This is a genomic window from Hymenobacter lucidus (genome assembly GCF_020447265.1).
Taxonomy (GTDB): Bacteria; Bacteroidota; Bacteroidia; order Cytophagales; family Hymenobacteraceae; genus Hymenobacter; species Hymenobacter lucidus.
In genome coordinates this window covers 346030-403700 of record NZ_JAJADR010000004.1, presented here as the reverse complement: position 1 = coordinate 403700, position 57671 = coordinate 346030, and the positions used below count along the sequence as shown (strand labels likewise).

Below are 57671 nucleotides of genomic sequence, written 5' to 3'. Positions count from 1 at the left end.
TATCGACATAGTCACGGCGGGCGTAACCCAGGAAATATTCCGGATTGAGCTGCGCTACGGTATCCGAAATGGTTTCGCGGTGGTACGATACGTCGAGCAGGGTGCGGCGCTGCACGGTATAGCGCCAGCGCAGACCCGCCGTGGCATACTGCCGCTCAATGGGAAAGCCGGTATCATCGCGAAAGTTGATGAGCCGATCCTGCACGGTGGCGTAGTCGAGGGAGTGGCTGCGGTAGTAAGACGCGCCCACGCCGAAGCCCAGCCGCCGCAGCCGACCGTAGCCGGGTGTATCGTAGAAGAGCTCATACTTGCGGTTGAAGCCCAGCTGCAGGTTGCCCCTGATTTCTTCGTTGCGCCCCCGGAAGTTTTTGCGCTCCAGATGTAGGCCGTAGTCAACGCGCTGCCAACGGTCGGGCCGGTCGAGCCAGGAGCGGAAGTTACGGTCGGCCAGCGACAGGATGGGAATAGGAAAGGTGTACCAGCGCTCCTGCACGCTGAAAAGCACCGTCAGCTCGCCGTTGCGGCACACCGCCTCTACCAGCACGTGGTGAAACAGCTGCAAATTGAACATGCGCAGCCGGTTGGCTTCGAGCCGGCGGGCCAATCGGGCCGCTGTGATGGTGTCGCCTTCGCGAAAATCCAGCTCGGCGCGCAGAATCCGCTCCTTTGTAACCTCATTGCCCACAAACAGCAGCGTGGCTACCCGCAGTACCGGGTAGCCGGGGCACTGGGTCTGCATGAGGCTGTCGAGTGGGGCGCGCCGAATGGAGTCGGGTGGGGCAAAGCTAGCAGCAGCAGTGGAGGGCAGCCAGCTCAGCAGCAGAACGAGCAGAGAGGCCAGCACCAGCGGGAGACGTTGAATGAAATTGACGCGGCTGGGCTGGAAAGGTCGCGGGCAAAACAGCCGGAACATCTTGTCACTCACCATTCAACGCGTATCACTCAGCACGGGCTACAGGCTCAGATACTTAAGCAAGCCGTCGAAGCGCTCCTGCTCATTTTCACCGACCTCGCCAGCCCCGCTAAATTGGGCCGTGATGATGTAGCCGAACCGCTCGAGCGTGGCCGTAATGCGGGCCATATTGGCCGTATTGAGCTTCAGCGTCAGGCGAATCTTGTAGGGGTCGTGCTCGTCCTGGGCTACGTGGGCGCTGAGAATCTTGGCGTTGTTCTCTTCCACATAGCGGCTGATCTGGGTTAGGGAATAGTCGCGCTCGGGCATGGAAAGCACCAGAATACTGCCCTGGCCGGCGGCAATGGGCAATTGACCAAAGGCAGCTAGTGTATCACCTACGGTGACGACCCCCAGATACTCGTGCTGGTCGTCGAGCACGGGCACGAGCTGGAGCTTGTTCTGAATGGCCAGCTCCATGATGTTGTAGAAGTGCTGGTCGCGCTGCACATGTACTTCGGCAAAGCCGAAGGGCACGTTGGTCAGGGGCTCGTCGGGGTGCTCGTGGTCGAGTAGGTCGGCTTCGGTAATCAGGCCGCGGTAGAGGCGGTTTTCGAGCACGGGCAGCTGACTAACGTGGAATTCTTCCAGCCACTTGGCCGCCTTGCCGGCTGAGTCCGACACCTTCAGGGGCGGAATCATTTGGTTGAGCAAGTCTTCAGCAATCATCGAATGCATGGGCGGGAAAGAACTGAAAGCCAGAAATAAACTTGGGGCTGGCGACGAACAAGCGCCGACCGGGTGATTTTGTTTCGTGTATCTACGTCAGGGCCGGCTCCAGGGCAGTGCGGCGCAGAAACTGCCGCAGCAGGCGGTTGAACTTCTGCGGGTGCTCCATCATGGGTACGTGGCCGCAGTGGTCGAGGAAATGCAGCTCGGAGCCAGGCAGCAGCCGATGAAACTCGTGGGCTACCACCGGGGGCGTAATCGTGTCGTTGAGGCCCCATACCAGCAGGGCGGGCACCGTGATTTTGGTCAGGTCCTTGCCCAAGTTGTGGCGCTGGGCCGAGCGGGCAATGCTGATAATGCGCAGCACTTTGGTATTGGAGTTGGTCACGTTGAACACCTCATCCACCAGCTCCTTGGTGGCAATGCTGGGGTCGTAGAAGGTGTAGGCCACACGCTCCTGCACGAAGGCGTAGTTGCCGCGCTTCGGAAACGAGCCGCCCATCGAATCCTCGAACAGGCCGCTGCTACCGGTGAGCACCAGGCGGCGCACCATGCCGGGGTTGCGCAGGGTGTAGACCAGCCCAATGTGGCCGCCAAGCGAGTTGCCGAGCAGCGTCAGGGGCTCGGTGAGGTGCATCTGGCGCAGAAAATCCTCGACGTAGTTGACCAGCCCCGGCACGCCGGCCTGGGTCAGGGGCATCTCGTAGATGGGCAGCAGCGGAATCACCACCCGGTAGTCGGTGCTAAACTCCGTAACGACGTCCTGCCAGTTGCTGAGGGCACCAAACAGGCCGTGCAACAGCAGCAGCACCTCTCCGGTGCCTTCCTCCACATACTGAAAACCGTTGTGTTCCTTAATCTGCAATTCCATCTTCTCGGGGTATTTCGAAGCCGGCTCCGGCCGCCTGACCATCCTTTGCAATGATACAACACTTGACCCAATTGCCGAGTAGGGCCAGGCCGTGAGTGGTAAGCAGTGCTTCGGGGTGAAACTGAACGCCATACAACGGTAAGGTACGGTGCCGGAATGCCATCAGTTCGCGGGCGTCGTCGGTGGTGTAGGCCAGGGGCTGGAGCTCGGGTGGTAATGAATTGATAGTCAGTGAATGGTACCGCGTAACGGGCAAAGCATCCGGCAAACCGGCAAACAGTGGGTCAGGCACCACGGGCGCAATCGTGGATACCTTGCCGTGCATGGGCCGGGCGGCCCGCCCGAGCTGACCGCCGAAGAATTCGCCCAGGGCCTGGTGGCCCAGGCACACACCCAGCATGGGCACGCGCCGGTGATACTCCTCGATAACCGCCATCAGACAACCCGCCTGCCGGGGCGTACCGGGGCCGGGCGACAAAACGATGGCGTCGAAGGAGTATTGCCCGATTTTGGCCAGCGGCACGTCGTTGCGGACCACCTGTACGGTAGCACCCAGCTGCTGAAAGTAGTCCAGCAGGTTGAAGGTGAACGAGTCGAAGTTGTCGAGCAGCAACAGATGCATAGCAGCGTACTGAGCAGTTTTTCTACGCAAAGGTTGGCAGCCCGGCAGCTTGTGGCCGCTTTAGCCAAGACACTTTCAACCCGCAACGGCTGGTTTGGTTAGAATACTCCGCGGAGCTTCTCCAGCAGCGTAGCCGCAAAGGGCATGATGAAGCCCACGATTTCCAGCGCAAACGGCGTGGCTTGCTGCACGACAGGCAGCACCTGAGAATCGGCCACGATGGTGGGAGACAGGAGCTTGAGGCCGGCAAAGCCGATACCGTGCAGCAGTAGGCTGATGCCCAGTACCCACTTCAGAGCCCCGGCCGCGCCGCCCAGCAGGTTGTCGAGCAGGCCCAGCGGAGTGAGGTGCACGGCTGTTTTGACCAGGCCGCCCGCCATATGCACGCCCCAGGTAATGAACACGAACACCAGCAGAAACGCCACGATGGGCAACAGCCCAAACGCCTCACCTACGTAGTTGCGCACCAGCGGAATAGCGTCGTTGAGCAAGGCCAGTCCGCCGATAATGCCCAGCACGAAGGCCAGCAGCGAAGCCGCTTCCAGCACCAAACCGCGCCGAAAGCCCTTCACCGCCCCTACCCCCAATGGAATCAGCAGCAGAATATCAAAGCCGGACATACGGTGAAATGGTGAAGTTGTGAAGGGTGAAATTGTAAGTTGGTATTCGATCCGCGCATATAGCGCAACTAGAACAGGCATTCACAACTTCACCATTCACAATTTCACTGCTTAGACATTCGTGTTGTTGAGCAGGTTGCTGACCACCTGGGAGATGACGCGGCCATCGGCCTGGCCGGACAGCTCCCGGGCGGCGGCGCCCATTACTTTGCCCAGGTCGGAAGGGCCGGTGGCGCCTACGCGCTGAATGATGGCCACGATTTTCTCCACCAGGTCGGCTTCGGAGAGCTGCTGGGGCAGGTACTCTTCGATAATAGCCAGCTCGGCCAGCTCGGTTTCTTCCAGGTCGGAGCGGAACTGCTTCTGGTAGGTATCGGCGGCTTCGCGGCGCTGCTTGGCGGCTTTGGTCAGCAGCTTGATTTCGGCATCCTCGGTGAGGGCCGCGCCGTGGGCCCCTTCGGCCGTTTCGGCCAGCAGAATCTGGGACTTGATGCTACGCAGCGTCAGCAGGCGCACTTTGTCCTTGGCCAGCATAGCCTTTTTGATATCCGCGTCGATGGTTTCCTTCAGAGCCATAAGTTTGTAGTAGTAATGTCGGGAATCATCAGGATTCCGACTGGCCGCGTATTTTTGACCCACGCTGGCCGTTTTGGAGTCAGTCTTTCGCCTTCTCTCATGACGAAACTTAGCGTAAACATAAATAAAATCGCCACGCTGCGGAACGCCCGCGGCCACAACCGCCCCGACGTGCTGCAAGTAGCCCGTGACTGTGAGCGGTTTGGCGCGCAGGGAATAACGGTGCACCCCCGCCCCGATGAGCGCCACATCCGCTACCAGGACGTGCGCGACCTGCGCCAGATTGTAACCACCGAGCTGAACGTGGAGGGCAACCCCACCCCGGACTTCATGGATCTGGTGCGCGAGGTGCGGCCCGAGCAGGTGACGCTGGTACCCGACGCGCCCGACGCCATTACCTCCAACGCCGGCTGGGACACGATTACCCACCAGATTTATTTGATTGGCGTGGTTACCGAGCTCAAGTCCATCGGCTGCCGGGTGTCTATCTTCCTCGACCCTGACCCGGCCATGGTGAAGGCCGCCGTGGCCACCGGCACCGACCGGATTGAGCTGTACACCGAAGATTACGCCCGCCTCTACCCCCAGGACCCGGCCCAGGCCATTGCGCCCTACGCCGTAGCAGCCACGCTGGCTCAGCAGCTGGGCCTGGGCCTGAACGCCGGCCACGACCTGGACCTGGAAAACCTGGCTTACCTCCACCAGAACTTACCGGGCCTCGCGGAGGTTAGCATCGGGCACGCGCTGGTGTGCGACGCCCTGTACTACGGGCTCGAAAACACGATTCAGCTGTATAGACGGCAGCTGCGGTGAGATTGAGAAGTTGTGAAGTTGTGAGTTTGTCGTTCGACCGGCGCTAATACGCGCCATCTACGGCAGCAGCCCCACAACTCCCTGTTTCACCATCTCGCTATTTCACAACTTCACCCTTCCTCCCTTGCCCCGTATTCCGCTTCCTGAGTTTCTGGCTGGTCCGGCCGACATTCCTATTCTGGACGTGCGTGCGCCCATCGAGTACGCCCACGGCCACATTCCGGGCGCACTGAACCTGCCGCTGTTTTCGGATGAGGAGCGGGCCCGCATCGGCACGGCCTACAAGCAGGTCAGCCAGGACCGCGCCATTCACATCGGCCTCGACTTTTTCGGGCCCAAGATGAGCCGCCTGGTGAAGCACGCCCAAAAGCTGGCTCCCAATAAGGAAGTGCGGCTGCACTGCTGGCGCGGGGGCATGCGCAGCGGCGCGGTGCACTGGCTGCTGGAGCTGGCGGGTTTTAAGGTGCACCTGCTCGACAAAGGCTACAAGGACTACCGGCGCTGGGCGCTGGCGCAGTTCAGTGAACCCCGGCCCATGCTTATTCTGGGCGGCCTCACGGGCTCGGGCAAAACCGACGTGCTGCACGAGCTGGCTCGGCGCGGCGAAACCATCGTGGACCTCGAAGGCCTGGCTAGCCACAAAGGCTCGTCGTTTGGCGCCATTGGCCTGCCGGCCCAGCCCACGCCCGAGCAGTTTGAGAACAACCTGGCGCTGGCGCTAAGCCAGCTGCCGACGGCCGTGACGCCCTGGCTGGAAGACGAAAGCCTAACCATCGGCCGCCTGACTATTCCCAAGCCGCTGTTTGAGCAGATGCGCCGCGCCCCGCTGGTAGTGCTCGACATTCCGCGGGCGGTGCGCACCCGCAAGCTGGCCGCCGAGTACGGCAAGGAAGACCCGCAGCAGCTTTCTGAGGCTATTCAGCGCATCAGCAAGCGGCTGGGCGGGCTGGCTACCAAAGATGCCCTGGCCGCCATTGAAGCCGGCGACATGGAGCAGATGGTCGATATTGCCCTCTCCTACTACGACAAAACCTACGGCTTCGGGCTCGACAACAAAACCAACAGCCGCGTACTCCGGCTGCCCTCCGACACCTGCGACCCGCTGGTGAATGCCGACCTGGTGCTGGCCGCCGTGCAGCGCGAAAATCTGCTGGCCCTGGCGCAAAACCCTCCGCTGCATGCTGGTGCCTAAACTGCGCGTGGCCCGGCCCACCAACGACCTGCCGGCGCTGCTGCGGTTTTACCGCGACGGACTGGGCTTATCGGTGCTCTACGCCTTCGAAAACCACGACGGGTTTGATGGCGTGATGCTGGGCCATGCGCAGGCTCCCTACCACCTGGAATTCACAGCGCAGGCTGGCCACACAGTAGAGCTGCGGCCAAACCCAGAGCAGCTCCTGGTGTTCTATATTCCCGAGCGGGCCGAATGGCAGCTGGCCGTGGCCCGGATGCAGCAGCACGGCTTTGCTCCCGTAGCCGCTTATAACCCGTACTGGGACCAGCTGGGCCATACCTTTGCCGACCCCGACGGCTACCACATCGTGTTGCAGAACGCCGACTGGCAGTTCTAGCCCTCTTATTTAGCAGCAGCTTTTTTTTGTTCTGATGACTTCCAACGAAACGACTACCGCCGAGCCTATCCGCCTCACCCAGTATAGCCACGGCGCGGGCTGCGGCTGCAAAATCGCGCCCAAGGTGCTCGACCAGATTCTGCACACCAGCATTGCCCAGCCCCAGCACGATAAGCTGTTGGTAGGCAACAGCAGCCGCGACGACGCGGCCGTGTACGACATCGGCGGCGGGCAGGCCATCATCAGCACCACCGACTTCTTCATGCCCATCGTGGACGATGCCTACGACTTCGGGCGCATTGCCTCGGCCAACGCCATTTCCGACGTGTACGCCATGGGTGGGCGGCCCGTTATGGCTATTGCCGTGCTGGGCTGGCCTATTGATAAGCTGGCTCCGGAAGTGGCCCGGCTGGTAATTGAAGGCAGCCGCAGCATCTGCGCCGAGGCGGGCATTCCGCTGGCCGGCGGCCACAGCATCGACTCGCCCGAGCCCATTTTCGGCCTGGCCGTAACCGGCATGCTCGACATCAAAAACCTGAAGCAGAACGACACGGCCACCGCCGGCTGCGAGCTGTACCTGACCAAGCCCCTGGGCGTGGGCATGCTCACCACGGCCCAGAAACGCGGCATTCTGCTACCCGAGCACGAGCAGATTGCGCCCCGCAGCATGATGCAGCTCAACAAAATCGGCTACGAGCTGGGACAGCTAGCTGAAGTGCGCGCCATGACCGACGTGACGGGCTTTGGCCTGCTGGGTCACCTTTCCGAAGTGTGCGAGGGCAGCAACCTGACGGCCGAAATTGAGTTCAGTAAAGTGCCCCTGCTACCCGAAGCCGAGGCCTACCGCCAGCAAAAGGCCATTCCCGGCGGCACGGTGCGCAACTGGGACAGCTACAGCCACAAGGTGGGCGCCATCACCGATGAGCAGCGCCACTGGCTCTGCGACCCCCAGACTTCAGGCGGCCTGCTGGTGTGCGTAGAGCCCGGCGGCCAGGCGGCGGTGCAGGCCGTGTTCGAGCAATACGGGCTGGCGCTGGAGCCATTCGGTACGCTGCGGGCCCACGTAGCCGGAGAGCCCTGGATTGAGGTGCGCTAGGCGGTGAAGCTGTTTCCTTTTCTGCGGCCCCTGCTCGAATTTGCCTTTGCCGTGGGGGCTATTGTGCTGGGGCTGCGCTTCATTACCAGCTTTTTCACCAAGGCCGGCCAGGTGTACCGACCCACGTTTCTGCGGCAGTTCTACCTGTTGTTCTGGCCCCTGCTGTGCATGAGTGTGGGCTTGCCCTTCCTGGTGTCGTTTCTGTACTTGGGCACGCTCTCGGCATATGAGCTGGTGCTGCTGGTGGCAATGGCGGCCGTTATCCTGGGCTTCTCGGTGCCGGCCCTCGTGCTGCACGCCCAGTATTACGCCCGCAACCTGCACACCACGCTGGTATTCGCGCCCAAGCAGAACCTGCTGGAAGTGTACGAGGGCCGGGTGCTGCTGCCCTTCGCCCGCCGCGACCTGGTGCGGGTAGAGTACGTGACGTGCCGCTCGAAGCGCCTGTTCTGGAGCAACTACTGCTTTCTGCGCCTGCACCTAAGCACCGGGGAGGTGCTTACGCTGACCTCGCTGCTCACCAACCTGGCCCCGGTGGCCGAGTTTCTGCGCAATACCAACCTGGAGCACCAGCAGCGCTGGTTCTGCTTTCTGTAAGGCTTGCCCCGGTAGGCGACCACCGAAACCTGCTCCCGAAAAAGTGCTATGTATCAGGCCCTTTGTGGTTGTAATACGCTACTTTTGCGCCTGACACTCCTATTGCCCGAGCCGATGCGGCATCTTTTCCTTTGTTTGCTGCTGCTTGGTGCCCTGGCCCACCCCCTGCGGGCCCAGGATGCGTCGGTAGTGCAGCGCCTGCGCCAACAATTGGTCACGCTGCCCGCCACACCCCGCCGGGTACAGGTGCTCGATTCGCTCAGCTACGCCCTGCATGACATTACCCCGGATACTGCCCGCGCCTACGGCGAGCAGGCGGTGGCCCTGGCCGAACAGCTGCACGACCAGCGCGGCCTGATGCGCAGCCTGGCCACGCTGGGCAGCTGCTACGCCGTGCTGTCGGACGGGGCCCACGCCCTGGAGCTGTATGCCCGCTCCCAGGCCCTGGCCCGGCAGCTCAACGATGCCGACGGGTTGGTGCGCAGCTACACCACTATGGCCGCCGTGCACCACGAGCGGAGCGACACCGTGAGTGCCTGGCGTCACTACCGGCACGCGCTGCAGCTTACCCACCGTAAAGGCTTGCGCCCGTCGACCCTGCTGACCCTGTATGGCAACCTGTCGAGCCTGTTTTTTCATCTGGGGCAAGATGCTAAGGCGTTGTATTACACCGATGTGGCGCTGGCACTGGCCCGCCGCACCGGCAACCGGATGAATGAGTCTATTTATCTGGCCAACCTGGGCACGTATCATTACTATGGCAAACGCTACGATCTGGCCGAAAAGCTGATTCGCCAGTCGTTGGCCATTACCCAGCAAGACCGGCAACCCCGCTACGAAGCCGGCGACCTGGCCCTGCTGAGCATGGTGATGCTGGAAACCAGGCGCCCGGCGGAGGCGGCGCTGCTGGCCCGCCAGTCGCTGCGGCAGGCCCGGCTGGGCCAGAGCAAGGAACGGGTGCTGGATGCCTATAGTATGCTGGCGGAAGTAACGGCCCGCCAACGCCAGTATGAGCAGGCCTACCAGTGGCAGCAGCAGTACGCGGCCCTGAACGACTCGCTCAACAACGGCCGCCGCCTGGCCACCCTCACGGCCCTGCAAAGCCGCTTCGACAGTGAAGACAAGGAGCAGCAGATTCAGCTGCTGACCCAACAGACCGAGCTTCAGACGCTGCGCAACCGGGAGCTGTGGGGTGCCATTGCGGCGCTGGCGCTGGGTTTGGCCGGGTTTGGGTTTCTCTACTGGCAGCTGCGCCGCAGCCGCGCCGCTTTGGCCGCCAACAACCTAGCCTTGCAGGAAACCACCGCCGAGTTGCGCCAGGTAGCCGCCTCCAAAGACCGCCTCTACGCCATTGTGGCCCACGACCTGCGCGGCCCGGTCACCTCGTTTGTGGGCGTGACGGAGCTGATCGGCTTTTACCTGAAGCGCAACGACCAGGAAGGCCTGCAGCGGCTGCCGGCCCTGGTGCGGCAGTCGGCCCAGAGCCTCAACAACCTGCTCGACAACCTGCTGAACTGGGCCGTGAGCCAGACCGGCGAGCTGGCCTTCCGCCCCGAGCGGCTGGATGTGGCCGAGCTGTTCGCCGAAAACCAGCTGCTCTACCATACCACGGCCGAGGCCAAGCAAATTGTCCTCGAAGCCACTCACCCGCCCGGCCTCACCCTCTGGGCCGACCAGAACATGACCCGCACCATTTTGCGCAACCTGGTGGGCAACGCGCTGAAGTTTACGCCCCCTGGCGGCAAGGTCGAATTCTCGGCCGTCAGCGCGGCGGGTGGCATCACGCTGACCGTTACCGACTCGGGGCGGGGCATGCCGGCCAACCTGGTGGCGGAAGTATTGAGCAACAGCCCCGTAACGGCGCCCACAGCCCCCATTGGGCCGCGCACGGGCACGGGCTTGGGGCTGCTGCTGTGCAAGGCCTTCGTGCAGCGGCACGGCGGCACGCTCGATATCCGGAGCGCGCCTGGCGGCGGCACCAGCGTGGTGGTAGCGCTGCCTCACGGCAACTAAGTGGCGCCGCGCCGGTTTTGTAGTTTCCACTTCCGACCTTTGCGCTCTATGCAACTACACTTCCGCGAACTGGGCGCGGGCAACCCGCTCGTTATCCTGCACGGCCTCTTCGGCACTTCCGACAACTGGCAGACCCTGGCTAAGCGCTGGGCCGAAACCCACCGCGTGATTGTGGTGGACCTGCGCAACCACGGCCGCTCACCCCAGACGCCTGAGCACAGCTACGAGCTGATGAGCCAGGACGTGCTGGAGCTTTTCGACCAGCTGCAGCTGCAACACGTGGCGCTGATGGGGCACAGCATGGGCGGCAAAGTGGCTATGCGCTTTGCCCTCGACCATCCCACCCGTCTTGACAAGCTTATTGTGCTCGACATTGCCCCGCGCCTGTCTACGATGGAGCACCAGGACAATATTCTGGCCGGTCTGCACGCCGTGGACCTGGCAAGTATTGAGTCGCGGCAACAGGCCGACGATGCCCTGGCCCAGCACATTCCCCAACTGGGGGTGCGGCAGTTTCTGCTCAAAAACCTGTACCGCCGCGACGACAACTCCTTTGCCTGGCGCCCCAATCTGGCGGCCCTCACCGAGCACATGCCCGCATTAGGTGCCGAAATCAGCAGCCCGACGCCCTTCCTGAAGCCGGCCCTGTTTGTGCGCGGCGGCAAGTCGGACTACGTGAGTACCGAGGACAAACTCTACGCCATTCCGGCCCTGTTTCCCAACAGCCAGGTAGAAACTGTAGTAGATGCCGGCCACTGGCTGCACGCCGAGAAGCCCGACGAAATCTACGCCCTGGTCGAGGCCTTCGTGCAAAGCTAGTTGCTTGTTGCTTGCTTTTAGTTGTCGGTTGCTAGTTGTCAGTTGCTAGCTCGTCCTGATGTCTGCTACTAACAACTGACAACTAAAAACGCACAACTACTGATGAAGGGCACCCTCTACCTTATTCCCACCGTGCTGGCCGACGATACGGCCGCCCTGGTGCTGCCGGCGCAGGTAGCCATGCAAGTGGCAGCGCTGTCGTACTTTCTGGTAGAAAACGCCCGCACGGCCCGGCGCTTCATCAAAACCGTAGCCCCGGCCCAGGTAATCGAGAATCTGCGCATCACGGTCATCGACAAGGACTCGACCGAGGCTCAGATTCAAGAGGCGCTAAAGGTGGTGGTGGCCGGCCAGGACGCGGGGGTTGTTTCGGAAGCCGGCTGCCCCGGCGTGGCCGACCCCGGCGCGGAAGTAGCGCGGCTGGCTCACAAGCTCGGCATCCGGGTGGTACCGCTGGTGGGGCCTTCCTCGCTGCTGCTGGCCCTCATGGGCTCGGGCATGAACGGGCAGAGCTTCGCCTTTCACGGGTATCTGCCCATCGAGCGGGCTCAGCGCATTGCGGCCATTAAAGCCCTGGAAAAGCAGGCCCTGGGCCAGCACCAGACCCAGCTTTTCATCGAGACGCCCTACCGCAACATGCAGATGCTGGAGGATTTGCTCACTCAGCTCAACCCGTCCACCCGCCTCTGCATTGCCGCCAACCTCACCGCTCCCGACGAGCTGGTGCGCACCGACACGGTGGCCAACTGGAAAGGCAAGCTCCCCCAGATTCACAAGCAGCCCGCCGTGTTCCTCATTGGCCGGTAGAATCCAGCGCGGCACTTTTTACTATTCCACTGCTTCTGCCGGGTTAGATCAGGGGTCCTGTTGCCGCCTCCCGCCGGTTTGGTGTAGCTTAGGGCGTTGCCAACACCAACGTTGCGCCCCATAACCGGAAAGAAGCATGAAGTTTTGCTGGCTGATCTTGCTGTTGGTGGCTACCACCGAGTGCTCTGGGCAGGAACGGGTTTCCCCAAAGACCTTCCCAGCCATAGCCCTCACCAACCGGATTGATTTTACCGATCCGCAGTTCAACCAGCCCCGCTTTAGCTGCGGCTTCCTGCTCAGGCACAACGGCGACACGGTGGCCGTTACGGCCAAGCACTTGCTGAAAGTCATACGAACCAAGGAAATGCAAACCGTTTCCCTGGGCAGCAGCATCAAGGCCTGGTCGCTGTTTTCGCTGGACCGCAAGAGCAGCAGCGTCGTTACCGAAGCGCTGCTAAATGAGAACAAAGCCGAGCTGCTCGAAGATAAAGCCACGTATGATGAGGACTGGCTGGTTTTTTCGCTCCGCTCTAATAACTCCGACGTCAAGCCCCTGGTAGCCCGCACTACCCCTCTCATCCCCGGCGAGAAGCTCTACGTCGTGGGCTGGACGCGCCACATGGAAGCAGGTCCGCAGCGGGTGTACGAGTTTAAATACTACAAAACCATCGACCACCGCCTACTGCTCAAAGACGTGCTGGTGCCCGAGCAGTTTGGCGGCCTGAGTGGGGCCCCGCTCGTCGATGAGCAGGGCTTGGTGGTTGGCCTCGTGTCCAACGGTACCGTGGACCCGGCCACGAAAAAGAAGTATTTCTCGCCCTGTGCCCTGGCTGGCCTGCTGACCTTTCTCGACCAGCAGCAGAAAAAATAACTACCGCTTTAGAGTGGTGGACTCGTCGGTTAAAATCAAAAAGCCCTTTCCCGCACAGGCAGGAAAGGGCTTTTTGCGTTGAATGACGCTTGCCACAGAGCTGAGGAAGGTCCTTTCCTCTGCTTCGTCCCTGCTTTATAGGCAGTAAGTTCAGGATGACAGGCGAGAAACAAGCAGTCACTTGAAGAGTTGGTACACGATGAGCGACGACACGTAGGCCAAGCCGGTCATGTAGAGCAGCTGGAGCAGCGGCCATTTCCAGCCTTTGGTTTCGCGGTACACTACGGCCAGGGTACTCATGCACTGCATGGCAAATACGTAGAACACCAGTAGGGAAAAAGCCCGGGCCGGGGTGAAGAACGGCTGCCCGTTGTCGTCCTTCTCGGCGGCCAGCTTCTGCTGCACCGTGCGCATGTCGGCATCCTGGCCCACGCTGTAGATGGTGGAAATGGTACCCACGAATACTTCCCGGGCCGCAAACGAGGTAATGAGCGCAATACCGATTTTCCAGTCGAAGCCCAAAGGGCGAATGGCGGGCTCCAGGGTGCGGCCAAACAAACCCGCGTAGGAGCTTTCCAGCTTTTCGGAGGCAATACGGATGTCAGTGTACTCGGGCGTGTAGCGCTGCTCGGCGGCCGTGGCCCGCACCCGGGCTTCGGCCTGCTCCAGCGCATTGCCGGGGCCGTAGGAGGCCAGCACCCACAATATCACGGAAATAGCCACGATGACCTTACCGGCCTGAAAAACAAAGGCTTTCACTTTCTCCACGATGGTGATGCCCACGTTTTTCCAGCGCGGCCAGCGGTACACCGGAAACTCCATAATGAAGTAGCTCTTGTTTTCGGTGCGCAACAGCAGCTTAAGGGCCAGTGCTGAGAAAATAGCCGCGAAGAAGCCCAGCAGGTACAGCCCCATCAGGGCCACGCCCTGCAGGTTGAAAATACCCAGCACCGGCTCGTCGGGCACCACCAGCGCAATGAGTACCGTGTACACCGGAATCCGGGCCGAGCAGCTCATGAGCGGCGTCACGAAGATGGTGATGATGCGGTCCTTCCAGTTTTCGATGGTGCGGGCGCTCATAATGGCCGGCACGGCGCAGGCCACCCCCGAAATAAGGGGCACCACGCTCTTGCCGTTCAGGCCGAACTTACGCATGATGCGGTCCATCATGAACGTGACGCGGGCCATGTAGCCGGTTTCCTCCAGCACCGCAATAAAAGCGAAGAGCAGGGCAATCTGGGGAATGAAAATCAGCACGCCGCCCAGGCCGGCCAGCACGCCCTCGGTGAGCAGGTTCACCAGCGGCCCGTCGAAGTTGGTTTGCACCAGCTGATTGATCCACGTCACGCCCTGGTCGATGAGCTCCATCGGGTAGCTGGCCCAGGCAAACACGGCCTGGAACATCATAAACAACACGCCGAAGAAAATCAGGTAGCCCCATACTTTGTGGGTCAGCACCTTGTCAATCTTGTTGCTGTAGGGCTCGTTCTTCTCGGTACGCGTTACGGTCACGGTATTCAGCAGAATATCGTTGATGCGGGCATACCGGTCGATGGTTTCCTGAGCCTGCCGGGGCGTAGCCTGGAAGCCGTATTTCTCCACCAGCTCCCCGATGTACGCCTTGTCGTCGGGCGTCAGGAAGCTGATCTGGCGAAACTGGTGCGCGTAGTGCAGCGCCAAGTAGTCGTTGTGCAGGTTGAAGTAGTAGCGAATCTGCCGGATCATGGGCAGCAGGTCGTCGCCGGGCTCGTAGAAGCTGCGCGTCGGCGGCCCCAGCTGCCGCGACATCACGATTTTCAGGGCCGCAATGCCCACGCCGTTCCGCGCGTTCATCGGAATAATGGGCACGCCCAACTCCTGCTGCAGGGCCATAATATCAATCTGGACGCCGTGCTGCGCGGCCACGTCCATCATGTTCAGGGCCAGTACGGCGGGCAGGCCCAGGTCGGCGAGCTGGGTAAAGAGCAGCAGGTTGCGCCGGATATTCGACGCGTCCACCGTCACGACCACGAAATCGGGGTATTGGTCGGATGCCTGGTCGTAGAGCAGGTCGGTAATTACCTTTTCGTCGAGGCTCTTGGGGTAGAGCGAGTAAGTGCCGGGCAGGTCAATGATTTCGGCGCGGTGCTGAGCCGTGAGCTGACTGATGCCGGTTTTGCGGTCTACCGTTACGCCGGGAAAGTTGCCCACCTTCTGGTTGAGGCCCGTCAGCTGGTTGAACAGCGACGACTTGCCCGAGTTGGGGTTGCCGATGAGGGCAATGCGCGTTAGCTCGCGGTGGCTGCGCGGCGGTACGTCGCGCAGGGCTTCCAGCGTGAGGGCCGAAGCCGCCGCCCCGGTGGGGTCCGATATAAGAGTGGCGCGGGCCATGCGGCAGCGACTAGTCCTTCAATAAAATGGTGGCCGCCTCACTCACCCGCAACGACAGCGTGTAGTCTTCGTCGCCAACGACCAGCGTAATGGGGCAGCCCAGCGGGGCCCGGCTGTTGAGCCGCACCTGCGTACCCGGTATACAGCCCATTTCCAGCAGCTTGAGGGCCATTTCGGGGTCTTCGAGGCAGCAAATGGTGCCGCTTTCGCCAAGGCGCAGGTCTTTCACGCTGCGGGGCGCATTGGTCTTGACTTGGGCGGAACGGCTGGACACGGGCGGGTGGTGTTATTTAGATTCTGTTCAAACAAAGGTACTACCCATTTAGGTTTCGGCCAAAATTCAGATAGTTGTACCTTAGCGCGGCGAAAAACCTCTAACTCTTTGATTTAGAATTATTCCGAACTGCAATTGCACGTTTATAAATATTCAGGGAGGTATTGCGTTTCTTCGCCCTTTTCATTGTAGTTTTGACATATAATAATAGTCTGCCTACCTATGCTCCAACGCGTACTTTCCATTTTCGCCTTCGTTCTGTTGCTTCCAGCCCTGGGCTTTGCTCAGGAGAACAAAATCTCGGGCCGTATTGTAGACCAAAAGACCAAAGAGCCGATTCCCTTCGCCTCCATTGGTCTGAAAGAGGAACAAAGCGGTGCTTTGACCAACGAATACGGCTTCTTCCAGATGGCCATGCCCGATAAGGCGCAGGACTCCCTGGTAGTGCTGGCCCTGGGTTACTTCCGCAAAGCCGTACTGGTGAAAAAAGGCGGCAACCTGCAGGACCTTATCATTGAAGTTCCCAAGCGCGTCATCGAGCTGGCCGACGTAAAAGTTGTGGGCGGCAAGGTGAAAGACCTGTCGCTGGGCTCGAAGGGCAACACGCCCGGCGAGGGTATGATTCAGGGCCTGCCCGGCCAGCAATATGCTTTCTTCGTGAAAAACGAGAAAGGCAAAAAGCTCGGCAACGTGCGCTCGGTATCGTTCTACATCGGCGAAAACGGCTTTCCCCGGGAACCGTTCCGTGTGCGGCTCTACAAAGCCGACGGCAACTACAACTCGCCCAACACCGACATCCTGACCGACAACGTAGTAGTGTCGGCCCCGAAAGGCGGCGAGTGGTATACCATCGACCTGAACTCCTACAACATCCCGGCGCCTGAGGAAGGCTTCTTCGTGGCCATGGAATGGATTGTGAGCGGTGACAAGTTCTACACCACCAACTTCATGGAGACCTACACGCCCTACGGCCAGATCATGCGCCCCACCTTCGAATTCAAGGAAAGCCGCACCTGGACCTACTCCATCGGCAAAGGCTGGAGCCTGATTACGCTGGCCAACAACGGCATGCGCTACAATGCCATGATTAAGGCCGAAGTAGACATGATTAAAGACTAATGTGGATTGAATGTGAGAAATGTGTTTGAATGTGCTGATGTGCTAAACACCTGATTTCTCTATCCATTCAACAACAAAAGAGGCTGCTCCTTTTCGGAAGCAGCCTCTTTTTATTTATCGGCAATGTGTCGTAGTGAACTTGGCTGTTGTGGCTCCGAAAAGCCCATTTCAACACATTATCCACATTTCAACACATTCAAGCACATTTACTTGGTGCGGACCGCAATTTCTACGCGGCGGTTTTGCTGGCGACCTTCGGCGGTGGCGTTGGAAGCTACGGGCTGGGTTTCGCCCATCGGCTCTACGCTCACGCGGGAAGCATCGATTTTACCGTTCTGGCTCAGCCAGGTTTTCACGGCGTTAGCGCGCTTTTCGCTCAGCTCCCGGTTGTAGCTTTTGTCGCCGCGCGAGTCGGCGAAGCCCATGATGTAAACCGGACCGGTAGCGTAGCGCTGTCCGATAGAAGCCGAAATCTGCTCCAGGGCTTTGCTAGCCCCAGCTTTGATTTCCGCTTTGTCGGTGTCAAACAGCACCGTTTCTTCGACGCCGTACACGCTGTACTCGTCATTGCCGCGTACCGATACGTCGGCTACGTTTACCTCGGGGTACTTCACGTCGGCCAGCTTGGCTTTGGTCATGTCCCAGCCGCTGCCTACGGCGTCGGTGGCAGTAGCGGCGGCACCTTCTACGGCACCGGCGGCAGTTTCACCATCCCGGTACACAACGGCCGTATCGGCGGTGGCTTCCTGGGGCTGGTCTTTGGTTTCGGGGTTCTTCAGGTTGTCGCAGGCCGTGAGCAAGGCAATGAGGGCCACGACGGAGAGAATATGCTTTTTCATGTGGTTGTGGAGGAAGGGAGTGGAAAGGGAAGTGCCGACGCTTACGCAGAAATACTGTACAGGTTCATTTCCCGGCCTCACCCCACCCTTTACTCCGCAAAAAACACCCGCTTCACCCGCTCACTCACGTTGGTCAGCAGCTCGTAGGGAATGGTGCCGATGCGGGCCGCGGCTTCACGCAGGGGCATTTCTTCCCCAAACACCACGGCTGAGTCGCCGGGCCGGGCGGCGGCAATGTGGGTCACGTCAGCCATGCACATATCCATGCACACGTTGCCAACAATGGGGGCGCGCTGGCCCCGAATTACGACTTCCCCCACCCCGTTGCCGAAGCGCCGGTCGTAGCCATCGGCGTAGCCAATGGCCAGCGTGGCAATGCGCCGCTCGTGTTCCACGGGGCCGCCCCGGCGGCCGTAGCCCACCGTTTGGCCCGGGGCCAGCGTCTTGATTTGCGAAATAGTGGTGCGCAGGCTGCTCACGGGCCGCAAGGCATCGGGCTGCTGGCCGCTGGCTTCCACGCCGTAGAGGCCGATGCCGAGCCGGACCATATCGTAGTGCGCCTCGGGAAAGCGCACGATGCCGGCCGAGTTCAGGGCGTGCTTAATAATGGAGTAGCCCAACGCCGCTTCTACCTGGGGGGCCATGCGCTGAAAAGCGGCCAGCTGCTGGCGCGAGAAGTCGTTGTGCTGCTCTTCGTCGGCGCCGGCCAGGTGGGTAAGCGCGCTGGCAACGCGCAGGTGGGCGGCATTCTGGCGCAGCGTAGCGCACAGTTCGGGCAAGTCTTCCTCGGCAAAGCCCAGGCGGCGCATACCCGTATCGAGCTTGAGGTGGATGGCGGGCATGGCCTGCTCCTGGGCGGCCCGCAGATACTCCTGCAGCCGTTCGAAGGAGTAGATTTCGGGCTCCAGATGGTACTGCCGCAGCTTCTGGAAAGAGTCGGGTGAGGGGTTCATCACCATGATGGGCAGACTGATACCGTGCTGGCGCAGCTCCACGCCTTCGTCGGCGTAGGCCACGGCCAGATAATCGGCCCGGTGGAACTGCAGCAGATTGGCCACCTCGTAGCTGCCGCTGCCGTAGGCAAAGGCCTTGACCATCACCATCAGGCGGGTGCCGGGCTGGAGCCGGGCCCGGTAGAAGTTCAGGTTGTGCACCAGCGCGTCGAGGTTTACTTCCAGCACTGTCCCGTGGATTTTCTGCTGGAAGGCCGCTACAATCCGCTCGAACTCAAAGCGCCGAGCACCCTTTACCAGAATGGTTTCCTGGTGAAACTGCTCGGGCTGGAAGGCGGCCAGAAACGCTTCCGTAGTCGGATAGAATTCAGCTTTGGCAACGCTGAATAGAGCCTGGTGCGCCCCGATTTCGGGCCCGATGCCTACGAGCCGCTCGACGCCGTGGGCGGGCAGCAGGGCCGCCACCCGGGCGTACAGCTCGGCCGCCGGCAAGCCCGATTCGAGCACGTCAGACAGGATAAGGGTGCGGCGGCCGCGCCGGGGCTGGCGGGCCAGCGCGTCGAGGGCCAGGCGCAGGCCGGCCAGGTCGTTATTATAGGTGTCGTCGAGAACGTAGCAGTCGTTGAGGGCCTGCTTCATTTCCAGACGCATGGCCACGGGCTGGAGCCGGTCGAGGCGGCGCTGGATTTCGGGGGCGGGCACCTGCCGCCAAAGCAGCACCGTGAGGCCGTGCAGGGCATTTTCCACCGAAGGCTCGTCGGCGAAGGGCAGCGTGAAGGTGTGTTCCTGCGGCACGGGCCGCTCCAGGGCCACGCGCACCACCGTGCGGCCGGCCGAGGCTTCGAGCACCGATACGGCTACGTGGGTGTCGTAGGCGTGGTGGCGGCTCCAGGTGAAGGTGCGGGCCGGACCGAGCAAGGCCTGCGCCTGAGCATGGATGGCCTCATGGTCGCGGCAGTAGAAAAGCGTATCCACGTCGCCGAACAGCTGCATCTTCTCGGCCACCTTCTCGGCCGGGGACGCAAAGCCTGCGTCGTGAGCCGTGCCCAGATTGGTGAAAATGCCCAGCGTGGGCTGAATAACCCGCGCCAGCCGGACCATTTCGCCGGTTTCGGAAATGCCGGCCTCGAAGATACCCAGCGTGTGCGTGGCATTCAGCTCCCACACGCTTAGGGGCACGCCCACCTGGGAGTTGTAGCTGCGCGGGCTTTTGCAGATCAGCTCATCGGGGCTCAGCAGCTGAGCCAGCCACTCCTTCACGATGGTTTTGCCATTGGAGCCGGTGATGCCGAAAACCGGCAGCCGAAATTGCCGCCGGTGCCGGGCCGCCAACGCCTGCAACGCCGCCAGCGTATTGCCGACCGCCAGAAAGCCGGCATCGGGAAACGCGCCCACGCCGCCCGGAATAGCGGCCGGGTTGTCGACTACGAACAGGCGCACGCCCTGCTGGTAGAGGTCGGGCAGGTAGCGGTGGCCGTCGTGCTGGGTACCGCCGATGGCGAAGAACAACGAGCCGGCGGGCTGGCCCACGCGGCGGCTGTCGAGCAGCAGGTGCTGAATGCGGGCGGCAGCAGGAGCTAGTTGGAGCAGGGTGCCGCCGGTAAGGGCCGGGAGGTCGGAGAAGAGGAGCATGGCAGAAGGAAAACCGGGCAAAGGTAGCAGGGTTTCGGCCTGAGGGGAGCGGGCGGCGGGCTGGTAGAAGTAGCAGGGCCGGCCGGGGCCGCCAGGCTCTTTCGGCGTACCTTTGCGGCTTTCCCGCCCTGCCCTGCTTTTCCTGTTGTGAAAATATCCCGCCACCACCTAGCTGCTCTTACCGCTTTTCTTATCTGGGGCTTCTTTCCCCTGCCACTGCGGATGCTGGCCGGCTATGCCAGCGGACAGATTCTGTTTTTCCGGGTACTGCTCTCCCTGGTACTTCTGCTCATCATCAACCTGACGACGCGACGCGACACGGTGCGGGCCACCTGGCAGCAGTGGCGGCGCGCCGGGCGGGCCGAGCGGCGGCGCGTGACGGTGAGCACCGTAGTAGGCGGGGCGCTGCTGACCAGCAACTGGCTGCTGTTCATTTATGTAGTGAATAAGGTGAGCGTGCAGGCCGGCTCGTTTGCCTACCTTATCTGCCCCATCCTAACGGCGTTACTGGGCTTCGTGGTGCTGGGCGAAAAGCTGCGGCGGAATCAGTGGCTGGCTATTGGGCTGAGTGCCCTGAGCTGCGCGCTGCTGGGCACGGGCGAGTGGCGCACGGTGCTGATGAGCCTGGTGGTGGCCTTCACCTACGCGGCTTACCTCATCACCCAACGCAAGCTGCAGGGCTACGACCGGCTGCTGCTACTCACGGTGCAGCTCACGCTGGCGGCCCTCGTAATTCTGCCCACGGCCCGCCTGCTGGGCGCCGACCCGGCCGCCGGCTTCCACGACGGCCACCTGCTGCTGATGACGGCCGTGCTCAGCGTGGGCTTCACCGTTATTCCCCTGTTCCTGAACCTGTTTGCCCTTAATGCCCTGCCCTCGGGCACAGTAGGCATTCTGATGTACCTGAACCCGATTATCAGCTTTGTGCTGGCCTTCCTGTATTTCGGGGAGCAGGCCAGCGTCAGGCAGTCGGTGGCTTACGGGGTCATACTGCTGTCGGTGGTGCTGTATAACTCCGGCCGGAGCGTACGGCCGCAGCCCGCGTAAGCAGGGGGCAATGACACTTTTATCCTATTTCGCCTTGGCCCCTACTGCTACTCATCGGCTGGCTTGAGCGAACAAAGTCTAGAGGGAGTCTAGAAGCAGTGTAGAGGCACCCTAGCAGCAGCTGCCACTTACCAGCCAGGTATAGTGCTACTTCGCAGCGGCTCGGCTGGGAGTACCGGGCTGGCTGACCGGTGGGGTTTCAGCAGGCCGGCTCTTACCCGCTGGGGGTTCCGCAAATAAAATAAACAGGCTACCTTCGGGCTACCCGACGGCTGTAGGTGCCGGACGGGCCCTTTTCCGACTCTTTTTTCGTCTGATGACTACTGTTTCTTCCCCGGCCGTACCGCTGTGGCGTCGGCTGCTGCCGCACCTGCTGGCCGTTGTATTCTTTCTGGTGCTGGCCGCCGTGTATTTCTCGCCCATCCTGTTTGATGGCAAAACCCTGGCCCAGCACGACGTGGTGCAGTTCAACGGCGGGGCCCACGAGGCCCAGCTCTACCGCGAAGCCACCGGCAAGGAGGCGCTGTGGACCAACTCGATGTTCTCGGGTATGCCGACGTATCTGATCAGCACCCGCTTCCCCGGCGACCTGTCTATCTACCTCCACCAGATTTTCACGCTGCACCTGCCGGCGGTGGTAGCCAACCTATTTCTGGCCCTGGTGTGCGGCTACGTGCTGTTTGTGGCCCTGGGCGTGCGGCCCTTGCTGGCCGCCGTGGGCGCTATTGCCATTGGCTTCACCAGCTACAACCTGATTATTCTGGCCGCCGGCCACAACACCAAGTCGCTGGCGCTGGCCTACGCGCCGCTGGTGCTGGGTGGCCTGCTCGTTACGTTCCGGCGCAACCGGTGGCTGGGCGCGGCGCTGTTTGCGTTGGGCCTCACCATGAACGTGCGCTCCAACCACCTGCAGATTACCTACTACCTGCTCTTGCTGGTAGTAGTCTTCGGCATTGTGGAGCTGGTAGCCGCCCTGCGCGAAAAACGCCTGGCCGACTTCCTGGGCCGCACCGCGCTGCTGGGTGCGGCGGCATTGCTGGCGCTGGGCGTGAGCTTCGGCCGCCTCTACGTAACGGCCGAGTACGGCAAATACTCCATCCGGGGCAAGTCGGAGCTGACGACACCCTCACCGGCCGCGGCCCAGGCCCCGGCCGGCGGTGAGGATGGCGGCGCCGGTTCGGGCCTTGACCGGGACTACGCTTTCGGCTGGAGCTACGGCGTGGGTGAAACCATTACCCTCCTGATTCCCAACTACTACGGCGGGGCCAGCGCGGGCTCGCTCAGCGAAAGCTCGGCCACCGGCAAAGCCCTGGCCGGCCTGGGCGTGCCACCGGTACAGCTGCGCGAGTATCTGCAGCAGCTGCCTTTGTACTGGGGTACGCAGCCCGTTACCAGCGGCCCGGTGTACGTGGGTGCGGTGGTGTGCTTCCTGTTTGTGCTGGGTTTGTTCGTGGCCGACCGCCGCACCCGCACCTGGCTGCTGGTGGGCACCATTTTGTCGATTGTGCTGGCCTGGGGCAAGAACTTCGAGTCGTTCAACTACCTGATGTTTGACTACTTCCCGGGCTACAACAAGTTCCGCTCGGTGAGCATGGCCCTGGTTATTGCCCAGCTGGCTATGCCGCTGCTGGCCGTGTTGGCGCTGGCCCGCGTGCTGCGCGCTCAGCCGGCCGTGACGCCGCTGGCCGGCGCCAGCACCCACCCCACGCTGGCGGCCCTGAGCGGTACTACCCTCGACTCGCCTGAGTCGGCGGAGCTGAAGCGCAAGCTACTGTATGCCACGGGTATTACGGCTGGTATCTGTGTGCTGGCCTACTTAGTAGGCCTTGGTGCTGACTTTGCGGCCCCGGTAGATGCGCAGATGCAGCAGCAGGGATTCCCGCTGGATGCGCTGCGGGCCGACCGGGCCAGCCTGATGCACACCGACGTGCTACGCTCCCTGGTATTTGTGCTGTTGAGCGGCGGCGTGCTATATTTCTACCTCCAGCGTAAGCTCTCCGTAACCACAGCGGCGCTGCTGGTAGGTGCCCTCACGCTGGTCGACCTTTGGAGCGTGGATAAGCGCTACCTCAACGACAAGAACTTCCAAAACGAAACCATTGCCCAGCAGTTTGTAGCTACGCCCGCCGACGAGCAGATTCTGCAGGACAAGGACCTGAGCTACCGGGTACTCAACATCCAGAACCCATTTAACGAGGCCAACACGTCGTATTTCCACAAGAGCGTGGGCGGCTACCACGGGGCCAAGCTGCGCCGCTACCAGGATTTGATTGAGCGCCAGATTTCGGCCAATAACAGCCAGGTGCTGGCCATGCTCAACACGCGCTACCTCATCACCGGCGACCCGAAACAGCCTGTACAGCGCAACCCGGGTGCCTTGGGCAATGCCTGGTTTGTGAGCGAGGTGCAGAAAGTGCAGAATCCCGACCAGGAAATTGCGGCCCTCACCAACCTGAACGTGGCCACCACGGCGGTAGTAGATGCCTCGAAGTTTCCGCTGGCCAAAACCAGCTATAATGCCGCCGGCTCCACCATTGCCCTGACCAGCTACTCGCCCGACGAACTGAAATACCGCACGACGGCTGTGCAGGATGGCTTGGTAGTCTTCTCCGAAATCTATTACCAGGATGGCTGGAACGCCTACCTCGACGGCAAGCTGGTGCCGCACCTGCGCGTGAACTACGTGCTGCGCGCCCTGCCCGTGCCAGCCGGCACCCACACCATCGAGTTTAAGTTCGAGCCTAAGGAATACGCCATCGGCAACACCGTGTCGCTCGTATCGTCGGTGCTGCTGATTCTGGCGTTGCTGGGCACTATTTTCTACGCCGTGAAGCGCAAGCCCGAGCCGGTGGAGGAAGTAAGACTGGCGGCGTAGGGAAGTCCGTCATTGCGAGGACGCAGGACGAAGCCATCCGTCCTCTGCGCAGGTAGTCACACTCTTTACCCAGAAGCCCTTTCTCGTTGTGACGGGAAAGGGCTTTTCACTTCAGAGCACTCAGCACATTTCAGAGGACGGATGGCTTCGTGCCTCGCAATGACACATTTCTATTCCAACCCCATGCTCCTGCAGGAACTCCACGAGCCCATAGCTGCCCAACGCGGGGTGCGCCTGCTGCTGCTGCGCGACGACCTGACCCACCCCGAGCTGCCGGGCAACAAGTGGCGCAAGCTTAAATACAACCTGGCGGAAGCCCGCCGGCAGGGCCACGATACGCTGCTGACCTTTGGCGGGGCGTTTTCCAACCATATAGCCGCCGTAGCCGCCGTGGGCCGCCTGCAAGGCTTCCGCACCATCGGGCTGATTCGGGGCGAGGAAACCTTACCGCTGAACCCTACTTTGGCCCGGGCCGGGGCCGATGGCATGAGCCTGCGCTACCTCGACCGGGAAACCTACCGCCGCAAGCAGGAGCCGGCGTTTATCGGGGAGCTGCTGGCCCAGACCGGCCCGGCCTACGTGCTGCCCGAAGGCGGCACCAACGCGCTGGCGCTGCCGGGCTGCGCTGAATTGATAACGGAATTGCGGGGCCAAACCGACTTCGACACCATAGCCGTGGCCTGCGGCACCGGAGGCACGCTAGCAGGGCTGCTCACGGGCCTGGCTGGCCAGCAGCACGCGCTGGGGGTGGCGGCCCTAAAAAACGGGGGTTTTCTGCGTGAGGAAATCAACGAGCTGACGCGAGCGGCTGCGGGCCGCACCTACGACAACTACCAGCTGCTGACCGACTACCATTGCGGGGGCTACGCGGCGTTTTCGGCCGAGCTGCTGGGCTTCATGCAGGAGTTTCAGCGGCGGCACGGCGTACTGCTCGACCCGATTTATACCGGCAAGCTGCTGTATGCCGTGCTGGACCAAATACGGCAGGGCCATTTTGCGGCGGGCAGCACGGTGGTGGCGGTGCACACCGGCGGGCTGCAGGGCTGGCAGGGTTTCCGGCAGCGGTTTGCAGCCCGCAGTGCCTGGTGGCCGGCCCCGCACTGATTTCGGCAGCCAAACCTCAACCTGAACCGTATCCTACCCGAACCTAGCCGCCTCCCTTTCCTCTGCCTATGCCCCTTGCCCGTTTGCTTCGCCGCCTGCTGCCCCTGCTGTTTCTCGTTGGCCTGGGCTGGTTTCTGTGGAAAAAGGTGCAGCCGGCATTGTTCGATAACCCGCTCAACCCCGAGCCGCGTATCACGGTGACGCACAATACGGTGCTGACCAAAATCGAGAATCTGGGCCGGCTGGAGCTGGTGCGCTACCAGTTTAAGGACGTGGTGGAGTACCGCAAGAGCACCTACCGGTTTCTGCCCGACTCGAAAGTGGCCCTCATCGTGGCCGGCAACGCCATCGGCTGCCTCGATTTGCGCAAAGTCAAGCCCCAGGATGTGGTGTTCGAGGGCGACTCGGTGGTGCGGGTGGCCTTGCCCGCCGCCGAGCTGTGTACCTGGCAGGTAGACCACAGCCAGAGCCGCGTGTACAGTACCCAGAACTCGTTTTTCAACGACGCCGAGCTGGTGGACGAGGGCTATAAGTACGCCGAAAAGAACGTGCAGCGGGCCGCCTTACAGTCGGGCATTCTGGCCCAGACCACCCAGAACGCCGAGCAGATCCTGCGCCCGATGCTGGAAACCATGACCGGCCGCCGCGTGGTACTGACCCAGCAAACGGCCCCGCCACTGGTGCCGCAGCGGCGCTAAAACCCTATAATTCTGCTGTTATGAAAATCGTGGAGTATGAACGCAGCCTGCAGTGGGTAGGCCACCTGCTGTGCCCGACCTGCCAGCACCAAAACGTGGGCTGGCGCTCCAGCGGCATGAGCGAGGCTTTCCCGCACTTCTACTGCTCGCACTGCTCCAACGTATTTCGGCGACAGTCAGACCAGCACCTGGTATACGACGAGGCCACACCGACGCTGCTGGCCCAGATTGTAGCTACGCTGCCGGCCTGCCCCTGCGGCGGCCACTTCACGGCCACGGCCGGCCCCAAGTGCGGCAGCTGCCACGCGGAAATTCCCTTAGTCAACGACCCGGTAAAGCACCTGCGCAACCCGAACATGGTGCTGCTCGACGGCGCCTGCAGCTGCAATGATGACGGCGCGCAGTACCAAGTGCGAATTGTAGACTGAAAGCCGGCCGAACTTAGTCTTCCTCCGGTTCTTTGCCCAGGTCATCGAGGGCCATTTTGATCAGGTCGTTTTCGTAGCCTTTCACGGTCAGAAACATGGTGAGCTTCTGGCGACGCAGGCGCTGGTTGCCCTCCTTTTCCACTCGGTTGCGCTTTTCCAGAGTGTCTATCAGGTTTTGGTAGTACTCGTCGCCGTCTATTTCCTTGAGGCCGGACTTGATGCAATAGTCCGACAGGCCCTTTTGCTTGAGCTCCTGGGTGATGCGGCGGCGGCCCCACTTCTTGATGCCGACCTTGCCGCGCACGAACGATTTGGCGAACCGCTCCTCATCAATCAGCTTTTCCTGGCTGAGGCGGATGATAATGTCGCCGGCCTCGTCCTCATTGAGGCCGTATTCGCGCAGCTTGGATTCTACTTCCTTGGTGGTGCGCTCCTGGTAGGCGCAGTAGGCCGCTATTTTGGGCAGGGCCTCGCCGGGCGTGTAAAACTTCTTTTTGGGTTGATCCATCGAATACATAAGCGGGGCGGCGGGGTTACGGGCGCCGGATTTGTAACAACGTGCGCGGGCTGTTTGTCGTTCGGCTGGGACGCAAGCTAGCGTTTACCGACTTTGCACCGTGGAAGAAAACCGCCGCGCCCTCCGCTTTCTGTTTACGGCCAATGCCATTTCCGGCTTTGCCCAGGGTATTTCGATGCTGGCTGTGCCTTGGTACTTTGCCCGGCAGGGCGCTTCCACCACCTTCAACCTGGTGTACGCCCTGGTCACGTTTGCCTCCCTGTTCTGGGGCATGTACGCCGGTGCGCTGGTCGATAGGTTCGACCGGAAGCGGGTATTTCTGGTCACCAACATCGTGGAAGGGGCCATTCTGCTGAGCGTGGCCGCCTACGGTTTCTGGCACGGCTCGGTGCCGATGGCCGGTATTCTGCTGGCCTTCACCACCACCGTGTTCGGCTACGGCATTCACTACCCCAACCTCTACGCCTTCGCCCAGGAAATCAGCCGGCCCGAGGACTACGGGCGCATCACGTCTACCATCGAAATTGTGGGGCAGGCTACTTCGGTGGTGAGTGGAGCCCTGGCGGCGCTGCTCATCGAGGGTCTGCCGCTGGGCGGGCAGTACCAGCTGCTGGGCACCACCATTACGCTGCCTTTCGCAGTGCAGGCCTGGCCCCTGCACCAGATTTTCCTGCTCGACGGCCTGACCTACGTGGTGGCCGTGGCGCTTATTGCCGCCATCCGGCACCGGCCGGTCATCCTTACGCAGGTGGAGCTGGGCACGCTCTGGAAGCGGCTGCGCACCGGTATCACCTATCTGCGGGAGCACCGTACCATCTGGATTTTTGGGCTCTTCTCCTTCTCGGTGTTCGTGGGGTTGCTGGTTGAGCTGAACGCCTTGATGCCCATGTACATCCACAACCACCTGCAAGCCGGGGCCGGGGCGTTCGGGGCGGCCGAGGTGGCCTACGCGCTGGGCGCGCTGAGTGCGGGTTTGTTTGTGCGGCGGGTGTTTCTGCGGCAGCCGCCGGTGCGCTCCATCATTGTGCTGATGCTGGGTGCGGGCCTGGGATTTGGCGCGGCGGCTGCTACCCGCTCGGTGTCATTGTTTCTGGCCTTTTCCCTGGTGCTGGGTTTCACCAACGCCGGCACGCGCATTCTGCGGGTCAGTTACCTGTTCATGCACGTTCCGAACGAGGTGAGTGGGCGCGTCAACAGCATTTTCAACGTGGTGAACGTGCTGCTGCGCACCGGTTTCATTCTGCTCTTCACGCTGCCGTTTTTCGCCCGGGGCTCCAATGTGGTGTGGGGCTACGCGGCGCTAGGCGCGTTTATCATCGGCTCGGCGCTGGTGCTGGCCGCCCGCTACCGGGAGCTAGCCACTCTGCCCGCCCCGCAGCCGGCCGCGGCCGACTAAGCAAAGCTCCCTGCTGGCTTGGTACGCCTCTACTCCAACCACGCTGCTGGGTAGCGGTGGCCCAAGCGCAGCAAGTAGAGCCGGAGTACGGATTTTAGCGTATTCCCGGATTGCGTATTAAAACGGAATTTCACTCAGAAGTTGACGCGAGTCAAGTGCGAGCCATACGTAATTTACTGATTTAACTACTGATTTCTACCTACTTAACAAGCAACTGAGGGGGTATTAGGCGTAAGAACGGGCAACTATTCACGCTAATACCAACCCGCTATGACCAAACAAACTCTTTCGGCGCCCACGGCCGAACCCACTCCGGCCGGGCTGCCGCGCCGCGACTTTCTGCGCTACACCGGGGCCGGCCTGGCCCTCACCGGCCTGCTACTAACCGGCTGCAACGACGACGACGACGAGGTAGACCCCAATACTGGTACGGTCAACGTCGGCTCCAGTGACCTTGGGGTACTCAACTACGCCTACGCCCTTGAGCAGCTCGAAGCCGCATTTTATGCCCAGGTAGTAGCCGGGGGCACGGGCACTTACTTTGCCGGCCTGGGCGCCAACAGCGCCGAGCGGCAGATTTTGAGCGACTTGGCCCTGCACGAAAAAGCCCACCGCGACTTTTTCCGCAACACCATCCCGGCCGGCAACATCATCAAGGAGCTGACGCCCGATTTTTCCACCATCGACTTCAATGTGGGCAAGCGGGCTACCGGGGCCCCGGCCGGCACCAAAATGGGCGTGCTCGATGCCGCTATGGCCTTCGAAGACCTGGGCGTAGCCGCCTACAACGGTGCGGGCCGCTACCTCACCAACCCGGTATACCTGGCACTGGCCGGCAAAATTGTATCGGTGGAAGCCCGGCACGCGGCCCTCATCCGGGACCTGATGAGTTACAACACCTTCGTGGCCAGCGACGTGGTAGACCTGTTTACACCTACTTCTGCTACCTCGGCTCCCGGTTTGGGTACCGGTACGGGGCTGGAAAAATCGAAGAAGCCATCCGTGGTAGTAGCTACTGCCAACCAGTTTCTGCAGGAAGGCTCCAAGCTCAACGTGAGCGGCCTGGGTTAATAGCTGTCTGTCTGTTTTTTCGCCTTTATCCGACTTCCCGACATGGATCTGTTTCAAATCATTACCGAAATTGAAAAAGTAGACCCCGAGGTCTACGAACGGTTCGACACGCGCCGCCGCGTATTCAAGCACCTCAGCGGCATGGGCAAAAAGCTGACGGCCGCCGCCGTGCCCGGCTTTGTGGCAGCGTTGTTCAACAAGGCCTATGGGCAAAACGCCGGGCCCTCGGTGGCCGATGTGCTCAATCTGGCCTTGAGCCTGGAGTATCTGGAGTATTATTTCTACGACACGGGGCTCAACACGCCGGGGCTGATTCCTGATGCCGACCGGCAGGCTATTACCACGATTCGCAACGACGAAAGCGGCCATATCAAGGTATTGCGGGAGGCCCTGACTAAGGTCGGCGGCACGGCAATACCCGACCCGGGCCGCGCCACTTTCGACTACAGCGGTGGTAAGGGCAGCGGCCTTGGCCCGTTTGCGGCGGCCCTGCTGCCTGGCGGCACGGCCCTGTACTACGGCGTGGCGCAGTCGTTCGTCGATACCGGCGTGCGGGCCTACAAGGGCGGGGCACCCTTCCTGATGACCAATGCCGACATTCTGGAGCAGGCCCTGAACATTCATTCCGTGGAAGCCCGACACTCCTCCCACATCCGCACTATCCGCCGGGGCCTGGCGGCGGCAGTTTCCGGGCCCGGCGCGGCTACTACCCCACCCGGCGCCGACCCGAAATTGTCTCCTAAAAGCTGGATTTCGGGTAACGACCAGGGTGGCCCTTCGCCAAATACGAATCCTTCCACGGCTGATGTGTACGGCCCCGGCACCAACCCGCCCCCGCCGGGCGTGCCCACCGGTATTACCTTCCCCGGCGAAGACAACGTAGCCCAGGCCGGCCGCACCATCACTACCGACAGCACGATTTCGGCCGCCGCCGCTTCTGAGGCTTTCGATGAGCCGTTGGACTATGTGAAGGTAAAGGCCATTGCCCGCAACTTCGTTAAGCCCAATACGCTGTTTCTGGATTAGCGCTAGTGAATCAATAGCGGTCCTTATTATCTTATTTTTACCAGTAGATTCCCTGAAAAGGACGACCAGTGGTCGTCCTTTTTTGTTTCCAAATCAGGCATTCGTAGCTGTGAAGGCATCTTCTGTTGGTGAAATCATACCAAAACCCAGATGTAAGCAACCTTTCCAGACGGGTTTTCATCTACCTTCACACTCACTACGACTTATCCGCGCATGCTTCGATATCTACTACTGCTTACTCTGTTTCTCAGCACCACGGCCACCTGGGCCGGCATCATACGCGGCAAAATAACAGACCCCAAAGGTGAGCCGCTGGCATTTGCCAACGTGGCCGTGCGCGGCTCGTCCACCAGTACCGCCTCCAACGACCAAGGCAATTACCAGCTGCGGCTGGAAGCGGGCAAATACGAGTTAGTGTTTCAGTACGTGGGCTTTAAGCCCCGCGTAGAATCGGTGACAGTGGCGGCCGGCGACACGGCCACGGTGCTGAACATGACCCTGACGCCCGAAAACTACAACCTGGGCGAAGTGCTCATCCGGGCCACCGACCGTGACCCGGCCTACGCCATCGTGCAGCACGCCATTGATTGGCGCAAGTACCACCGGGCCGAGGTAGCCGCTTTTACCGCCCGTATGTACATCAAGTCCATCATCCGGCTCACCGATGTGCCGGGCAAAATTCTGGGTCTGGTAAAAGTGGGCCCCGATCTGAAGCCGGGCGTGATATACCTTTCCGAGTCGTTGTCGGACATGACCTACCGCCAGCCGGGCAAGATTCAGGAGCGCATGATTTCGTCGCGAGTGAGCGGCAGCAGCAAGGGCTTCAGCTTCAACCGGGCTTCCAAAAACTTCAACTTTTACGACAACCTGCTGCCCTCGGGCTTTTCGGAACGGGGCTTCGTGTCGCCGGTGGCCCAGAATGCCATGCTGTTTTACCGCTACGAGCTGGTGGGCACCTCGGTGCAGAACGGCATTACCATCAACAAGATCCGCGTGACGCCCCGCCACCGCATCGACCCCGCGTTTTCGGGCTTCATCTACATTGCCGAAGACGGTACCTGGCGCCTGCACAGCCTCGATCTGGCCCTCGACTCCAACTCGGGCATCGAGTACGTGGATAAGCTGCGCGTCGAAATTCTGTATGCCCCGGCCCCCGGCCACCCCCAGGCTTGGATTATTCAGTCGCAGAAAGTAAGCCTGAGTGCCAGCGGGCTGGGTTTCAAGGGCAACGGCAGCATCAACGCGGTGCTTTCCAACTACCGCGTCACGCCTACTTATCCCAATCCGCCAGCCGTGGCCGCCACCCCGCCGCCCACCAACGAGCCGGCCCACCGCGAAACCGTGGCCGAAGCCCGGCAGCAGCGGCCCCAGCTGCGCGGCCTCACCCGCACTATGCGGCGCGATGCCAAAACCCGCGGCCAGGAGCAAATACCGTTGCCCGAGGGTGGCATTGCCTTCGAGCCCATGGCTAAGGGCCAGGTGATGCTGATTGAGAAAGGCGCCAACGAGCGGGACGAGGCCTATTGGAACGAGGTGCGCCCCATTCCGCTCAGCGAGGAAGAAACGAAGGATTACCGCGTAAAAGACAGCGTGGAAGTTATCCACAAGTCGAAGCCCTACCAGGATTCGATGGACCACATCCGCAACAAGCCCGACCTGTTTGGGGTGCTGCTGGGCGGCTACACCTACAATAATACTTTCCGCCGCCGCTTTATTTCCATCGATTCGCCCTCTGACGGCATCGTCTACAACACGGTGGAAGGCGTCGTCGTCAACCTGACGGGCACCCTCACCCAGCGCTACGAAGACCGGCGCACCTACTCCCTGGAGCCCACGCTGCGCTACGGTTTTGCCAGCAAGCAGCTCAGCCCCAGCCTGCGCGGCGGCTACACGTTCCGGCCCGAGTCGTTCAGCCGCATCGGGTTTTCGGTGGGCCGCACCATCCTCGACTTCGACCCCAGCGCCAACTACCAGCAGACGCTCATCAACACGCCGTTGATAAACACCTCCTACACGCTCTTCACCAACCGCAACTACGCCAAATACTACCAGCGCGACGGCCTGGAGCTGACCTACCGGACGGAGCTGGTGAACGGGCTGTTTGTGAACCTGGCCGCCGGCTACGCCGACCGGCGCGAGTTGTTTAACCAAACCACGGAGGTAATCCGGGATATACCGGGGCGGGCCTTTACGCCCAACCAGCCCGTGGCCGCCGAGCTGCCCCAAGGCACCGGCTTCGGCCGCAGCCGCTCCACCACCCTCGACGTGGGCCTGACGTGGCAGCCAGGCCAGCAGTACATTACCCGCCCCGACGGCAAGTTTAACCTCGGCAATTCGCGGTTTCCGCAGCTGCTGCTCGGTTTTCGCCAGAGCTTCCGGGGTGTGCTGGGCTCCGATGTGCGCTATAGCCGCCTCGAAGTGGGAGCCCGCAAAGAGTTTGGGTTTGGGTTGTTCGGGGAAAGTCAGCTCAACGTGAAGGCCGGCACGTTCCTGGGCAACCCAGACCTTACATTTATCGATTTTCGCCACTTCGCCGGCAACCGCACGATATTGGCCGTTAGCTTCGAGCAGCAGTTTCAGCTGCTCGACTACTACCGCTACAGCACTGCCGAGCGGTACCTCGAAGGCCACTACAGCCACCATTTCAACGGGTTTGTGTTCAACAAAATACCGCTGTTTCGCCGGCTCAAGTGGCAGGAAGTGGCCACCGTCAACTACCTCTACACGCCTTCGTCGGGCAATTATGCCGAGTTGGGCGTGGGCATTGAGCACATCTTCAAAATTGTGCGTGTCGACTTCTTTACTTCCCTGCAATCGGGACAGCGCCTCGACTCGGGCGTGCGGATAGGTCTAGGCTTCTAGAAGTTTAGCAGGCAAAAAAATGCCCGCCGCATATTCTGCGACGGGCATTTTTTGTGTCGGAGTAGTAGCTACCGGCGGCTTATTTCACTTCCTCAAAATCGACGTATTCACCACCTTTAAAATTCTGGGGCTTGTCTTTGGTCGGTTTGGGCGGCACGAAGTCGACGCGGACATTACCGCCACCCGGGGGCGGACTGGCCGGCGGCGGGCCGCCGAAAGCACCTTCGAAGGGCGTGCCCCCGAATTGCTGCCCATAACGCCGGGCCTGCTTCTGCACAAACCGGCCGACCAGCAGCCGCAATACTATCGGCAGAATGAACCGCACGACAAAGGAAACAATGAGGAGGATGAGCAGGAATTTGACCATCAGGAAACCAGGGAAGTAGCGGGGGTAGTGGGTTGAAAGTAAAAATCAGCCGTAACCGGGCTGCTGAGCTGCTCGGCTGAGCACGGCACAAGCTCCAAACGCTCGGACAATATAAATGGTTTATAGCCCAGCCCGGCGAGCAGCGTCACTACAGCCTGGCGGTTTTCCAGGCCGTTGAGCTCGGTCTGAATCAGGGGCTGAAAGCGGCGCAACGTGGCCTGCATGTTGCGAAACACTTCCGATTCGAAGCCTTCCACGTCGCATTTCACGAAGTCGAGCCGGGGCAAATCGGCCAACAGCTCATCCGGAATGCGCATGGGCACTTCGTAAGTGCGGGCGTAGGTTTCGGCCGTGTTGCTGGCCGCCACTTTGGTCATGCCGTGGTGCAGCAGGCCGTTGCGCTCGGGCGTGCCCATGCGCACGGTCATGTTTTCGCCGCCCAGAGCGTAGGGTAGCAGTGTGATGTTGTCGTAGCTGCTGAGGCGCACATTGTCACGCCAGATTTCCTGAAACAGCGGAATCGGCTCCACAGCCAGCACTTTGCCCCCGGGCCCGGCCAGCCGCGACAAAGCCACCGAGTAGTAACCTAGGTTGGCCCCAATGTCGAGACAGACGAAGCCGGGCTTGATGAGCTTTTCCAGGAAAAACAGCTCCGGATACTTGTCTTTACCCCAGCCCGCGCCTACCAAGCGCAGGTACACGCGGCTCACGAAGCGGATATAACGCTCGAAGCCCAGCGCCCGAACCAGAAGTTTACGGAGTTCTTTCATCAGGCTGCAAAGATGCCGGAAACGCACGAATCTGCGGCATCGGCTTTCGGCTCACGTCGGCTTGGGGCGGCCACAGTCCGCCAGGCTACTTTTTCGCGGCCCGGCTCCACAGCCGCGAGGCCCCGGCCGCCGCCAGGCCGCCCAACAGGTACCAGGCCACGGTCATGAGCTTAGTTTGGGGCGTGCGGCTGCTGGGTGCGTCGCCCAGGCCCAGCGGACCAGGCAGCACCACACCGCCTATGCCGGCCGCCAGCCCCAGCAGGGCCCCGCGCCCCCACGCTTTCTTACTCCTCCCCACTAGGCTATAGTACAAGCCGTTGGAAAGAATGTCGCCGGCCATCGTCAAGTTGAAAAGCGTATCGGTATTAGGCTGGGGCGCTTCAGCTTTGTCGATAATTTTGCGCAGCCCCCGCATGCCAAGCACATCCATGCGCGGCGCGTCGGGAGAAATACGGCGGGCCGTTTCGTGAATGGCGGTGAGCACCAGGGCGCCGGCAAAGCCGCTGGCTAGGGCCTGGGGCAATGCGGAAGGTTTGGAGTGTTTCATAGCAGTCAGGTAGTTGGATACAGCAGCAGACGGATGAGCGCGCCGTTTATTTTACCAAACGCCAAACCCGGATTTGGGGTTATTGCCGAAAAATCACCGTTGTGCCGTATTTTTTTCGGCCGGAGCTTGCGCCTTGTTCTCCGGGCTTCCTATCTTTGCCACCCCAAGCACCGAAAGGGCGCTTGGGAAATGCCTCTTTAGCTCAGTTGGTAGAGCAGCTCATTCGTAATGAGCAGGTCGTTGGTTCGAGTCCAATAAGAGGCTCACTAAAACAGCCCGCACGGTAGCCATTGGCTCCGGCGGGCTGTTTTCGTTTATCCCCGGCCTGCGTTCATACGCCAATGCCTGTTGTTTAGCATGCGCCCCCCACTGGTCGTAATTGCTCGGCTCCGACTCAGTGCCAGCAGCTTTTGGCCGTAACTCGGCATTCCCGATGCCGGCCGCTAAAGTATTCTACCCGGCAGTGTATCAGCTTAAGCTCCTAAACAATAGGGGGAAGCCGTAGACAGCAAAAAGGGCCGAAAGCAAATGCTTTCGACCCTTTCTCAGCAGCTACTCCTGTCTTAGAGGTTGCCGCTGTAATCGTCGTCGCCCAGGCTTGAAGAGGGGCTCGTGCTAGCACTTCCGCTCCGGTAGCTCACACTCTTGTCCTTGCTGGAAGTCGAAGACCAAGAATCCGAGCCCGAGGAAGGCGAGTTGTAATCGGAGCCGTAGCGGCTGGTGCGGCTGGTGGAGCCGTAGCTGTCACCCGAACCATAGGATTTGCCCGAGCGGTAATCGGAACCGGAGCGGTAGTCCGAGTTGGTATCGGAGCCGGAGCGGTAGCTGCCCCGATGCGGCTGCTTGCTGCCCGAGCGCATTGAGAGCCAGCCAATGCCGCCCAGCAACAATGCGCCACCAACCACTTTTTGGGTGGTGCTGAGCTTATTTACCTGGTCAAGAGCTTTGGTACCGAAGTCCTTCACCGACTGCGGAATTTCTTTGTTGCCACCGAGCCAGGACGAGATATCCATCCACGACTGGCCCTGCTGCTTGTTCTCCTGGCCGCGGTAGCCTTGGCTTTGGTCCTGCGTTTGCTCCTGACCGAGGCTGGCGCTGGTGCGGTTAGTCGTCTGGTCCGAACTTACGTTGCGGGAGTCCTGAGAGCTAGAGGAAGTGCTGGCGGAGGCAGCGGTATCTTGAGCGTTGGAAGAGCGCTGCGAAGCGGCGCTGCCCGACGATTGGTTAGCGGTATTGGTAGTTTTGCTGGTACCGGGAGCGTTGGCACCCGAGGCGGGCTGATTCTGCTTGTTTTCCATGGGAGTTCGTGGGTTAGTACGGCAAAAAAATGAGTCTTAACCGTCAGGCTAAGTCTGCCTCTATTCGTAAACCAATTGCCTGGGGTTACGAAAAACCCGCTTTTTATTCACTGCCGAGTTTTGGCGTTGCCTCAGACTATCAGTGCGCTACCACCAGCATTTTCATATACTGGCACCTGAAACACAGCCGCAGCAAGCCCTGCTTTAGTAATTGACGGCTGCTCTGTCTACCAGTGCAACACAGCCGCCAGTACGGCTTCGTGGCAAGGCTTTACTAGTCTATATCCTATACACATATTACCCGGCACGCTCCTGGGTTGCCGCAGTTGCCGATGCGCCTTTTTGTGAGCACATCGGGGCCAGAACGGCAGCACCACCCAGAGGAACACAACCAAACCAGCGAGTTACCGTCTTCCAGATGTAGAGGCCCGTAGCCTTGTAGTTGTAGACAACATATCGTTTCGATGGAAAAGCGTTTTCAGGATAAAGTATGCTTCGTGACCGGAGCTACCTCCGGTATTGGCCGGGCCACGGCTATGCAGCTGGCCCGTGAGGGAGGCAAAGTAGCCGTGCTGGGCCGCAACGCGGAGGAAGGCCGGGAAGTAGTACGTGATATTAAAGCCGAGCAGGGTGAGGCCATCTTCATCCGAACCGACGTGGGCAAGGATGCCCAGCTGCGCCGGGCCGTGACGCGCACCCTGGCCACCTGGCAGCGCATTGATGTGCTCATCAACGACGCGGCCATGATGACCTTCGAGCCCATTCTGAAGCTCGACCCCAAGCAGTGGGATACCCTGATGGCCGTGAATGTGCGGGCTTTTTTCCGGCTCTGCCAACTCTGCCTGCCCCATATGCAGGGCGGCAGTATTGTGGTCATTAGCTCGGTACACGCCCACCAGACGACGCCCAACGTGGTGCCCTACGCAGCCAGCAAAGGCGCCATCGAAGCCTTCGTGCGCGGCCTGAGTCTGGAAATTCCGCACACTCAGGCCCGAGTGAATGCCGTGGCGCCGGGTGCCGTGGATACGCCCATGCTCTGGAGCAACCCCAACGTGAAGAGCGGCAAAGAGAAAATCACCGGCCAGGTGGGCACACCCGAAGAACTGGCCGCTGCCATCTGCTTCCTAGCTTCTCCGGACGCCAACTTTATCAACGGCTCCACCCTGGCCGTGGACGGCGGAAGGCTGGCAGCACTGTAAAAAGTAAAATTGTGAGATGGTGAAATACTGAGTTTCGAAAACTGTGTCATTGCGAGGAAGAATGACGAAGCAATCCGTCCTCTGCTGGTGACAAACGCTCTTTTACCAAAAAGCCCTTTCTCGTTGCGACGGGAAAGGGCTTTTGCTTGTAACGTGAAGCTTCCACGTCAGGGCTTTTCACTGAAGGTAATTCAGCCCATTTCAGAAGACGGATTGCCGTGTTTCGCTCGCAATGACACGTTCTCTACAATTCTCACATTCAACCGCAGTAGCTCAGCACATCCCTTACATTAGCACCTGAGCACATTAACCTGCTTTCGGCGTAGGGTGGCGCTGCTCAGGCGTGGGTAGGGGTCGGCCGGCAGCGTAGAGGCCGGCATTCTGCTCGCCGGCTTCGCGGGCCTGCACTTCAAACGGAATGTTGTAGTAGCCGTGCCGGGCCCAGTCCCGCACGTAGCGCCACAGGAAACCAAAGCGGCCATACTGCTGAAACTGCCGAATGTGCTCCATTTCGTGCGCCACCCAATATGGGTCGCTCAGGAACTGCTCCCGCGTGGCCCCGCTCAGATGAATGCTGCTGCCCAGCACCATAGCCACGCTGCCCGCTTTCAGCTTCAGGCGAGCCATGCGGGCCAGGGGCGAATTCTCAATGATGCGGGGCAAACTCATGACGGGAATTTCAGGCCGGAGTATACGCCTAAAAAATCGGGCGGGTTGCAACAAGCTCAACTATTATTTCAACAATAAATTAAACTTTAAAAAGAACTTTTGGCCATTTAGGGGTAAAAACTAGGACGTTTAAAATTTAATGGACTAGCTTTAACAAATGGCCGGAACAGAAAGCTTCTGTTTTTGACCATTCCAACACATCATTCGCTTCTCTTTTCGGTGGTCTAAGGAACCCAGACCTCACGAAAAAACAAAGTACTTCGGCTTCCCTGCTACCTCGGAAAACGGAGATTTTGCCACCCTACGACGGACAATGAAAAACAGTATCCTGTATTGCCTCGCCGCTGCCTCGCTGGCCCTCTCTTTCTTCTTCGAATACGCTCCTAATAGCTCCTCTACCGCTGGCCGTGCCCCAATAGCCGCCACGGCCTCCCTCCTGCCCGATTTCCTGGGCGACAACGGCGACGAAAACCGCCCCTCAGCCTCCACCCGCGACTCACTCGCCTACGGCTACTACTCCCAGACACTGGGCCTCAAGCTGAACTACAGCGAAGACCAGAACCTGCTCCGCACCGTCACCGATTGGATCGGCACTCCCTACCGCTACGGCAGCAACTCCAAGAAAGGCACCGATTGCTCGGGCTTCGTAACCCGCGTTTTTCAGGAAGTATACGGTGTAACACTACAGCGCAGCTCCCGCTCGATGTTTGAGAAGGTGAAGCGCGTGGGCAAAGACGAGATGCAAAGCGGCGACCTGGTATTCTTCCGCCGCGGCCCCGGCCAGCCGATTTACCACGTGGGCATTTACCTGCAAGACGGTAAGTTTGCCCACTCGGCCTGCAACGGCGGCGTGATGGTAAGCTCGCTGAACCAGCCCTACTACCACCGCAACTTTTACGCTGCCGGCCGCGTAGCTACCAACTAACCGGCCGCCGACCCGATTGTATTGCAAAGCCTTGTTCCCGCGAACAGGGCTTTTTTGCGTTCGTAGCAGTAGCCTTGCCCTCAGCATAACCATTTCAGGCCGGAGTAGTATAGGGCATATACGCTGGTTTCAGCGCCGGTCAGGTTGGCTTTTCGTAGCTTGGCCCCGATTTTTCAACCCTCTCCACCCATGGATAATAACAACCCCAAAGGCGCGGATATTGCTGGCTCTCCGCTTTTCAAGAAATTCGTTGGCAAGGCCGAGGAATACATTAAGAAGCCTTCCCGCATTAAGGATCTGCTAAACGACGCCTATCAGAAAGCCAGTGAAAAGAATGACGTGGGCACCATAGCCCACGAAGCATGGGAAAGCCTGCAGATTCTGTTTCGGCTGATCAAAACCTCTGTTTCGGGTGAGTATACCGGCCTGCCTACGCCTACCATTATTGCGGCGGTGGCCGTGGTTATCTATTTCCTAAGCCCCATCGACCTGATTCCGGATTTCATTCCGGTGCTGGGCCTGCTCGACGATGTGGCGCTGGTGGCCTGGTTCACCAGCACGCTCACGGGCGAGATGGACAAGTTTAAGGAGTGGGAACGGACTCGCCCCATCGTGGTAGGTGAACCCCAGGACGTGAAACCCGGCCCCGCCACCTCGCTGAGCACCACCGACGGCACCACCGCCAACTCGGGGCCCAAGCCGGGTCACTCGGTACACACGGACGAATACTCGGTGGAAACCGGTACCGGCGCCACTGAAGTTACGGAGTCGTCGAAGAAGGGCAGCCGCACCGACCTGGGCGCCAGCACCAACAGCCGCGTTTCGGATACCGACTCGGGCATTTCCTCCCCCGACAGCAGCAACCCTAACCCCAGCCTGACCAGCAGCACCGACCCGGCCCCGAAAGCCGACGTAACGCCCCACGCCGATGCCACTGCCAACACCACCGACGGCAGCCGCACGCGCAACGACGGCGCTGCCGATACCGGCGGCAATATTCGGTAGCAGCTCAACGTACACTCACAAAAAAGGCTCCCAACTTACGTTGGGAGCCTTTTTTGTGCCTTACAGCAGTCGTGCTACGCGGCCCGGTCGTGGGCGGGCGTGTGCGTGGCGACGTAGGTGACGAAGTCGCCGACGGTGCTCAGGGGCACTTCGTCGGGAATCGTGATGTGGAAGTTACGCTCGATTTCGAGGATGATATCCACCACGTCTACTGTATCAAACCCCAGCTCCCGGCTCAGATTGCTGCTGACGCGCAAGCGGGTTGGTTTAATGGCTTTACGCTTGCTGATAATGCGCAGCACCTGCTGCTGGATGGATTTGGGGGCGGAAGTCGTTGAGTAACGCATAAAAAAAACGACGGTGAACCAGAAGAAAAATGGGCTGAGGTAAGGGGTTATGCTTCAGCCAACACCTCTCTCCGGACTGGAGATTCGGTTTCAGTCGAATCGGTTGCATGCCCATCGGTAGAGCGGCCGTATATTTTCGCCTTCAACGATTCGCTGAGCAGGTACATAACCGGTACTACCAGCAGGGTGATACCCGTGGCAAACACCAGGCCGAAAATGATGGTCCAGGCCAATGGGCCCCAGAACGTAACCGACTCACCACCGATGAAGAAGTGGGCGTTGCCGGAGGCAAACAGTTCGTAGAAGTCGATGTTCAGACCGATGGCCAGCGGAATCAGACCCAGCGTGGCGGCCGTAGCCGTCAGGATTACCGGATTCAGACGGGTGCGGCCGGCCAGCACGATGGCCTCGCGCAACGGCATGCCCTGGGCCCGCAGGATGTCGGTGAATTCGACGAGCAGAATGCCGTTTTTCACCACGATACCGGCCAGGGCAATGATGCCTACGCCCGTCATTACGATACTGATGTTCATGCCCGTAATGGCCAGGCCCCAGAACACGCCCGCAATGGAGAACAGCACCTCCGAGAGGATGATGAGCGGCTTGCTGAACGAGTTGAACTGCATTACCAGAATCAGGAAGATAAGCGCCAGGGCACCCAGGCCCGCCATGGGCAGGAAGTCGGTGGTTTCCTTCTGGTCTTCCTCGGCACCGCCCATCTTGATGTTGTAGCCGGCGGGCACGCGGAAGGACGTCAGGGCCTGCTTGACCTGCGCGGCCACATCGGGACCGGTAAAGCCGTTGAGTACGTTCGAGCTAATGGTGATGATGCGCTTGGTGTCCTTGCGCTTGATACCACCGTAGGTCGAGCCGTAGCTTACATCAGCAATGGCCGAAATGGGCACCTGACGTACGGCACCGGTAGCGTCGCGGAACGTCAGCGGGGCGTTTACCACGGCATCCACGTCGTTGCGGTAGGGCTTGGCGTAGCGCACCTGAATCGGGTACTCGTCGTCGGGCGTCTTGAATTTGCTGGCTTCCGAGCCGTAGATGGCCGTGCGAACCTCCAGGCCGATCTGGCCGGTGCTGATGCCCTCCCGGTTGGCGCGGGTCCGGTCGATGTTAACGGCAATTTCGGGGTTCCGGTCTTCCAGGTTGGAGCGCAGATCCTCGATACCAGCAATGTGCAGCGAATCGACGTAGCGCTCTACTTTCTTCGAAATCTTAGCCAGCGTGGGGTAGTCGTCGCCACTTACCTCGATGGCAATAGGCTTCTGCTGAGGCGGACCGCTGGCTTCTTGGTCGACGGATACTTCGGCGCCGGGAATGCCTTTCACCACTTCCCGGATTTTATCCATGTAGGTGCTGGTGGCGGGGCCGGTCCGGTCGCTGAGCTCCTTGAAGGCTACGCCCACCTTGCCCATGTGCGACTGCGACACGCCCGAGGCCGTAGCTTCGGAAGGGTCGCCGGCGCCGATGGCCACGTTGGTAATCACCGATTCCACGTCGGGGTTGCTCTGCCCGATTACGCCATAGATGCGCTTTTCGAGCACGCGCGTCACCGAGTCGGTTACTTCTACGCGGGTACCAACGGGCATCCGCAGATAGGTGTAGATGAACTTAGGGTCGCCTTTGGGGAAGAAGTCCACTTTGGGGCCGCGCATGCCGATGGCAATGAAGGAGCCAATGAAGAGCACCAGCACGCCCACCATGACCAGGGCCGGATGACCGATAGACCAGCGGACCAGATTGGCATAGCCGTTCTGGAAGCGGGGCAGGGCGCGGGTCTGGAACCAGGCAATCATCTTCACGAGCACAAATTTGTCAAGGATGATGAAGCCCGCCAAAGCCAGCAGCAGATTGCCCAGGAAGTGGCCGATCAAGCCGGTCGTTTCGCCGTCGGCACCTACTTCGGGCGTTTTGCCCAGGGCCAGCACGTTGAACAGTACACCCAGCACTACCAGCACCGCAATGGTGATGATAAAGCCCCGGCTAACCTTGGCTTTGCCATGCAGGTCTTCCTCGAAATGCTCTTCGCGCTGCATGAAGCTCACGGCAAACACGGGGTTCATGATGAAGGCCACCACCAGCGACGACATCAGCGTGATGATGAGCGTAACGGGCAGGTAGTACATAAACGAGCCCACGATGCCCGGCCAGAACAGCAGCGGCACGAAGGGTGCTACCGTCGTCAGGGTACCGGCCAATACCGGCACGAATACCTCCCCGGCCGCGAATTTGGCAGCGTTGGGCGTGCTCAGGTTGGGGTGCTCGTGCAGCAGGCGGTGCGTGTTTTCAATTACCACAATGGCATCATCGACCACGATACCCAACGCCAGCAAAAAGGCGAAGAGCACAATCATGTTCAGCGAGAAGTCGAAGCCCGGGATAATCAAAAAGGCCAGGAACATCGACAGCGGCACCGACAAACCCACGAACATAGCGTTGGTGGTGCCCATGAAGAAGAGCAGAATGAAGGTAACGAGCAGGAAGCCGATGATGATGGTGTTGATTAGGTCGTGCAGCGTCACGCGGGTATCGTTCGACGTGTCGCCGGTGATGGTGACCTTGAGCTCCTTGGGCAGCGTCTTCTCGGTTTCCTTCACCAGGGCCTTGATTTTGTCGGAGGCGTCGATGAGGTTTTCGCCCTGGCGCTTCACTACGTTCAGGGTAATGGCGGGCTTACCGTCGAGGCGGGCGTAGCTTTCCCGGTCCTTGAAGCCGTCTTCCACGGTGGCAATGTCGCCGAGGCGCACGGCAGCTCCGTTCAGGTTTTTCACCTGAATGTCGGCAATGTCGGCGGCGCGGGCGTACTGCCCGGCCACGCGCACGGCGCGCTTCTGCTGGCCTACGTCGATGGAGCCGCCCGATACGGTGAGGTTTTCACCGCCGATGGCGCGGCTGATGTCGGAGAAGCCCAGGCGCGAAGCCCGCAGCTTGTTCAGGTCCACATCCACGTTCACCTGCTGGTCGAGGGCACCGATGATGTCGACCCGGGTAATTTCGGGCAGGGCCTCAATCTTGTCCTGGAAGTCGTCGGCTATCTTTTTCAGCTGCGCAGCGGGGAAGTTGCCGCTCAGGTTGACGTACATAATCGGCTGCTCCGATATATTCACCTCTTTCACCGTGGGGGCGGTGGGCAGGTCGTTGGGCAGCTCGGTAGCAGCCTTATCGACGGCATCCTTGATGAGCTGCTTGGCGTACTGCACGTCCACACCGGAGTTGAACTCGATATCCAGAATGCAATAGTCCTGGTTGGAGGTGGAGTTGATCTTCTTCACCCCGTTCACGCTCTTGATTTCTTTTTCGAGCTGGCGCGTCACCAGGTTTTCGATGTCGGCCGGCGACGTGCCGGGGTACACCGTAGCCACGATGATGCGGGGAATCACGATGTCGGGGAATTTTTCCTTGCCCAGCTTGATGTAGGCAAAAATCCCCGCCACGCACAGCAACACCGTGATGATGTAGATGCTGGTCTTATTATTAATGGACCAACTGGTTGGTCCGAATTCTTTTTCCACGTCCTGCATGGCGTAATGGGCAGTTAAATGTGGGTAGATAGTTCTTAGCGCGGCAGCGGGCGGCCGGCCCGCTGCGGCACGCTACAGGCTGACGGCCTGTCCTTCATTCAGATTCTGATACCCGGCGGAAATCACCTGGTCGTTGGCCGCGAGGCCCTGGGTCACTTCTATTTTACCGTTGTAAGTCGCGCCGGTTTTGATGACGCGCTTGGCGGCTATTTTCTGGCCACCTTTCTGTTCTACAACATATACGTAGCTGTTTTGCTCATCTTTCTGCACCAAATCCACGGGCAGCACGGTAGCATTGGCGCGGTCGTAGTTCTGAATGCGTACCGTGGCCACCATGTTGGGCCGCAGCTGGGCAATGGCTTTGCTCAGGCGAAACTCCACCGAGAACGTACGGCTGGTGGGGTTAATGGTGCGGCTTACCACGCGCACCGTAGCCGGCACTTCCTGGCCGCCGAGGTCGGTTACCGTAATCAGAGCCTTGTCGCCGACGTTGATCTGGTTGGCGTAGGCTTCCGACACGTCGGCTACGATTTTGCCGCCGCTGCCGCTCAGCAGGCGCACCACCGGCACGCCAGGCGCGCCGTTTTCGCCTACTTTGGCCGGCACGTCATCCACTACGCCGCTGAAGGGCGCTACCACGTTGTACTGGGCACGCTGCCGCTGCTGGGTAGCCAGGCTGCGCTGCAGGGCCTCGTAGTTGTTTTTGGCCTGCAGATACTGAATTTCGGTACCGATTTCCTGTTTCCAGAGGCGGCTTTGCTTGTCGTATACAATCTTGGCCAGCTCCAGGCGGGTGCGCAGCTCGGCAATGCCCGATTCGAGCACGGCCGCATCCTGGGTAGCCAGCACCTGGCCCTTGCTCACCCGGTCGCCGCGCTGCACGCGGATGTCGGTGAGCACGCCCGGTACGCGGGGCGAAACGTTGGCGTTTTCGTCGAAGTCGACGCGGCCTTGCACTTCGAGGTAGCTCTTAAAGCTTTCGGGCTGCACGCTAATCACGCTAACGGGTGTAGCTTTTGCTTCGGTGCTTTCGGCGCCGGGGCCGGCTTTGGCTTCCAGCTCGGCAATCTTGGCCTGGTTGGCGGCCTGTTCTTTTTTCAGCTTAGCCAACTCAGCGGCCGGGTCTTGCTTGCCACCGCAGGAAGCCAGAAAAGCCATTGCCAGCACGGCCGCAGAAGTAGTGTATTTCATAAATCGAAGGAAGAGGGAAAGGCTAGAAGACAACGGGGTAGCGGCCGGGCCAGGAGTCTCCTAGCGTGTAGTTCCGGGCCGGCCGCTCCTTTATTTCTTCGCTTGGTTATACAGTTCGCCGGTGGCTTTGTCGCGGTCTACCTTGGCTACCAGCACGTCGTAGATGGCGGCGTAGTAATTGGTTTGGGCGGCACGCAGCTCGGTTTCGGCCGTCACTACTTCCAGGTTGGAGCCTACGCCCTCCTGAAACTTAATGCGCGACACGCGGGCCACGTCGGAAGCCAGGTCGAGGTTGGCTTTCTGGTTGTCGAGCACGTCGAGGGCGTTGATGAGCGTGGTGCGGCTCTGGGCATCCTGCAGATCAATGCTCTGGCGCAGGGTTTCGAAGCCTTTCTCCAGGGTTTGCTGGGTCACGCGGGCCTGCTGCACCTGGTACTTGCGGCGGAAACCATCGAATACCGGTACCTGCAGGCTCAGGCCCACGTTGCCGAAGCCAAACCAGTTCTGGTTGGGAAAGCCGTTGGAAGCGCGCGAGTCGGGGCCGCGGAAGGCCATCAGGTCGCCGAAGTTCTTAGCCGAGCCCGAGAAGCCATAGGCGGCCGTGGCTACCAGGCGGGGGTAAGCACCGGCGCGGCGGTTGGCCAAATCGAGGCCAGCCAGGGCCTGCTGGGTTTCCAGGGTGCTGAACTCGATGCGGTTATTATAGTTGAAAGCAGCAGCCAGCTGGCCGGTGCGGCCCCCGCTCAAGGCGGCTTGCTGGTCCTGGCGGCTCTGGTCGGTGGTGGTGCCGGCCGGGGCCGTGCCGTTGGGCACATCGGCCTGGCCGGCCGCGCTGCCGCCGGTGTTGAAGTTGGCCCCGCCCAGGCGCTGGCGCAACGAGCTGGCATCGACTACGGCCGAGCCGAGCGAGTCGGTCAGCTGCACGGGCTGATCCTGGCTAAGGCCCATCTGAAACTTAAGCAGGGCTAGGCTCAGCTCGGTGAGGCGCTGGGCTTTCTGCTGCTCCACCACCAGATTGTTGCGCTGCACGCGCAGCCGGTCCACGTCGATTTTCTCGGCAAAGCCGGCTTTAAACGTTTCGCTGGTTTGATAGAGTACCGTGTCGAGGCGCTGCACGTTGCGGGCCAGCAGGCCCAGGCGGGCCCGGGCTACCAGCGTGCTGTAATAGGCTTTGCTCACCTGTTCCACCACGTCGATTTCGGCCTGCTGGGTTTGCTTTTTGGCCAGCTCAGTATACACCTTGGCGGCTTTCAGTCCGATGAGGTAGGCCCCGTCGAAGAGCAACTGCGACACCGAAGCGCTGGTGTTGCCGGCATACTGCAGGCCAAAGGCGAAGGCCTGGGGCGGCACCGGGTCGGAGGCCACGGTTACCGTTTTCAGGTTCACCGTCTGGCCGTTCTGGGCATTCACGATGTCGGTGGAGCTGAGCTGGGTGGCCGAAGCCCCGCCGCCCAGAGCGCCGAAATCGACCAGGCTTTTCTGCAGCTTGAAGTTGTCGGCCAGGTTGGCCGCCACGTTTACCTGGGGCAGGCCAGCCGAGCGGATTTCACCCACTCTGGCGGCGGCCGTCTGCTCGCCCAGGCGCGTGGCCTGCAGTGAGGCTTTGTTCTTGATAGCGTAATCGATGGCCTGCTGCAGGGAATACTGCGAACTGATAGCCGGCGCAGAAGAATTCAGGGCCGGCGTTTGTGCCAGAAGCTGCTGGACACCGATGAAGGCCAAAGCCGCCAGCAGGAACAGAAAGCGAAGCGTATTTTTCATAAGAGCGAAAAACGATAAGCGGAAAAGGGAATGAGGGCAGAGTAGTAGGGCAGCTTAAGCTTCCGGTTCGGTTACGTTCCGGTATTCGTTGATCAGCCGGTGGCCTTTCAGGGAAGAAATACCGGCCAGATAGTGCTCCACGCAGGCCGTATGAATGCGCTGCAAGTCGAAGCTCTTGGCCGGGAATACTTTGGGGTCGAAGATGATTTCTATTTCAGCCAGCCGAATGCGGGCAATAACGTCTACGTCGATATCAGCCCGATACACACCTTCGCTGATACCCCTATGCAGGTTCTCAATGATTTTGCGTAGGATGAAGGTGTTCTTGTGCTCATCGAACAGGGCCCAGGCCTGCGGATGGTATTTCTGCAGGTCGAAGAAGATGCTCGGGTGCACGTTGCTCAGGGTTTTCTTGTGCCACTGCATCAGGTTGTACATCTCTTCCATGGCATTGCTGCCGGTGGCAAACACATTCTCACACTCTACCTCTTCCGAGAGCAGGTATTTCTGCATCACGCCGTGTACAATCTGGTCCTTGTTTTCAAACCATTTGTAGAGCGTCTTTTTCGACATGGCCAGCTGCGAGGCAATGTCGTCCATCGACACGCTGCGGATGCCGTTGCGCATAAACAGCTCGACGGCTGCCACTAAGATCCGGTCTTTGATTTCCATACTCACGGGGCAAAGATACAATGGAAACTTTAAACGACTTCAAAGTTTCCATTAATTTTTCATTATCCGTGGGCTGGGTTTCACGTCCCTTTCTGGCTGACGAACAGTGGCCGGAAATACTTTATGCGGGGCACACTATATTTTCAGAAACTACTCCAATCGGTTGGCAATTGCTTTTAACCGGCAATACTGACCGTGTACCCAACTCTTTCAATCCGCTCCAAGCGTCGTACCTTGGCCCCTCTTTCCACCTTGTTTTCCCTCTCCCCTATCGTATGAAAATCCGCACCGGCTTCGGCTACGACGTGCATCAGCTGCAGGAAGGCCTGCCCTTCTGGCTCGGCGGTATCCAGGTGCCGCACACCCATGGCGCCCTCGGCCACTCCGATGCCGACGTGCTCATCCACGTAATCTGCGACGCGCTGCTGGGCGCGGCCAACCTGCGCGACATCGGCTTCCACTTCCCCGACACCGATCCGCAGTACAAAGGCATCGACAGCAAGCGGCTGCTGGCCGAAGTGATGCGCCTGCTCCGCGCCAAGGGCTATGAGGTCGGCAACATCGACTCGACTATCTGCCTGGAAGCACCCAAAGTGAACCCCCACATTGCCGAAATGCAGCGCGTGCTGGCTGAGGTAATGGGCATTCCGGCCGACGATATTTCAATTAAAGCCACCACCACCGAAAAGCTCGGCTTCGTAGGCCGCCGTGAAGGTGTGGCCGCCTACGCCAGCGTCCTGATCGTGCAACCCTAACGGTGAAATTGTGAAGTTGTGAAACGGTGAGTTTGTTGTTCAATCTGCGCCATTGGCGCCAGCGGAACGAAAAATCACTATTTCACAACTTCACAACTTCGCAACTTCACTTTCCTAAATGAAGAAAACCTCGTTTTATACCCTGCTGCTGGCCGCGTGCTGCGCCACGACGGCAGTAGCCCAGCAGGCTCCGGAGAAAATTAAGGTCAAGCACAAGCGCGGCAAGACCGAGGCGGCCACTACGCCTTCTGATGTTGTAACGCCCACCGGCCCAACGAAGCAGGCCCCGGTAGAAGCCGACTGGGCCGACAACTACGGCGCTACCATCACCCAGGCCGACCTGCGGGAGCACCTCACCGTGCTGGCCTCCGATGCCTACGAAGGCCGCGAAACCGGGGAAAAAGGCCAGAAAATGGCCGCCGAGTATATTTCCAAGCGGTTTAAGGACCTGGGCCTGACCGGCCCCGTAGCTGATTCGGACAACCCCTATCTGCAGCACTTCACGATGGAGCGCAGCAGCTGGACGGGCAGCGCCTCGCTAAAAGTGGGCGGACAAACCTACAGCTGGCTCAAGGACTTTTACGCCTACGGCAGCTCGCCCTTCCAGACGGCTACCACCATTCAGCCGGTTTTTGCCGGCTACGGCATCGAGCAGGACGGCTACAGTGATTACGCCGGCCTCGACGTGAAAGGCAAAGACCTGATTATTCTGCTGGGTGAGCCCATGAAGGCCGACGGCAAGGCTCTGCTGGGTAAAGACGGCCAAGGCAGCAAGTGGGGCATGGATTTCCGGGCCAAGGCCACCAAAGCCGCCGAAAAAGGTGCCCGCAGCGTGTTTTTTGTGGATGTAACGCCCGACAGCTTTGGCAAGTCGGTGGCCCGCATGACGCCCTACATCAGCCGCCCCTCCATAGCATTTCTCGACGCCAAGGAAACGCCCCGCTCGGCCTTCTTCGTGTCGCCGGCTGTGGCTTACAAGCTGCTGAACACCACGGCCGCTAACATTACTAAGTACCAGAGCGCGGTGACCAAAGCCGGCAAGCCGGTAGCCAGCACGTTTAAGCCGGCCAAAGTGGTGATAACCGCGCCCAAGAAAAAGGAGCAGTTCACGACCGAAAACGTGCTGGGCTTCCTGGAAGGTACCGACAAGAAAGATGAAATCCTGGTCGTGTCGGCTCACTACGACCATATCGGCATCATTGGCGGGCAGGTGCACAACGGCGCCGACGACGACGGCTCGGGTACTGTTTCGGTGCTGGAAATGGCCCAGGCTTTCACCAAGGCCAAGGCTGAAGGCCACGGTCCGCGCCGCAGCATCCTGTTTCTGACCGTAACGGGCGAGGAAAAAGGCCTACTGGGCTCCGAATACTACACTGACCACCCCATTTTCCCGCTGGAGCGCACCATTGCCGATCTGAACATTGACATGGTGGGCCGCACTGATAAGGAGCACGAAGGCAAAGGCGACTACGTCTACGTCATCGGCTCCGACAAGCTTTCCTCCGAGCTGCACGCCATCAACGAGGAAGCTAATAAGAAGTACACCCAGATTGACCTCGACTACCGCTTCAACGACCCCGAGGACCCCAACCGGTTCTACTACCGCTCCGACCACTATAACTTCGCCAAGCACAAGATTCCGGTGGCTTTCTTCTTCAACGGCGTGCACGACGACTACCACGGCGCCGGCGACGAAGTAGAGAAAATCGAGTTTCCGAAGATGGAGAAGCGCGCCCGCCTCGTGTTCTTCACAGCCTGGCAGCTGGCCAACCGCGACGCCCGCATCGTGGTGGATTCCAACAAGCAATAAGCGGCTGTAAATTGAGTACTCCGGGCCCGGCGCTGCTTCCATTGGCAGGGCCGGGCCCGGCTTTTTTTAGTAACTATATCCTTCGTCAGTGTGAAAAAACACTTTCTCGTTATTCTGCTTGCCACCGCCAGCCAGCTTCATACGAATGCCCAGAACCGGGGACCCGCCGCCCAGCCGGCTGCTCCGGCAGCACCAGGCTTTGCGGCCACCATTACGGCCGCCGGGCTGCGCCAGGACCTCACCGAGCTGGCTTCCGATGCTTACGAGGGCCGGGAAACCGGCCACGCCGGCCAACGAAAGGCAGCGGATTACCTGAGCCGGCAGTTTGAGCAAATGGGCCTGCTCGGCCCCATGAACGGCACCGGCAATGCGTATCAGCAGCCGTTTGGGCTGGTAGGCACCACGCCCGCGGCAGCCGGCCGGCTGCAGGTAGGGGCCGCCACTTTCGTAAGCGGCCAGGACTTTGTGAGCTTCGGTGCTGTAACGCTACCGGCTTCGGCCGCCGCCGCTGATCCGGTTTTTATGGGCTTCGGCATCGAAACGGAGCGGTACAACGACTACGCCGGCCAGCCCGATGTGCGGGGCCGCGACGTGCTGGTGCTGCAGGGCGAGCCAAACAACGGCCTGGGGCGGAACCTGCTTTCGGGCAACAAGCAGGAAAGTGAATGGACGTCGGTGTTTCGCAAGGCGGCACTGGCCCGCGACAAAGGAGCCCGCAGCCTTACTGTAGTAACATATGCCACGCCGGCGGCCTTCCGCAAGCTGGTTCGGCCCACACTGCCTTACCTGAGTGAGCCGACCTACGGCCTTACCGCGCCGGTACTGCAACCCGACGATAAGCAGTACCAAGGGCAGGTTCCACCGGCCTACATCAGCACGCTCATTACCCACGGCCCGATGGGCGCAACCCTGCTGGGCACCACCGTCGACGCCCTGTGGCGCTACGACAAGGAAAGCTACCAGCTGGGCCGCCCGCCGGCCCGGTTTCAGCCCGTCGCCTTCACGGTAGAAATGCCCCACCAGCGCGAAGAGCTGACCTCCAGCAACGTGCTGGGCTTCCTGGAAGGCACCGATAAGAAAGATGAAGTGCTGGTCATTTCGGCCCACTACGACCATGTAGGGGTGCTACACGACACGATTTACAACGGGGCCGACGATGATGGCTCGGGCACGTCGGCGGTGCTGGCGCTGGCTCGGGCTTTCAGCGCGGCCAAAGCCGCCGGCCAGGGGCCTCGCCGCAGTATTCTGTTTCTGCTAAACTCGGGTGAGGAAAAAGGCCTGCTGGGTTCCGAATACTATACCGGCCACCCGGTGCGGCCCCTGGCCCATACCGTGGCCGACCTGAACATCGACATGGTGGGCCGCACCGATAAAGCCCACCAGGGCAAGCCCGACTACCTCTACCTTATCGGCTCGAACCGGCTGAGCGCCGAGCTGCACACGCTCAGCGAATCCGCCAACGCCCAGAACACCCGCCTGCGCCTCGACTACAAGTACAACGACCCCAACGACCCCGAGCAGCTCTACTACCGCTCCGACCATTACAACTTCGCCCGCCACGGCATTCCAGTCATCTTCTACACCAGCGGCCTGCACCCCGATTACCACAAAGCCACCGACGACGTGGACAAAATCGAGTTTGACCGGCTGGCCGAGCGCACCCGGCTGGTGTTTTTCACGGCCTGGGAGCTGGCCAATCGGGAGCAGCGCCCCCGCGTAGACGCGCCAAAACCCTGATTTTGCCGGAACAACCGTCCGGGCGGGGCAGTTGGGGAAGTAATGTGCGCTTCGCTGGCCGCCACGCTTTATATTTGTTTACAACCCGCGCCCCACACCCTACTGCTATGACCACGAAAGCCGCTCAGTTCCAGACCGATTCCGACCGCAAAGCCTTCGACCTGGAACACCGTCGTAAGATTCGCTTCAACATTGGCAAGTACAACGCGGCCGTGCAAACCGGCCTGGGCTGGTACCAGGACCACGAGCTGGCGCGGGAGCGGGCTTCCTACCTCAAGGCCAAGGCCATCAATAACCTCGATCAGTATTTGCTGGAGTGGGAAAAGAACTTTACTAAGCGCGGCGGCAAGGTTATCTGGGCCCAGAACGCGGAAGAGGCGCTGAGTGAAATCGGCAAAATCATGCAGCGCAAGCACGCCCGCACGGTGGTGAAGGCCAAGAGCATGACCACCGAGGAAATCCATTTGAACAAGTACCTCGGCAAAAACGGCATCGACTCGGTGGAAACCGACTTGGGCGAGTTTATCGTGCAGCTCAACGGCGAGCGGCCCTACCACATCGTGACGCCGGCTATGCACCTGAGCAAGAAGGACATTGCCGACATCTTCGTGAAGCACCTCAAAATCGAGCCCACCGACGACGCGCAGAAGCTGGTGCTTACGGCCCGGCATCTGCTGCGCAGCAAGTATACCACAGCTGAGGTAGGCGTGACGGGCGGCAACTTCCTGTTGGCCGACATCGGTGGCATTGCCGTAACCGAAAACGAAGGCAATGCCCGCCTCTCGGCCACTTTTCCCAAGACGCACATTGCCATTGTGGGCATCGAAAAGGTGATTCCAAGCGTCCACGACCTGGATTTGTTCTGGCCCTTGCTCAGCACCAGTGGCACGGGGCAGCAGGTCACGGTCTACAATACCATTTATACCGGGCCGCGCCAGCCGCTGGAAAAAGACGGACCCGACGAGATGTACGTAGTGCTGCTCGACAACGGCCGCACCAACCTGCTGGCCCAGCCCGACAAGCGCGAGGCCCTGCACTGCATCCGCTGCGGAGCCTGCCTGAACGTGTGCCCGGTGTACAAGAACATCGGCGGCCACACCTACGAAGCCACCTATTCCGGTCCAATAGGCTCGGTTATTACGCCCCACTTGTCGGGTTTGCAGGAAAATAAGCACCTGAGCTTTGCTTCCTCCTTGTGCGGGGCCTGCTCGTCGGTGTGTCCGGTGAAGATCAACATTCACAATATTCTGCTCAAAAACCGCCAGCAGAGCGTGGAAGCTGGCTATTCCGACAAGGAAGAGCAGCGGGCCATTACGCTGTGGCTGCACGGGATGAAGCACCGCTGGCTCTGGGACATGGCCCCCACCAGCGGCAAAAACTGGGTACTAAGCCGCCTGCTGGGGGAAACCGGCTGGAACAAGCGCCGCGAGGGGCTACAGATTGCGCCCAAGTCGTTTAAGCAGCTCTGGAAAGCGCGGAAATAGCTAGAGAGGCCGAAAGCTTCCACAAGTTTGTCACGTAGCGCCAACGCACTACGCGCCAAGTCCAACTATTCCGGCCAGTAGTAGTAGAAAGACGCAGCGGGCACGGGGCCACGCGGTTGCGTATTATCTATGCTCGATTTTCTGTTGCGGAGCGCGGCCTTGCTGGCCGGCACGTTTGTGGTGCTTGCTACTATTTTATCGGCTATCCGGTCGTTTGTGCTGCCCCGCAACGAGTCGGTGCTGATCAACAACTGGGTGTTTATGGTCATTCGGCACCTGTTCAGCTTTCTGGCCGCGCGCTACCAAACCTATGCGGCGCGCGACCGGGTTATGGCGCTTTTTGCGCCGGTGGCCCTGGTCATGCTGCCTATCGTGTGGCTTATGCTGCTCTCCATTGGTTACACCGGCATCTACTGGGCGCTGGGCGAAGGCAGCCTGACGAAAAGCTACCTGCTCAGCTCGTCCTCCCTGCTCACGCTGGGCTCGGTAGAAGCCTCGGGCGTACTTATCAGCATGGGCACCTATTCTGAGGCTACTTTCGGGCTGCTGCTCATTACGCTGCTCATTTCCTACCTGCCCACCATGTACCAGGCCTTCACGCGGCGTGAGTTGGTGGTGGCCCGTCTGGAGCTGCGCTGCGGCACCAACCGCACCGCCACCGAGCTGATCTTGTGGCTGAACCGCACCGGTGACCTCACCGACGACGGACCGCAGTGGCAGGCTTGGGAAGAGTGGTTTGTAGAAATCGAGGAAACCCATACCTCCCTGCCCATTTTGTCGTTTTTCCGCTCGCCGCAGCCGGGCCGCTCCTGGGTAACGGCCGCCGACCTGATTCTGGATGCCGCCGCCGTCATCATTAGCGCCGTAGACCAGAAGCGCGACCCGCAGATGGAGCTGTGCTTCAAGGCTGGCTGCGTGGCCATCAACCGGGTGTCGCGCTACTTCCAGGACCGCGCCCAAGCGGAGCCCTCGGCAGCCATTACCGACGAAGACCCGATAGAAGACGCCACCCGGCGCGACTTTTACCGGACCTACGAGCAGCTGCAGGAAGCCCGGGTACCGTTGTGTGAAAACCGGGAAGAAGCCTGGCAGAAATACCAGGAATTGCGCCCCCGCTACCGGGAAGCCGTGCAGTTTCTGGCCAGGCTCACGATGGCGCCCGAGTTGAAAGCCATTGGCGGCAACCACTGAGCCGGGGCTTCGCCCTCGCCCAAGCGGCCCGAAAATCAGGCTCGTAGAAAAGGACTATAGTAAGTATTTTTCGAATTTAACTGCTTAAAAACAGTCTTACACCAGTTCAGCTTACGTTCTGATAAAATTAGTTGTACTCAATATTATAAATCCGTTATTTCAAGATATTTCCAAGGCATGCAGGCGTAGCCCTGGCCAAAAATCACGCTACTCCTGCCTTCTTACTACGGTGTATGCCAACGGCGTATACTGCTTACTCCGCCCCTGGGCCAACCCGGCCAGCCTACCCACCCGCGTATCCCTTAATAGTTAGTACCCGGCAGGCTAGCCTGCTGTTTGCCCGATGCCGCGTAGTGGCCAAGCTTCCGCTTTGGCCCGCACCGGTCCGGGTTCTGCCGTTTCTTTTTTCCATTCATACTTTTTTCTATGCAACAACCTTTACTCCTGGGGCTACAGCGTGCTGTAGAACCTCTGGGCCCGGAGCGCCGCGCCTTGCCGCGGCTGCTGGGCTTGGGCACTCTGCTGCTGACCATGCTGAGTAGTCAGCTGGCCTCGGCCCAAACCATCAAAACCCTGCCCGGCGACTACGCCAGCGTGCAGGCTGCCTTCACCGACCTGAACACCAACGGCGTACCAGCCGGCGGCGTTACCATCAACGTGGCGGCAGGCTACACCGAAACGCCGACGGCCGCGCTGCTGCTCACGGCCACCGGCACTTCGGCCAACCCCATCGTCTTCCAGAAATCGGGGGCAGGCACCAACCCCGTACTTACGGCGGGCGTGGGTACTACCACTACCCTTGATGCCATTATCGGCCTTTCGGGGGCCGACTACGTCACGTTTGACGGTATTGACGTAGCCGAAAATACTACCAATACCACGGCTACCACGCAGATGGAATACGGTTACGCGCTGTTCCGGGCCTCGGCCACGGATGGCTGCCAGAACGTGAGCATCCGCAACGCTACCATTACCCTCAACAAAGCCAACACTAGCACAATTGGCATTTTTGGCTCGACGGCTACGGCGGCCAGTGCCACGGCCATTACCGCCACCAGCGCGGCCGGTGCCAACAGCAACATCAAGCTCAACGGCAACACTATTACCTCGTTTGTCGGCATCTATCTGCTGGCCAACACCGCTACGGCGGCTAACACCGACACGGGCAACGAAATCGGGACGACGGCCGGCAACACGCTCACCAACCTGGGCGGGGCCAATACCAACGTGTACGGTATCCGGGCGGAGTATCAGAACGGGCTCAAAATCGAGAACAACACGATAACCATTCCGGCGGGCAATACCAGCACCACCATTCGGGGTATCGGGGTGGGTGTGAGCACAGCTACTGGTATGACCGGCACGCTGCTCATCAACAACAACACTGTGTCGCTTACCTCGGCTACGTCCGGGGCCGTGTGGGGCATCAACCAGGCCGGCTCGTCGGGGCTGACCAGTGTGACCATCAGCAACAACAAGGTGCAGAACTGCGCCCTGACCACCACCGGCACCGTGTCCTACATTCAGGACGCCAGCTCGGCTACGGCCCTGACCTCAACCATTACGGGCAACCAGGTGACGGGCAACTCGGCGGCTACCACGAGCAATGTGGTGGGCATCTACCGCTCGGGTGCCTCGGGTACGGCCAACATTGCCAACAACACCGTGGGCACCACTGCCAGCGGCAACACGGTAACGGCGGCCAACGGTACGTTCTATGGCATTCAGGCTACTACGGGCACCATCACGCTCAGCGGCAACACCATCAGCAACAATACCTTTACCGCCAGCGGTACGGCCGTCGTAACGGTGTACGGCTACTACAACTTCGGCTCGCCGACGGCCGAAACCCTGACCAACAACATCATTACGGGCCTCACCATTGCGGGTAGCAGCACGGGCACGGCCCACATTTTGGGAGGACTGTACACCAATACCGTAGCCTCGGCGGTGAAAGCCATCAGCGGCAACACTATCGGTAACCTCACGCTTGGCACGGCCACCGGCACCGCCTCGGGTACCGTAACCGGCCTGCTGCAGTTCTTGGGCACGACTGTTACCATTGCCCAAAACAAAATATACGGCCTGACGGCCTACGGAGCCGCCGGCAACGTTACGGGCATGCAACTGAGCTCGGGCATTACTAATACGGTAGCCAACAACCTGATTGGCAGCCTGAGCGCACCGGCCGCCACGGGTACCGCGGCCGTCAATGGGGTGCAGATAAGCGGCGGCACTACCGCCAATCTGTACTTCAATACCATCTATCTGAATGCCGCCAGCACCTCGGCCACCACGTTTGGCACGTCCGGCATCTATGTATCCTCGCTCACGCCAGCAGTTGATTTGCGCAACAATATCGTGGTGAATACCTCCACGGCCGGTGCTACGGGCGGCGCTACGGTAGCCCTGCGCTACTTGGCGGCCCCGGGCACCTCGTTTGTGGCTACTTCCAACAACAACCTCTACTACGCCGGCACTCCATCGGCCACGCAGCTGATTTACGCGGAAGGCACTACTACCCTGGCGAATGCCAAGCAAACCCTGGCCGACTACAAAGCCTACATTGCCACCCGCGACCAGGCGGCCGTGACGGAAAACGTGCCGTTCAGCAGCACCACTGGCGCTGACGCCACCTTCCTGCACATCAACCCGGCTACGGCTACCCAGGTAGAAAGCGGCGGCGTAGCGGTTACGGGCATCACCACCGACTTCGACGGTCAGACCCGCGGTACCACGCCCGACATCGGCGCCGATGAGGGGACCTTCACGCCCCAGGATCTGAGCGGCCCGGCCATTGGCTACACCGCTTTGGCCAGCTCCAGCAGCACCGCCAACCGCACCCTCGTCGTTACCATCACCGACCCCAGCGGCGTGGCCACCGGCACCGATGCTCCTCGCCTCTACTACCGCAAAAGCACCAGTGCCACTTACGTTTCGGCAGTGGCTACCAGCATTAGCGGCTCGGCCTATACCTTCACGCTCGACTACGCCGCTCTAGGCGGCGTGGCCGCTGGCGACGTTATTCAGTACTACGTAGCGGCGCAGGACAACGCGGGCAACGTATCGACCAGCCCCGTGGGCGGCTCGGGCGCCACGCCTCCCGGCAGCACGGCCCCGGCCACGCCGGCTTCCTACACCATTCAGGGCATACTGGCTGGCGTGTATTACGTGGGTACGGGCACGTCGCCCGATGCTGCCCGCACCTACCCCACGCTGACGGCGGCCGTAGCGGCCTACAACAACAGTGGCCTGGGCGGTGCGGTAACATTCCTGCTGCTCGATGCCACGTATTCGGCTACCAC

General features: G+C 60.4%; 48 protein-coding genes, 1 tRNA gene and 1 pseudogene (2 of these 50 only partly in view). 29 read left to right on the top strand and 21 right to left on the bottom strand.

What is annotated here, in order from left to right:
* The 6 genes from LGH74_RS15785 to LGH74_RS15760 form a co-directional block, all read right to left on the bottom strand.
* A protein-coding gene (locus tag LGH74_RS15785) for a BamA/TamA family outer membrane protein (RefSeq protein ID WP_226177135.1) crosses the window boundary here: on the bottom strand, positions 1-844 show its 5' portion. It extends 599 nt beyond the left edge of the window; only the first 844 of its 1443 coding nucleotides appear in the window; it begins with the start codon at positions 842-844; its stop codon lies beyond the left edge, outside the window.
* A 108-nt stretch (positions 845-952) separates the two neighbouring features.
* Positions 953-1621 carry a CBS domain-containing protein gene (locus tag LGH74_RS15780; RefSeq protein ID WP_226177133.1) on the bottom strand — a complete coding sequence of 223 codons (669 nt, stop codon included), beginning with the start codon at positions 1619-1621 and terminating at the stop codon, positions 953-955.
* 91 nt (positions 1622-1712) lie between these two features.
* The gene (locus LGH74_RS15775; RefSeq protein WP_226177131.1) at positions 1713-2492 is read right to left on the bottom strand and encodes an alpha/beta fold hydrolase; all 780 of its coding nucleotides are present in this window, start codon (positions 2490-2492) and stop codon (positions 1713-1715) included.
* Positions 2476-3114 carry an anthranilate synthase component II gene (locus LGH74_RS15770; protein ID WP_226177129.1) on the bottom strand — a complete coding sequence of 213 codons (639 nt, stop codon included), beginning with the start codon at positions 3112-3114 and terminating at the stop codon, positions 2476-2478. Before LGH74_RS15770 ends, LGH74_RS15775 begins: the two co-directional genes overlap by 17 nt.
* A 98-nt stretch (positions 3115-3212) precedes the next feature.
* Entirely contained in the window at positions 3213-3734 is a 522-nt protein-coding gene (locus LGH74_RS15765; RefSeq protein ID WP_226177127.1) for a CvpA family protein, read from the bottom strand.
* 111 nt (positions 3735-3845) lie between these two features.
* Entirely contained in the window at positions 3846-4310 is a 465-nt protein-coding gene (locus LGH74_RS15760; protein WP_226177125.1) for a GatB/YqeY domain-containing protein, read from the bottom strand.
* A gap of 99 nt (positions 4311-4409) precedes the next feature.
* Between LGH74_RS15760 and LGH74_RS15755 the strand changes: the two genes are divergently transcribed.
* The 9 genes from LGH74_RS15755 to LGH74_RS15715 all read left to right on the top strand — a co-directional run bounded on the left by LGH74_RS15755 (position 4410) and on the right by LGH74_RS15715 (position 12897).
* Positions 4410-5123 (top strand): pyridoxine 5'-phosphate synthase, encoded by a 714-nt coding sequence (locus LGH74_RS15755; protein WP_226177123.1) that lies wholly within the window; start codon positions 4410-4412, stop codon positions 5121-5123.
* Positions 5124-5247: 124 nt separating this feature from the next.
* Positions 5248-6315, top strand: coding sequence for a tRNA 2-selenouridine(34) synthase MnmH (gene mnmH / locus LGH74_RS15750; protein WP_226177121.1), 1068 nt, complete (start codon positions 5248-5250; stop codon positions 6313-6315).
* Complete coding sequence (locus tag LGH74_RS15745; protein WP_226177119.1) at positions 6302-6694, top strand: VOC family protein; 393 nt, start codon at positions 6302-6304, stop codon at positions 6692-6694. The genes mnmH and LGH74_RS15745 overlap by 14 nt, the downstream gene beginning before the upstream one ends.
* A 34-nt stretch (positions 6695-6728) precedes the next feature.
* A complete protein-coding gene (selD, locus tag LGH74_RS15740) occupies positions 6729-7790 on the top strand; it encodes a selenide, water dikinase SelD (RefSeq protein WP_226177117.1) in 1062 nt (353 codons plus the stop codon).
* 3 nt (positions 7791-7793) lie between these two features.
* Positions 7794-8387, top strand: a complete 594-nt coding sequence (locus LGH74_RS15735; protein ID WP_226177115.1) for a PH domain-containing protein — start codon at positions 7794-7796, stop codon at positions 8385-8387.
* A gap of 135 nt (positions 8388-8522) precedes the next feature.
* A complete protein-coding gene (locus tag LGH74_RS15730; protein WP_226177112.1) occupies positions 8523-10400 on the top strand; it encodes an ATP-binding protein in 1878 nt (625 codons plus the stop codon).
* Between the two features lie 48 nt (positions 10401-10448).
* Complete coding sequence (locus LGH74_RS15725; RefSeq protein ID WP_226177110.1) at positions 10449-11219, top strand: alpha/beta fold hydrolase; 771 nt, start codon at positions 10449-10451, stop codon at positions 11217-11219.
* 102 nt (positions 11220-11321) lie between these two features.
* Positions 11322-12026: an SAM-dependent methyltransferase gene (locus LGH74_RS15720; protein ID WP_226177109.1), complete on the top strand. Its 705-nt coding sequence runs from the start codon at positions 11322-11324 to the stop codon at positions 12024-12026.
* Positions 12027-12162: 136 nt separating this feature from the next.
* Complete coding sequence (locus tag LGH74_RS15715; protein ID WP_226177108.1) at positions 12163-12897, top strand: trypsin-like serine protease; 735 nt, start codon at positions 12163-12165, stop codon at positions 12895-12897.
* 177 nt (positions 12898-13074) lie between these two features.
* Here LGH74_RS15715 and feoB read toward each other — a convergent pair whose 3' ends face one another.
* On the bottom strand, positions 13075-15267 hold the full coding sequence (gene feoB, locus LGH74_RS15710) for a ferrous iron transport protein B (protein WP_226177107.1): 2193 nt from the start codon (positions 15265-15267) through the stop codon (positions 13075-13077).
* Between the two features lie 10 nt (positions 15268-15277).
* Positions 15278-15541, bottom strand: a complete 264-nt coding sequence (locus LGH74_RS15705; RefSeq protein ID WP_226177106.1) for a FeoA family protein — start codon at positions 15539-15541, stop codon at positions 15278-15280.
* A gap of 222 nt (positions 15542-15763) precedes the next feature.
* Between LGH74_RS15705 and LGH74_RS15700 the strand changes: the two genes are divergently transcribed.
* Positions 15764-16660, top strand: coding sequence for a carboxypeptidase-like regulatory domain-containing protein (locus LGH74_RS15700; protein ID WP_226177105.1), 897 nt, complete (start codon positions 15764-15766; stop codon positions 16658-16660).
* A 206-nt stretch (positions 16661-16866) separates the two neighbouring features.
* Here the strand turns inward: LGH74_RS15700 and LGH74_RS15695 are convergent, their stop codons facing one another.
* Entirely contained in the window at positions 16867-17499 is a 633-nt protein-coding gene (locus tag LGH74_RS15695) for an OmpA family protein (RefSeq protein ID WP_226177104.1), read from the bottom strand.
* An 89-nt stretch (positions 17500-17588) separates the two neighbouring features.
* Positions 17589-20084, bottom strand: coding sequence for a bifunctional UDP-N-acetylmuramoyl-tripeptide:D-alanyl-D-alanine ligase/alanine racemase (locus LGH74_RS15690; protein WP_226177102.1), 2496 nt, complete (start codon positions 20082-20084; stop codon positions 17589-17591).
* A 147-nt stretch (positions 20085-20231) separates the two neighbouring features.
* Between LGH74_RS15690 and LGH74_RS15685 the strand changes: the two genes are divergently transcribed.
* The 5 genes from LGH74_RS15685 to LGH74_RS15665 all read left to right on the top strand — a co-directional run bounded on the left by LGH74_RS15685 (position 20232) and on the right by LGH74_RS15665 (position 26236).
* On the top strand, positions 20232-21131 hold the full coding sequence (locus tag LGH74_RS15685) for an EamA family transporter (protein ID WP_226177100.1): 900 nt from the start codon (positions 20232-20234) through the stop codon (positions 21129-21131).
* Between the two features lie 316 nt (positions 21132-21447).
* Positions 21448-24006: a YfhO family protein gene (locus tag LGH74_RS15680; RefSeq protein ID WP_226177098.1), complete on the top strand. Its 2559-nt coding sequence runs from the start codon at positions 21448-21450 to the stop codon at positions 24004-24006.
* A gap of 183 nt (positions 24007-24189) precedes the next feature.
* The gene (locus tag LGH74_RS15675; RefSeq protein WP_226177097.1) at positions 24190-25110 is read left to right on the top strand and encodes a 1-aminocyclopropane-1-carboxylate deaminase/D-cysteine desulfhydrase; all 921 of its coding nucleotides are present in this window, start codon (positions 24190-24192) and stop codon (positions 25108-25110) included.
* A gap of 68 nt (positions 25111-25178) precedes the next feature.
* Positions 25179-25808 (top strand): DUF4230 domain-containing protein, encoded by a 630-nt coding sequence (locus LGH74_RS15670; RefSeq protein WP_226177095.1) that lies wholly within the window; start codon positions 25179-25181, stop codon positions 25806-25808.
* Between the two features lie 20 nt (positions 25809-25828).
* Positions 25829-26236: a hypothetical protein gene (locus LGH74_RS15665; protein ID WP_226177093.1), complete on the top strand. Its 408-nt coding sequence runs from the start codon at positions 25829-25831 to the stop codon at positions 26234-26236.
* Between the two features lie 13 nt (positions 26237-26249).
* Here LGH74_RS15665 and LGH74_RS15660 read toward each other — a convergent pair whose 3' ends face one another.
* On the bottom strand, positions 26250-26744 hold the full coding sequence (locus LGH74_RS15660; RefSeq protein WP_226177091.1) for a regulatory protein RecX: 495 nt from the start codon (positions 26742-26744) through the stop codon (positions 26250-26252).
* Between the two features lie 109 nt (positions 26745-26853).
* Between LGH74_RS15660 and LGH74_RS15655 the strand changes: the two genes are divergently transcribed.
* The 4 genes from LGH74_RS15655 to LGH74_RS15640 all read left to right on the top strand — a co-directional run bounded on the left by LGH74_RS15655 (position 26854) and on the right by LGH74_RS15640 (position 33108).
* The gene (locus LGH74_RS15655; RefSeq protein WP_226177089.1) at positions 26854-28149 is read left to right on the top strand and encodes an MFS transporter; all 1296 of its coding nucleotides are present in this window, start codon (positions 26854-26856) and stop codon (positions 28147-28149) included.
* Between the two features lie 270 nt (positions 28150-28419).
* A complete protein-coding gene (locus tag LGH74_RS15650; protein WP_226177087.1) occupies positions 28420-29220 on the top strand; it encodes a ferritin-like domain-containing protein in 801 nt (266 codons plus the stop codon).
* Positions 29221-29262: 42 nt separating this feature from the next.
* Positions 29263-30246: a ferritin-like domain-containing protein gene (locus tag LGH74_RS15645; protein ID WP_226177085.1), complete on the top strand. Its 984-nt coding sequence runs from the start codon at positions 29263-29265 to the stop codon at positions 30244-30246.
* Positions 30247-30459: 213 nt separating this feature from the next.
* Positions 30460-33108, top strand: coding sequence for a DUF5686 and carboxypeptidase regulatory-like domain-containing protein (locus tag LGH74_RS15640; protein ID WP_226177083.1), 2649 nt, complete (start codon positions 30460-30462; stop codon positions 33106-33108).
* Between the two features lie 79 nt (positions 33109-33187).
* On the opposite strand, the gene LGH74_RS15635 is transcribed toward LGH74_RS15640, so the two are convergent.
* The 3 genes from LGH74_RS15635 to LGH74_RS15625 all read right to left on the bottom strand — a co-directional run bounded on the left by LGH74_RS15635 (position 33188) and on the right by LGH74_RS15625 (position 34792).
* Entirely contained in the window at positions 33188-33475 is a 288-nt protein-coding gene (locus LGH74_RS15635; RefSeq protein WP_226177081.1) for a DUF4834 family protein, read from the bottom strand.
* Positions 33475-34245 carry an FkbM family methyltransferase gene (locus LGH74_RS15630; RefSeq protein WP_226177080.1) on the bottom strand — a complete coding sequence of 257 codons (771 nt, stop codon included), beginning with the start codon at positions 34243-34245 and terminating at the stop codon, positions 33475-33477. Before LGH74_RS15630 ends, LGH74_RS15635 begins: the two co-directional genes overlap by 1 nt.
* Positions 34246-34330: 85 nt before the next feature.
* Positions 34331-34792 (bottom strand): hypothetical protein, encoded by a 462-nt coding sequence (locus tag LGH74_RS15625; RefSeq protein WP_226177078.1) that lies wholly within the window; start codon positions 34790-34792, stop codon positions 34331-34333.
* 191 nt (positions 34793-34983) lie between these two features.
* On the opposite strand from LGH74_RS15625, the gene LGH74_RS15620 reads away from it, so the two are divergent.
* Positions 34984-35056: transfer RNA gene (locus LGH74_RS15620), tRNA-Thr, on the top strand.
* A 299-nt stretch (positions 35057-35355) separates the two neighbouring features.
* On the opposite strand, the gene LGH74_RS15615 is transcribed toward LGH74_RS15620, so the two are convergent.
* Complete coding sequence (locus LGH74_RS15615; protein WP_226177076.1) at positions 35356-36090, bottom strand: hypothetical protein; 735 nt, start codon at positions 36088-36090, stop codon at positions 35356-35358.
* A 464-nt stretch (positions 36091-36554) separates the two neighbouring features.
* Between LGH74_RS15615 and LGH74_RS15610 the strand changes: the two genes are divergently transcribed.
* Positions 36555-37289: an SDR family NAD(P)-dependent oxidoreductase gene (locus tag LGH74_RS15610; RefSeq protein WP_226177074.1), complete on the top strand. Its 735-nt coding sequence runs from the start codon at positions 36555-36557 to the stop codon at positions 37287-37289.
* A gap of 306 nt (positions 37290-37595) precedes the next feature.
* On the opposite strand, the gene LGH74_RS15605 is transcribed toward LGH74_RS15610, so the two are convergent.
* Positions 37596-37958: a hypothetical protein gene (locus LGH74_RS15605; RefSeq protein WP_226177072.1), complete on the bottom strand. Its 363-nt coding sequence runs from the start codon at positions 37956-37958 to the stop codon at positions 37596-37598.
* 313 nt (positions 37959-38271) lie between these two features.
* Here LGH74_RS15605 and LGH74_RS15600 point away from each other — a divergent pair, with 313 nt between their 5' ends.
* Both LGH74_RS15600 and LGH74_RS24925 read left to right on the top strand, forming a co-directional pair.
* A complete protein-coding gene (locus tag LGH74_RS15600) occupies positions 38272-38883 on the top strand; it encodes a C40 family peptidase (RefSeq protein WP_226177069.1) in 612 nt (203 codons plus the stop codon).
* 189 nt (positions 38884-39072) lie between these two features.
* A pseudogene (locus LGH74_RS24925) lies at positions 39073-39426 on the top strand (YkvA family protein); the annotation flags it as partial.
* A 536-nt stretch (positions 39427-39962) separates the two neighbouring features.
* Here LGH74_RS24925 and LGH74_RS15590 read toward each other — a convergent pair.
* The 5 genes from LGH74_RS15590 to LGH74_RS15570 all read right to left on the bottom strand — a co-directional run bounded on the left by LGH74_RS15590 (position 39963) and on the right by LGH74_RS15570 (position 47389).
* Entirely contained in the window at positions 39963-40235 is a 273-nt protein-coding gene (locus LGH74_RS15590; protein ID WP_226177067.1) for an acyl carrier protein, read from the bottom strand.
* Positions 40236-40282: 47 nt separating this feature from the next.
* Positions 40283-43765, bottom strand: coding sequence for an efflux RND transporter permease subunit (locus tag LGH74_RS15585; protein WP_226177065.1), 3483 nt, complete (start codon positions 43763-43765; stop codon positions 40283-40285).
* 72 nt (positions 43766-43837) lie between these two features.
* Positions 43838-44956: an efflux RND transporter periplasmic adaptor subunit gene (locus LGH74_RS15580; protein ID WP_226177063.1), complete on the bottom strand. Its 1119-nt coding sequence runs from the start codon at positions 44954-44956 to the stop codon at positions 43838-43840.
* Positions 44957-45046: 90 nt separating this feature from the next.
* The gene (locus tag LGH74_RS15575) at positions 45047-46717 is read right to left on the bottom strand and encodes a TolC family protein (RefSeq protein WP_226177061.1); all 1671 of its coding nucleotides are present in this window, start codon (positions 46715-46717) and stop codon (positions 45047-45049) included.
* Between the two features lie 54 nt (positions 46718-46771).
* Positions 46772-47389, bottom strand: coding sequence for a TetR/AcrR family transcriptional regulator (locus tag LGH74_RS15570; RefSeq protein WP_226177059.1), 618 nt, complete (start codon positions 47387-47389; stop codon positions 46772-46774).
* A 275-nt stretch (positions 47390-47664) separates the two neighbouring features.
* On the opposite strand from LGH74_RS15570, the gene ispF reads away from it, so the two are divergent.
* From ispF to LGH74_RS15540, 6 genes are all read left to right on the top strand, one after another.
* Positions 47665-48144, top strand: a complete 480-nt coding sequence (ispF, locus tag LGH74_RS15565; RefSeq protein ID WP_226177057.1) for a 2-C-methyl-D-erythritol 2,4-cyclodiphosphate synthase — start codon at positions 47665-47667, stop codon at positions 48142-48144.
* Between the two features lie 118 nt (positions 48145-48262).
* Positions 48263-49954 (top strand): M28 family peptidase, encoded by a 1692-nt coding sequence (locus LGH74_RS15560; RefSeq protein WP_226177055.1) that lies wholly within the window; start codon positions 48263-48265, stop codon positions 49952-49954.
* A 90-nt stretch (positions 49955-50044) separates the two neighbouring features.
* Positions 50045-51691 (top strand): M28 family peptidase, encoded by a 1647-nt coding sequence (locus LGH74_RS15555; protein WP_226177052.1) that lies wholly within the window; start codon positions 50045-50047, stop codon positions 51689-51691.
* A gap of 107 nt (positions 51692-51798) precedes the next feature.
* Positions 51799-53175: a LutB/LldF family L-lactate oxidation iron-sulfur protein gene (locus LGH74_RS15550; RefSeq protein ID WP_226177050.1), complete on the top strand. Its 1377-nt coding sequence runs from the start codon at positions 51799-51801 to the stop codon at positions 53173-53175.
* Positions 53176-53304: 129 nt separating this feature from the next.
* On the top strand, positions 53305-54366 hold the full coding sequence (locus LGH74_RS15545; protein ID WP_226177048.1) for a hypothetical protein: 1062 nt from the start codon (positions 53305-53307) through the stop codon (positions 54364-54366).
* A gap of 426 nt (positions 54367-54792) precedes the next feature.
* A protein-coding gene (locus LGH74_RS15540) for a proprotein convertase P-domain-containing protein (RefSeq protein WP_226177047.1) crosses the window boundary here: on the top strand, positions 54793-57671 show its start. It continues 4054 nt past the right edge of the window; 2879 of the gene's 6933 nt are visible here — the first part of the coding sequence; it begins with the start codon at positions 54793-54795; its stop codon lies beyond the right edge, outside the window.

Bases quoted from the DNA above. Each gene is read 5' to 3' on its own strand.
- LGH74_RS15590 (WP_226177067.1), bottom strand. From the start codon at position 40,235: ATGCGTTACTCAACGACTTCCGCCCCCAAATCCATCCAGCAGCAGGTG.
- LGH74_RS15660 (WP_226177091.1), bottom strand. From the start codon at position 26,744: ATGGATCAACCCAAAAAGAAGTTTTACACGCCCGGCGAGGCCCTGCCC.
- LGH74_RS15630 (WP_226177080.1), bottom strand. From the start codon at position 34,245: ATGAAAGAACTCCGTAAACTTCTGGTTCGGGCGCTGGGCTTCGAGCGT.
- LGH74_RS15570 (WP_226177059.1), bottom strand. From the start codon at position 47,389: ATGGAAATCAAAGACCGGATCTTAGTGGCAGCCGTCGAGCTGTTTATG.
- LGH74_RS15585 (WP_226177065.1), bottom strand. From the start codon at position 43,765: ATGCAGGACGTGGAAAAAGAATTCGGACCAACCAGTTGGTCCATTAAT.
- LGH74_RS15575 (WP_226177061.1), bottom strand. From the start codon at position 46,717: ATGAAAAATACGCTTCGCTTTCTGTTCCTGCTGGCGGCTTTGGCCTTC.
- LGH74_RS15725 (WP_226177110.1), top strand. From the start codon at position 10,449: ATGCAACTACACTTCCGCGAACTGGGCGCGGGCAACCCGCTCGTTATC.
- LGH74_RS15755 (WP_226177123.1), top strand. From the start codon at position 4,410: ATGACGAAACTTAGCGTAAACATAAATAAAATCGCCACGCTGCGGAAC.
- LGH74_RS15700 (WP_226177105.1), top strand. From the start codon at position 15,764: ATGCTCCAACGCGTACTTTCCATTTTCGCCTTCGTTCTGTTGCTTCCA.
- ispF (WP_226177057.1), top strand. From the start codon at position 47,665: ATGAAAATCCGCACCGGCTTCGGCTACGACGTGCATCAGCTGCAGGAA.
- LGH74_RS15775 (WP_226177131.1), bottom strand. From the start codon at position 2,492: ATGGAATTGCAGATTAAGGAACACAACGGTTTTCAGTATGTGGAGGAA.
- LGH74_RS15780 (WP_226177133.1), bottom strand. From the start codon at position 1,621: ATGATTGCTGAAGACTTGCTCAACCAAATGATTCCGCCCCTGAAGGTG.
- LGH74_RS15695 (WP_226177104.1), bottom strand. From the start codon at position 17,499: ATGAAAAAGCATATTCTCTCCGTCGTGGCCCTCATTGCCTTGCTCACG.
- LGH74_RS15665 (WP_226177093.1), top strand. From the start codon at position 25,829: ATGAAAATCGTGGAGTATGAACGCAGCCTGCAGTGGGTAGGCCACCTG.
- LGH74_RS15615 (WP_226177076.1), bottom strand. From the start codon at position 36,090: ATGGAAAACAAGCAGAATCAGCCCGCCTCGGGTGCCAACGCTCCCGGT.
- LGH74_RS15600 (WP_226177069.1), top strand. From the start codon at position 38,272: ATGAAAAACAGTATCCTGTATTGCCTCGCCGCTGCCTCGCTGGCCCTC.
- LGH74_RS15770 (WP_226177129.1), bottom strand. From the start codon at position 3,114: ATGCATCTGTTGCTGCTCGACAACTTCGACTCGTTCACCTTCAACCTG.
- selD (WP_226177117.1), top strand. From the start codon at position 6,729: ATGACTTCCAACGAAACGACTACCGCCGAGCCTATCCGCCTCACCCAG.
- LGH74_RS15715 (WP_226177108.1), top strand. From the start codon at position 12,163: ATGAAGTTTTGCTGGCTGATCTTGCTGTTGGTGGCTACCACCGAGTGC.
- LGH74_RS15680 (WP_226177098.1), top strand. From the start codon at position 21,448: ATGACTACTGTTTCTTCCCCGGCCGTACCGCTGTGGCGTCGGCTGCTG.
- LGH74_RS15650 (WP_226177087.1), top strand. From the start codon at position 28,420: ATGACCAAACAAACTCTTTCGGCGCCCACGGCCGAACCCACTCCGGCC.
- LGH74_RS15635 (WP_226177081.1), bottom strand. From the start codon at position 33,475: ATGGTCAAATTCCTGCTCATCCTCCTCATTGTTTCCTTTGTCGTGCGG.
- LGH74_RS15670 (WP_226177095.1), top strand. From the start codon at position 25,179: ATGCCCCTTGCCCGTTTGCTTCGCCGCCTGCTGCCCCTGCTGTTTCTC.
- feoB (WP_226177107.1), bottom strand. From the start codon at position 15,267: ATGGCCCGCGCCACTCTTATATCGGACCCCACCGGGGCGGCGGCTTCG.
- LGH74_RS15645 (WP_226177085.1), top strand. From the start codon at position 29,263: ATGGATCTGTTTCAAATCATTACCGAAATTGAAAAAGTAGACCCCGAG.
- LGH74_RS15760 (WP_226177125.1), bottom strand. From the start codon at position 4,310: ATGGCTCTGAAGGAAACCATCGACGCGGATATCAAAAAGGCTATGCTG.
- LGH74_RS15560 (WP_226177055.1), top strand. From the start codon at position 48,263: ATGAAGAAAACCTCGTTTTATACCCTGCTGCTGGCCGCGTGCTGCGCC.
- LGH74_RS15625 (WP_226177078.1), bottom strand. From the start codon at position 34,792: ATGAAACACTCCAAACCTTCCGCATTGCCCCAGGCCCTAGCCAGCGGC.
- LGH74_RS15745 (WP_226177119.1), top strand. From the start codon at position 6,302: ATGCTGGTGCCTAAACTGCGCGTGGCCCGGCCCACCAACGACCTGCCG.
- LGH74_RS15720 (WP_226177109.1), top strand. From the start codon at position 11,322: ATGAAGGGCACCCTCTACCTTATTCCCACCGTGCTGGCCGACGATACG.
- LGH74_RS15580 (WP_226177063.1), bottom strand. From the start codon at position 44,956: ATGAAATACACTACTTCTGCGGCCGTGCTGGCAATGGCTTTTCTGGCT.
- LGH74_RS15605 (WP_226177072.1), bottom strand. From the start codon at position 37,958: ATGAGTTTGCCCCGCATCATTGAGAATTCGCCCCTGGCCCGCATGGCT.
- LGH74_RS15690 (WP_226177102.1), bottom strand. From the start codon at position 20,084: ATGCTCCTCTTCTCCGACCTCCCGGCCCTTACCGGCGGCACCCTGCTC.
- LGH74_RS15550 (WP_226177050.1), top strand. From the start codon at position 51,799: ATGACCACGAAAGCCGCTCAGTTCCAGACCGATTCCGACCGCAAAGCC.
- LGH74_RS15765 (WP_226177127.1), bottom strand. From the start codon at position 3,734: ATGTCCGGCTTTGATATTCTGCTGCTGATTCCATTGGGGGTAGGGGCG.
- LGH74_RS15675 (WP_226177097.1), top strand. From the start codon at position 24,190: ATGCTCCTGCAGGAACTCCACGAGCCCATAGCTGCCCAACGCGGGGTG.
- LGH74_RS15610 (WP_226177074.1), top strand. From the start codon at position 36,555: ATGGAAAAGCGTTTTCAGGATAAAGTATGCTTCGTGACCGGAGCTACC.
- LGH74_RS15640 (WP_226177083.1), top strand. From the start codon at position 30,460: ATGCTTCGATATCTACTACTGCTTACTCTGTTTCTCAGCACCACGGCC.
- LGH74_RS15545 (WP_226177048.1), top strand. From the start codon at position 53,305: ATGCTCGATTTTCTGTTGCGGAGCGCGGCCTTGCTGGCCGGCACGTTT.